At 41.7% G+C, this 57,671-nt stretch carries 51 protein-coding genes, 1 tRNA gene and 1 pseudogene (1 of these 53 running past the window's edge); 22 read left to right on the top strand and 31 right to left on the bottom strand.

The window, feature by feature from the left end; genetic code table 11:
• On the top strand, window positions 1–392 hold the 3' portion of the coding sequence (locus ACIQ6T_RS06285) for an ABC transporter permease (RefSeq protein WP_395785060.1). The gene continues 862 nt to the left of window position 1, outside the view; only the last 392 of its 1,254 coding nucleotides appear in the window; its start codon lies off the left edge, out of view; the stop codon is at window positions 390–392.
• Window positions 393–394: 2 nt separating this feature from the next.
• Window positions 395–1,084: an ABC transporter ATP-binding protein gene (locus tag ACIQ6T_RS06280; RefSeq protein ID WP_395785059.1), complete on the top strand. Its 690-nt coding sequence runs from the start codon at window positions 395–397 to the stop codon at window positions 1,082–1,084.
• On the opposite strand, the gene ACIQ6T_RS06275 is transcribed toward ACIQ6T_RS06280, so the two are convergent.
• The 14 genes from ACIQ6T_RS06275 to ACIQ6T_RS06210 all read right to left on the bottom strand — a co-directional run bounded on the left by ACIQ6T_RS06275 (window position 1,085) and on the right by ACIQ6T_RS06210 (window position 19,023).
• Window positions 1,085–1,591: a T9SS type A sorting domain-containing protein gene (locus tag ACIQ6T_RS06275; protein WP_395785058.1), complete on the bottom strand. Its 507-nt coding sequence runs from the start codon at window positions 1,589–1,591 to the stop codon at window positions 1,085–1,087.
• 37 nt (window positions 1,592–1,628) lie between these two features.
• Complete coding sequence (locus ACIQ6T_RS06270; RefSeq protein WP_395785057.1) at window positions 1,629–2,636, bottom strand: acyltransferase; 1,008 nt, start codon at window positions 2,634–2,636, stop codon at window positions 1,629–1,631.
• Complete coding sequence (locus ACIQ6T_RS06265) at window positions 2,636–4,720, bottom strand: molybdopterin cofactor-binding domain-containing protein (RefSeq protein ID WP_395785056.1); 2,085 nt, start codon at window positions 4,718–4,720, stop codon at window positions 2,636–2,638. The genes ACIQ6T_RS06270 and ACIQ6T_RS06265 overlap by 1 nt, the downstream gene beginning before the upstream one ends.
• Window positions 4,717–5,178 carry a (2Fe-2S)-binding protein gene (locus tag ACIQ6T_RS06260; protein ID WP_395785055.1) on the bottom strand — a complete coding sequence of 154 codons (462 nt, stop codon included), beginning with the start codon at window positions 5,176–5,178 and terminating at the stop codon, window positions 4,717–4,719. The genes ACIQ6T_RS06265 and ACIQ6T_RS06260 overlap by 4 nt, the downstream gene beginning before the upstream one ends.
• Window positions 5,179–5,181: 3 nt before the next feature.
• Window positions 5,182–7,740: a DUF1080 domain-containing protein gene (locus ACIQ6T_RS06255; protein ID WP_395785054.1), complete on the bottom strand. Its 2,559-nt coding sequence runs from the start codon at window positions 7,738–7,740 to the stop codon at window positions 5,182–5,184.
• Window positions 7,741–7,745: 5 nt separating this feature from the next.
• The gene (locus ACIQ6T_RS06250; RefSeq protein ID WP_395785053.1) at window positions 7,746–9,002 is read right to left on the bottom strand and encodes a Gfo/Idh/MocA family oxidoreductase; all 1,257 of its coding nucleotides are present in this window, start codon (window positions 9,000–9,002) and stop codon (window positions 7,746–7,748) included.
• Between the two features lie 220 nt (window positions 9,003–9,222).
• Complete coding sequence (locus tag ACIQ6T_RS06245; protein ID WP_395785052.1) at window positions 9,223–9,720, bottom strand: lactate utilization protein C; 498 nt, start codon at window positions 9,718–9,720, stop codon at window positions 9,223–9,225.
• Complete coding sequence (locus tag ACIQ6T_RS06240) at window positions 9,717–11,060, bottom strand: lactate utilization protein B (RefSeq protein ID WP_395785051.1); 1,344 nt, start codon at window positions 11,058–11,060, stop codon at window positions 9,717–9,719. The genes ACIQ6T_RS06245 and ACIQ6T_RS06240 overlap by 4 nt, the downstream gene beginning before the upstream one ends.
• Window positions 11,053–11,766, bottom strand: a complete 714-nt coding sequence (locus tag ACIQ6T_RS06235) for a (Fe-S)-binding protein (protein ID WP_395785050.1) — start codon at window positions 11,764–11,766, stop codon at window positions 11,053–11,055. The genes ACIQ6T_RS06240 and ACIQ6T_RS06235 overlap by 8 nt, the downstream gene beginning before the upstream one ends.
• Before the next feature lies 1 nt (window position 11,767).
• A complete protein-coding gene (locus ACIQ6T_RS06230; protein ID WP_395785049.1) occupies window positions 11,768–13,045 on the bottom strand; it encodes a carbohydrate kinase in 1,278 nt (425 codons plus the stop codon).
• A 9-nt stretch (window positions 13,046–13,054) separates the two neighbouring features.
• Window positions 13,055–14,314, bottom strand: a complete 1,260-nt coding sequence (locus ACIQ6T_RS06225; protein ID WP_395785048.1) for a TIM barrel protein — start codon at window positions 14,312–14,314, stop codon at window positions 13,055–13,057.
• A 6-nt stretch (window positions 14,315–14,320) separates the two neighbouring features.
• Window positions 14,321–16,399, bottom strand: coding sequence for a bifunctional aldolase/short-chain dehydrogenase (locus ACIQ6T_RS06220; protein ID WP_395785047.1), 2,079 nt, complete (start codon window positions 16,397–16,399; stop codon window positions 14,321–14,323).
• A 176-nt stretch (window positions 16,400–16,575) separates the two neighbouring features.
• The gene (locus ACIQ6T_RS06215) at window positions 16,576–17,898 is read right to left on the bottom strand and encodes an amidohydrolase (protein WP_395785046.1); all 1,323 of its coding nucleotides are present in this window, start codon (window positions 17,896–17,898) and stop codon (window positions 16,576–16,578) included.
• Between the two features lie 201 nt (window positions 17,899–18,099).
• Window positions 18,100–19,023, bottom strand: a complete 924-nt coding sequence (locus tag ACIQ6T_RS06210; protein ID WP_395785045.1) for a sugar phosphate isomerase/epimerase family protein — start codon at window positions 19,021–19,023, stop codon at window positions 18,100–18,102.
• Between the two features lie 75 nt (window positions 19,024–19,098).
• Here ACIQ6T_RS06210 and ACIQ6T_RS06205 point away from each other — a divergent pair, with 75 nt between their 5' ends.
• The gene (locus tag ACIQ6T_RS06205) at window positions 19,099–20,343 is read left to right on the top strand and encodes a replication-associated recombination protein A (protein WP_395785044.1); all 1,245 of its coding nucleotides are present in this window, start codon (window positions 19,099–19,101) and stop codon (window positions 20,341–20,343) included.
• Here ACIQ6T_RS06205 and ACIQ6T_RS06200 read toward each other — a convergent pair.
• Both ACIQ6T_RS06200 and moaC read right to left on the bottom strand, forming a co-directional pair.
• Window positions 20,318–20,971, bottom strand: a complete 654-nt coding sequence (locus tag ACIQ6T_RS06200; protein WP_395785043.1) for a thiamine diphosphokinase — start codon at window positions 20,969–20,971, stop codon at window positions 20,318–20,320. The two genes, ACIQ6T_RS06205 and ACIQ6T_RS06200, sit on opposite strands and share 26 nt — an antisense overlap.
• Window position 20,972: 1 nt before the next feature.
• Complete coding sequence (moaC, locus tag ACIQ6T_RS06195; protein ID WP_395785042.1) at window positions 20,973–21,446, bottom strand: cyclic pyranopterin monophosphate synthase MoaC; 474 nt, start codon at window positions 21,444–21,446, stop codon at window positions 20,973–20,975.
• A gap of 82 nt (window positions 21,447–21,528) precedes the next feature.
• Here moaC and ACIQ6T_RS06190 point away from each other — a divergent pair, with 82 nt between their 5' ends.
• Genes ACIQ6T_RS06190 through ACIQ6T_RS06175 form a run of 4 tightly spaced genes read left to right on the top strand, consistent with a single transcriptional unit; the run spans window position 21,529 to window position 25,920 of the window.
• Entirely contained in the window at window positions 21,529–22,665 is a 1,137-nt protein-coding gene (locus ACIQ6T_RS06190) for a molybdopterin molybdotransferase MoeA (RefSeq protein WP_395785041.1), read from the top strand.
• Window positions 22,666–22,671: 6 nt separating this feature from the next.
• Window positions 22,672–23,691: a dipeptide epimerase gene (locus ACIQ6T_RS06185; protein ID WP_395785040.1), complete on the top strand. Its 1,020-nt coding sequence runs from the start codon at window positions 22,672–22,674 to the stop codon at window positions 23,689–23,691.
• Complete coding sequence (locus ACIQ6T_RS06180; protein WP_395785039.1) at window positions 23,691–24,686, top strand: hypothetical protein; 996 nt, start codon at window positions 23,691–23,693, stop codon at window positions 24,684–24,686. The genes ACIQ6T_RS06185 and ACIQ6T_RS06180 overlap by 1 nt, the downstream gene beginning before the upstream one ends.
• The gene (locus ACIQ6T_RS06175; protein WP_395785038.1) at window positions 24,673–25,920 is read left to right on the top strand and encodes a serine hydrolase; all 1,248 of its coding nucleotides are present in this window, start codon (window positions 24,673–24,675) and stop codon (window positions 25,918–25,920) included. The genes ACIQ6T_RS06180 and ACIQ6T_RS06175 overlap by 14 nt, the downstream gene beginning before the upstream one ends.
• 1 nt (window position 25,921) lies before the next feature.
• Here ACIQ6T_RS06175 and lgt read toward each other — a convergent pair whose 3' ends face one another.
• Window positions 25,922–26,761, bottom strand: a complete 840-nt coding sequence (gene lgt / locus ACIQ6T_RS06170; RefSeq protein ID WP_395785037.1) for a prolipoprotein diacylglyceryl transferase — start codon at window positions 26,759–26,761, stop codon at window positions 25,922–25,924.
• Between the two features lie 373 nt (window positions 26,762–27,134).
• On the opposite strand from lgt, the gene ACIQ6T_RS06165 reads away from it, so the two are divergent.
• The 7 genes from ACIQ6T_RS06165 (at window position 27,135) to ACIQ6T_RS06135 (ending at window position 34,458) form a co-directional block, all read left to right on the top strand.
• Window positions 27,135–27,704 (top strand): hypothetical protein, encoded by a 570-nt coding sequence (locus tag ACIQ6T_RS06165; protein WP_395785036.1) that lies wholly within the window; start codon window positions 27,135–27,137, stop codon window positions 27,702–27,704.
• Window positions 27,705–27,774: 70 nt separating this feature from the next.
• Window positions 27,775–28,518, top strand: coding sequence for an NIPSNAP family protein (locus tag ACIQ6T_RS06160; RefSeq protein WP_395785035.1), 744 nt, complete (start codon window positions 27,775–27,777; stop codon window positions 28,516–28,518).
• Window positions 28,519–28,581: 63 nt separating this feature from the next.
• Window positions 28,582–29,610: a glycosyltransferase family 2 protein gene (locus tag ACIQ6T_RS06155; protein ID WP_395785034.1), complete on the top strand. Its 1,029-nt coding sequence runs from the start codon at window positions 28,582–28,584 to the stop codon at window positions 29,608–29,610.
• Between the two features lie 79 nt (window positions 29,611–29,689).
• Window positions 29,690–32,686 (top strand): PVC-type heme-binding CxxCH protein, encoded by a 2,997-nt coding sequence (locus ACIQ6T_RS06150; RefSeq protein WP_395785033.1) that lies wholly within the window; start codon window positions 29,690–29,692, stop codon window positions 32,684–32,686.
• Window position 32,687: 1 nt separating this feature from the next.
• Window positions 32,688–33,590 (top strand): hydroxypyruvate isomerase family protein, encoded by a 903-nt coding sequence (locus ACIQ6T_RS06145; protein WP_395785032.1) that lies wholly within the window; start codon window positions 32,688–32,690, stop codon window positions 33,588–33,590.
• A 45-nt stretch (window positions 33,591–33,635) separates the two neighbouring features.
• On the top strand, window positions 33,636–33,923 hold the full coding sequence (locus ACIQ6T_RS06140; protein ID WP_395785031.1) for an autorepressor SdpR family transcription factor: 288 nt from the start codon (window positions 33,636–33,638) through the stop codon (window positions 33,921–33,923).
• Between the two features lie 37 nt (window positions 33,924–33,960).
• The gene (locus tag ACIQ6T_RS06135; RefSeq protein WP_395785030.1) at window positions 33,961–34,458 is read left to right on the top strand and encodes a hypothetical protein; all 498 of its coding nucleotides are present in this window, start codon (window positions 33,961–33,963) and stop codon (window positions 34,456–34,458) included.
• On the opposite strand, the gene ACIQ6T_RS06130 is transcribed toward ACIQ6T_RS06135, so the two are convergent.
• Genes ACIQ6T_RS06130 through ACIQ6T_RS06120 form a run of 3 tightly spaced genes read right to left on the bottom strand, consistent with a single transcriptional unit; the run spans window position 34,455 to window position 37,255 of the window.
• Window positions 34,455–35,714 (bottom strand): MFS transporter, encoded by a 1,260-nt coding sequence (locus ACIQ6T_RS06130; protein ID WP_395785029.1) that lies wholly within the window; start codon window positions 35,712–35,714, stop codon window positions 34,455–34,457. The two genes, ACIQ6T_RS06135 and ACIQ6T_RS06130, sit on opposite strands and share 4 nt — an antisense overlap.
• Window positions 35,701–36,462 (bottom strand): hypothetical protein, encoded by a 762-nt coding sequence (locus tag ACIQ6T_RS06125; RefSeq protein WP_395785028.1) that lies wholly within the window; start codon window positions 36,460–36,462, stop codon window positions 35,701–35,703. The genes ACIQ6T_RS06130 and ACIQ6T_RS06125 overlap by 14 nt, the downstream gene beginning before the upstream one ends.
• Window positions 36,431–37,255, bottom strand: coding sequence for an MOSC domain-containing protein (locus ACIQ6T_RS06120; protein ID WP_395785027.1), 825 nt, complete (start codon window positions 37,253–37,255; stop codon window positions 36,431–36,433). Before ACIQ6T_RS06120 ends, ACIQ6T_RS06125 begins: the two co-directional genes overlap by 32 nt.
• Window positions 37,256–37,367: 112 nt before the next feature.
• Here ACIQ6T_RS06120 and ACIQ6T_RS06115 point away from each other — a divergent pair, with 112 nt between their 5' ends.
• A complete protein-coding gene (locus ACIQ6T_RS06115; protein ID WP_395785026.1) occupies window positions 37,368–38,687 on the top strand; it encodes a TolC family protein in 1,320 nt (439 codons plus the stop codon).
• Here ACIQ6T_RS06115 and ACIQ6T_RS06110 read toward each other — a convergent pair.
• Entirely contained in the window at window positions 38,682–40,466 is a 1,785-nt protein-coding gene (locus ACIQ6T_RS06110; RefSeq protein WP_395785025.1) for an ABC transporter ATP-binding protein, read from the bottom strand. The genes ACIQ6T_RS06115 and ACIQ6T_RS06110 overlap by 6 nt on opposite strands.
• 89 nt (window positions 40,467–40,555) lie before the next feature.
• Between ACIQ6T_RS06110 and nusB the strand changes: the two genes are divergently transcribed.
• The 6 genes from nusB to ACIQ6T_RS06080 are packed head-to-tail and all read left to right on the top strand — an operon-like array spanning window position 40,556 to window position 46,007.
• Window positions 40,556–41,719: a transcription antitermination factor NusB gene (gene nusB, locus ACIQ6T_RS06105; RefSeq protein WP_395785024.1), complete on the top strand. Its 1,164-nt coding sequence runs from the start codon at window positions 40,556–40,558 to the stop codon at window positions 41,717–41,719.
• 1 nt (window position 41,720) lies between these two features.
• The gene (locus tag ACIQ6T_RS06100; RefSeq protein ID WP_395785023.1) at window positions 41,721–42,017 is read left to right on the top strand and encodes a YtxH domain-containing protein; all 297 of its coding nucleotides are present in this window, start codon (window positions 41,721–41,723) and stop codon (window positions 42,015–42,017) included.
• The gene (locus ACIQ6T_RS06095; protein WP_395785022.1) at window positions 42,017–42,460 is read left to right on the top strand and encodes a DUF1573 domain-containing protein; all 444 of its coding nucleotides are present in this window, start codon (window positions 42,017–42,019) and stop codon (window positions 42,458–42,460) included. The genes ACIQ6T_RS06100 and ACIQ6T_RS06095 overlap by 1 nt, the downstream gene beginning before the upstream one ends.
• A 7-nt stretch (window positions 42,461–42,467) precedes the next feature.
• Window positions 42,468–42,770 (top strand): preprotein translocase subunit YajC, encoded by a 303-nt coding sequence (yajC, locus tag ACIQ6T_RS06090; protein WP_395785021.1) that lies wholly within the window; start codon window positions 42,468–42,470, stop codon window positions 42,768–42,770.
• A gap of 4 nt (window positions 42,771–42,774) precedes the next feature.
• Window positions 42,775–44,193 carry a dephospho-CoA kinase gene (gene coaE / locus ACIQ6T_RS06085; protein ID WP_395785020.1) on the top strand — a complete coding sequence of 473 codons (1,419 nt, stop codon included), beginning with the start codon at window positions 42,775–42,777 and terminating at the stop codon, window positions 44,191–44,193.
• 41 nt (window positions 44,194–44,234) lie between these two features.
• Window positions 44,235–46,007, top strand: a complete 1,773-nt coding sequence (locus ACIQ6T_RS06080; RefSeq protein WP_395785019.1) for a DNA polymerase III subunit gamma/tau — start codon at window positions 44,235–44,237, stop codon at window positions 46,005–46,007.
• A gap of 1 nt (window position 46,008) precedes the next feature.
• Here the strand turns inward: ACIQ6T_RS06080 and ACIQ6T_RS06075 are convergent, their stop codons facing one another.
• The 10 genes from ACIQ6T_RS06075 to ACIQ6T_RS06030 all read right to left on the bottom strand — a co-directional run bounded on the left by ACIQ6T_RS06075 (window position 46,009) and on the right by ACIQ6T_RS06030 (window position 56,665).
• Window positions 46,009–47,268: a glutamate-5-semialdehyde dehydrogenase gene (locus ACIQ6T_RS06075; protein ID WP_395785018.1), complete on the bottom strand. Its 1,260-nt coding sequence runs from the start codon at window positions 47,266–47,268 to the stop codon at window positions 46,009–46,011.
• Between the two features lie 6 nt (window positions 47,269–47,274).
• Window positions 47,275–50,334: a hypothetical protein gene (locus ACIQ6T_RS06070; protein ID WP_395785017.1), complete on the bottom strand. Its 3,060-nt coding sequence runs from the start codon at window positions 50,332–50,334 to the stop codon at window positions 47,275–47,277.
• 16 nt (window positions 50,335–50,350) lie between these two features.
• Window positions 50,351–51,355: an NAD(P)/FAD-dependent oxidoreductase gene (locus ACIQ6T_RS06065; RefSeq protein ID WP_395785016.1), complete on the bottom strand. Its 1,005-nt coding sequence runs from the start codon at window positions 51,353–51,355 to the stop codon at window positions 50,351–50,353.
• Window positions 51,324–52,010 (bottom strand): (d)CMP kinase, encoded by a 687-nt coding sequence (cmk, locus tag ACIQ6T_RS06060; RefSeq protein ID WP_395785015.1) that lies wholly within the window; start codon window positions 52,008–52,010, stop codon window positions 51,324–51,326. Before cmk ends, ACIQ6T_RS06065 begins: the two co-directional genes overlap by 32 nt.
• Window positions 52,010–52,714, bottom strand: coding sequence for an alpha/beta fold hydrolase (locus tag ACIQ6T_RS06055; protein WP_395785014.1), 705 nt, complete (start codon window positions 52,712–52,714; stop codon window positions 52,010–52,012). The genes cmk and ACIQ6T_RS06055 overlap by 1 nt, the downstream gene beginning before the upstream one ends.
• A gap of 3 nt (window positions 52,715–52,717) precedes the next feature.
• Window positions 52,718–53,083 (bottom strand): hypothetical protein, encoded by a 366-nt coding sequence (locus ACIQ6T_RS06050; RefSeq protein WP_395785013.1) that lies wholly within the window; start codon window positions 53,081–53,083, stop codon window positions 52,718–52,720.
• Between the two features lie 5 nt (window positions 53,084–53,088).
• Window positions 53,089–54,330 carry an ATP-dependent Clp protease ATP-binding subunit ClpX gene (gene clpX, locus ACIQ6T_RS06045; protein ID WP_395785012.1) on the bottom strand — a complete coding sequence of 414 codons (1,242 nt, stop codon included), beginning with the start codon at window positions 54,328–54,330 and terminating at the stop codon, window positions 53,089–53,091.
• A 6-nt stretch (window positions 54,331–54,336) separates the two neighbouring features.
• Window positions 54,337–55,044: a ClpP family protease gene (locus ACIQ6T_RS06040; RefSeq protein WP_395785011.1), complete on the bottom strand. Its 708-nt coding sequence runs from the start codon at window positions 55,042–55,044 to the stop codon at window positions 54,337–54,339.
• A gap of 129 nt (window positions 55,045–55,173) precedes the next feature.
• The gene (locus ACIQ6T_RS06035) at window positions 55,174–56,514 is read right to left on the bottom strand and encodes a trigger factor (protein ID WP_395785010.1); all 1,341 of its coding nucleotides are present in this window, start codon (window positions 56,512–56,514) and stop codon (window positions 55,174–55,176) included.
• Window positions 56,515–56,580: 66 nt separating this feature from the next.
• Window positions 56,581–56,665: transfer RNA gene (locus ACIQ6T_RS06030), tRNA-Leu, on the bottom strand.
• Between the two features lie 230 nt (window positions 56,666–56,895).
• On the opposite strand from ACIQ6T_RS06030, the pseudogene ACIQ6T_RS06025 reads away from it, so the two are divergent.
• A pseudogene (locus tag ACIQ6T_RS06025) lies at window positions 56,896–57,671 on the top strand (sodium:solute symporter); the annotation flags it as partial.

The raw sequence follows: 57,671 nt of genomic DNA, 5'->3' as shown, positions 1-57,671 counted from the left end.
TAGGTGTAACCCTATTAATCGTTGCTGGCTTCGGAATTTACAACATCCTTAACATGATGATTTACGAAAAAATGGATTCCATAGCCATCATGAAAGCCATTGGTTTTTCTGGAAAAGATGTGAATTTAATCTTTATTTTTATTGCATTGAGCATTGGAGTTTTTGGTGGAATCTTGGGCTTACTGGTAGGTTTTGGTATGTCGAACATCATTGATAATATTCCCTTTAATACGGAATCGCTGCCTACGGTTAAAACCTATCCCATCAACTATAATCCTTTATTTTACATTATTGGCGCTATATTTTCATTGGTCACCACCTATTTCGCTGGTTATTTTCCATCCAAAAAAGCAAGTAAAATAGACCCCGTTATCATAATCCGCGGCAAATAAACATGACACATATTCACAAAGAAGTTTTACGGGCGACCAACATCACCAAATACTTTCATGATCCCATGACGGTTAAAGTGTTAGATAACATCAACTTCAGTTTAAATCAAAGTGAATTCGTATCGGTGATCGGTAAATCAGGATGTGGGAAGTCGACGCTTCTGTATATTCTTTCGACGATGGACACCGACTATGAAGGAGAATTGTTCATTGACTCAGTCGCGATGGGCAATAAATCAGAAAAGGAATTAGCACGCGTTCGCAATGAAAAAATCGGATTCGTTTTTCAGTTCCACTATTTACTGAACGAGTTTAACGTACTTAAAAACGTCATGTTACCTGGGCTCAAATTAGGAAAATACAGTGAATCCGAGGTGGAGCACCGGGCCTATGAAAAGTTGAAGGTATTGGGGATTGAAAATGAAGCAAAAAAAATGCCCAATCAATTATCAGGTGGTCAAAAACAACGTGTAGCCATTGCGCGCGCATTAATCAATGACCCATTGTTGATTATGGGTGATGAGCCAACTGGAAATTTGGATAAAAAAAACAGCGATATCGTGTTTCAAACCTTCCAGCAATTGGCCGAAGAATTCCATCAAACACTGCTGATCGTTACACACGACAATGAATTTGCCCTAAAAACCTCACGCATCATTGAAATGCAGGATGGCAAAATCATCAACCAATAGTTATTCCTTTACGATACTAGCTACAAAAGGCTTGCCCGTCGCTTGTACCAAATGCAGTACATACTTCGCAGGACGAAAATTCTTAAAATCAGTCAGATTGATCTCGGTAATTCCCTCAGCATACGAAGCTTCCCACATCACACTACCCACAATATCGTAAATGACCAAGTATGATTTAGATGTGCTTTTGTCTGAGAATTGAATGCGCAACTTATCAACAAATGGATTAGGAAAAACAGTGTAGGCAATCGGATTTTCAATAGCTGTTTGTACCTTCAACCCTGATTTCTGAATACTTCGCGCCAGTAGATTGGGCTGCTTGAAGCCTTGTCGGATCGTAATCCCCGACTTGACCGTTGTCCCCGTGACGACACTGGACTGACCAATCACGTGGGAATAATACCGGCCGTTCACCAACTTAGTTACTCCACCGGAAGAAATGGTTGAGTTTTGAGACCATGCACATTGGCCTACCAAAACAAATACAAATAATAATAATAGTCTCATATTTAGAACCAATAGTCGCGAAAGGTACAAAAAATCCTTAGCCTGCAAGGTATTTAATCCCAGGGATTTTACGCAAAACCCAAACAATTGCACCAGAAATCAATAAACAGGTAAAGGCTGTCAGGGGAATCCCAATACTTGGATGCCACATGGCCCCATATATTTTGATTTTTACGAGGTAAAATAAAACGATAATGTGAATTAAATAGATGCCATAACTGTGCGAACTGACCCAATCTCGAAAGCGAGCTGTTCCTGGAATCGTACCCTCATACGATTTAAATAACATAAACAACCCAGCAGTCGACATAACCACACTCGGCGAAAAATTGGCATACAACAATCCATAAAATTTTCCGTCTTCGAGTGATTGCACATACGTTCCTTGCATGGTCCAAAGCGTACCAATCAAAAACAAAGCCCAAGCAAAAATTCTCGAAAACGAATGTTTAGTCAGGTAAAAACCTAACACCAAATACCCGATATAGCCCGTGAAATAAGGCAATTTGACAGGTAAGCTCATTCCCGGAAAATGCGAATTATCGAAAAAAATAGTCACCAACCACATCCCTAAAAAGAATTGCAAATGACTTTCGCGCGCTTGACGTACCCAGGCGCCAATAATGGGTATAAATAGGTATACACCCACAATCATGTAGATGTACCAAAAATGATAGGATGCTCCGTCAAAAAATTGTTTAAAAATCCACGCTAAATTTTGTGAGCGACCACTTTGACGAACTTGCCAATTGAAAATCGCGAAAATCGAATTGTAAAACAGAAAAGGGAGGATAATTCTTAGAAAACTTTTTTTAAAAAAAGAGCCTATTTCTTCCTCCCGTGGTAATAGCAAAGCCCCCGAAAGCATGACAAAAATCGGGACAGCATACCGGAAACCCCCATTATACAGGTTGGCAAACCACCAAGCTGAATCAGGAATTTTCCCAAAGTTCAATAAGACATTTGCAGCTGAATGAATTAACAACACCGCGAGGGTTGCTGTGACGCGCAAATTGTCTAGATATTGAACTTTGGGAATTGACATTAACTAAAAGGTTGTTTATAATGACGCTTTTTAGTGGCCGCATAAATCGCATTGGCAATTGAACCACCGGTGGGTGGCAATGCGGGTTCACCTAATCCCGTTGGGCTTATGCCATTATCCACAAAATAGGCATCAATTTTCGGAATTTCATTCCCTCGAATCATGCGGTAGGCATTGAAATTCGTTGGACTCGTCACACCCGCCTGAAAATTCAATTTAGCAAACATCGCATGACCCATGCCATCAATAATGGCTCCTTTCACTTGATTTTCTGCACCACTTAAATTGATAACCTCCCCACAATCCGTAACGGCAGTCACTTGGGTAACTTGAGGCTTACCATTTTTCACTTGAACCTCTGCAACCTGAGCTACATAAGATAAGTGTGAATAATACACACTGAAACCTTGGTGTACCCCTGGCTTCTTTTTCCATTGCGATTTTTCGGCTACTTGTCGGATTACCTCCGCAAAGCGATCTGCCTCATACGTAATTTTACCTACTGGGTTTGATTTTACGCGTGCTAGCAAATCCAAGCGCATTTGAATCGGATCTTTTCCCGCCGCCTCAGCTACTTCATCCAAAAATGCTTGTTCCGCAAATCCCAAGAAATTGGTAATTGGCGCACGCCATGGACCTGTTGTCACAGCTGATTTTTGATCCACTGATTCAATTAAAACGTTATCAATTGCTCCTACTGGGAAGTTATCTTGACGGGTCGAATTACCCGCATTTAAACCTACTCCGCGAAGGTAAAAAGAGGTTATAGTTCCTTTGGCATCAATACCTGCTTTGAAATGGTACCGAACGGCTGGTCGGTAAATTCCACCACCCATATCATCTTCACGCGTCCACATAACCAAGACTGGCTTTTTAATGATGCTGGATAGTTCAGCGGCTTCCAAGGCGAAGTCATTATTCAAACGCCGACCGAAGCCACCGCCCATTTTGGTTAACTCCACTTGAACCGTATTTTCAGGAACACCTAATAAAGTCGCAACTGCCTTTTGAGCGGGCTGCGGTACTTGCGTAGGACCAGCCAACGTAACCGAACCCGGCTTCACATCCGCAAAAAAGTTCATCGGCTCCATCGGGCTATGCGAAATAAATGGACACTCATACGTTGCCTCAATTACTTTGGCAGCTTCCGAAATAGCCTTTGCAAAATCCCCATCTTTCCGTTGGACCGTTGCCTTATCCGACTTCATTCCCGCATCAAACCACGCCTGATGTGTATCATTTCCTTCTAAAGGAGCATCAGAGCCATACGAACATGTCAAACTCTGACGTGCCTGCATGATTTCGAAGGTACTTGTACCTACGATAGCCACCTTATTTTTAAAGGAAACAACGTCAATGATTCCCGGCATTTTCTTGACATCTTCCGCAGAGAAAGATTTTAACGTTGCCCCAAAAGGCGGACGTACAATCTGTGCAAAAACCATACCTGGCTTCCGAACATCAATTCCAAAAACAGGTTTACCAGTAACAATATCTTTATTATCAACCCCGCGAACACGGGTTCCAATAATCTTATAATCTTTACGGTCTTTGTACGTAACGGTCGATGGAACGGGCAATTTCGACGCTTCCGCAGCTAAAGAGCCATACGAGGCTTTCTGACCTGCAGGACCTAAGACAAATCCTTTCGATGTTTTGCAAACACTAGCATCTACTTTCCATTGATTTGCTGCTGCTTGTACCATCATTTGGCGTACACTTGCCCCCGCTTTGCGTAAACGCTCCCACGAATGTTTCAGAGCACCTGACCCACCGGTCAACTGGCGTTCAAAATTTTGTGTATCTAAATTCGCCTGTAAGACTTCCACTTGTTTCCAATCCACATCCAATTCCTCTGCCACAACCACGGGAAAAGCAGTTTTAATCCCTTGCCCAATCTCTGGATTAGGGGAATATAAGCGAATTTTACCAGTGGCATCAATGCTTAAAAACGCATTAAATCGACCTGGTTCATTGGCAATCGCCATCGTAGCTCCCTTGGATTCAAACCAATCAAATCCCAAGGTAAACACACTCGTAAAGAGTGCCGTTTGCTGGATAAAATTTCTACGTGTCGTTTTCATTTCTTAACTTTTTTAGAGGCTAATGCAACTGCTTCTTGTATGCGGTGGTAGGTGCCGCACCGACAAATATTTCCGGCCATGCCGTCAACAATTTCTTGTTTCGAGGGATGGGGGTTTTTCTTCAATAAAGCCGCAGCCGTCATGATTTGACCCGCTTGGCAATAGCCACATTGAGCTACGTCTAGTTCATCCCATGCTTCTTGAATCGGGTGTTTTCCAGCAGGATCCAAACCTTCAATGGTGGTGATTTGGGCGTTGCCAACGGCCGAAATAGGTAATACGCAAGAGCGCATAGGCTCTCCATTTACCCAAACTGTGCAGGCGCCGCATTGGGCAATTCCGCAACCATATTTAGTCCCCAATAAACCTACATGGTCTCTTAGCGCCCATAAAAGTGGGGTGTTGGAATCAATGTCCAAACTAACTTTTTTTCGATTAATCGTCAATGTGATTGCCATGACTTATTTTTTCTTTTTAATGATTTCTTTGATACGTAAATTTCTAAACTTTAACGGAGATCCGTGACCTAAAAACCCAATATGGCCTGTTTTGTTTAACAAACCTGGATGTTCTTTATGATCCGGTGTTCCATCTTTAATGGCTTGAACAAGGTCGCCATCGGTAATAACTTCACCATTTAATATAACCTTAATGCGATTTCCCTCTGCAATCACTTCCTGTTCATTCCACTCGCCAACAGGTTTCAAGAAACCTTGTTTAGATGGAATGATTCCATACACAGAACCATGATATTGATAAGCTTGTAATTTCGCGTAAATCGGCGCCGTGTTATCCAAAATCTGCAACTCCATCCCGACGTAGGCAGCGTCACCTTCAAGCGGCGTACGGATACCCAGGCCATTGTTGGCACCTGGTGTTAATTGAAAATCAAACTTCATGTGAAAATCGCCGTATTCTTTTTTGGTGTACAAATTTCCTTTGCCACCACGTTTCGGATCCACCACTAATTCACCGTTTACTGGGTAATAATCCGTCGTATTTCCTGTCCAATTAAAGAGCGATGAACCATCAAAAAGTGGCTCAAAACCCACTTCCTCAGGCATATAAACAGGCTGTGGAGTCAACTCCTTTACGTAAATGTTTCTGTACACAATGTGATTCCCGTGCGCTTGTAATTCAATCGCATCCTGGATGAAAATCGGAATTTTACGATCCCAATAATTTTCTAAAATCACATTATCCACAACCAATTCACCATTCAAATAAACAGATACGCGTTCTCCACGCATGGTGACGCGAAATGTATTCCATTCTCCTACGGGATTATCCGCCACTTTCAGTGGATTCTTCGGATTGATTTGGTTATTGTACAATCCACCTGAGCCAACTTGTGCTCCCACACGCGTTAGAGCCGTATCCCAAATCTGAACTTGTGGAGAACCACGCAGGTAAAGACCCGCATCACCTTCTTTTTCAATTTTCCAGTCGATGATTAACTCAAAATCTTGATAATCTTTGACCGAACACAAATTGTTGCCATGCCCCGTAAAGTGTAGCTCTTCGCCTTGTGCCATCCAGCCTGTGCGCATGATGGAATCGGCTTTGATTTGCTTCATCGCCAAGGTATCTGCTGGCGTTTTTCTGCGTTTAACTGGATTGTCCACTAAGCCTTTCCAACCGCGTAAATCGGTTCCATTGTACATCGTGTAAAAACCACGACCAGGATTGCTTTTATTAATTTTATCACGAAGAGCGGCATCCGAAATTAAGGACGCATTTTCCATAACCCACTCCTTGGTCATTTGACCTTGAAAATCTGAATTAGCCACATAAAGTGCTGCCAACCCATCTACAGCGATTTGCTTTGCATTCGGTTCTTTCAATCCTAAATACAAAGTCCGCATGGCAGCTAATGAATTGCATTTCGCCAATCCCTTATAAATTTGCTCCCGTATATCCATGTTTTGGGTTAAATCCAATGCATTTCGGTACCGTAAAACTTGTTGGTCTACATGCGCAAATGTCCGTCCATTGATCCGCACAAAAGCTTTCAATGCCTCTTCATCTTTCTTTCCCAACGCGTACAACCAATCCAAATTGGCAACTTCCTGAACGAAGGGTACCCAATTATTTTTATATTGAGCGGCTAAGGCAAAGGCTGTAATTTTACTATTTCGCGTGCCGTCAAGCTTGATTAATTGCATCATGCAGTTTTGTAAGGCCTTGATTTCATTTGGTAATTGCGCGATAGATAATTTCTCTGCAATCAGATCAAAATCTTTCAATTCAACCCAGTAGGTCAATGCCTCAAATCCTGCTGCACGTACTGGATGATTTGATTGCACCGCTCGCCAAACCAAAGTCTTTACTTCCGACCATTGGTGTACACTACCATAAGTTAATAGAACCGTTTTTTGCGCTGTTGACGCCTGTTCGTAGGTGCTGAGCTTAGCTTTTAAGAAATCATTTGCCGCTAGGGTGGTCGTCAAGTCAGCGATTTTTTGCGCATCAACTTGATTCGACTTTAACATATCCCAAACAGCAGGAAGTCCTTTTGCCCCTTGAACTTGCAATTGGGCAATAATCTGTTCCGTTTTGAAATTTGAATTTTGAATAAGAGGCAAGGCCCAAGCGGCTTTGTAGGTACCCACAGCCTTAATGAAAGCTTTTTGATGCGCAGCATCCCAGGTTTTGATATTGATGTTTGTGCGCGGTTTGGACATTAATTGTTTTAAAATAAATGCCGTAACCTGTGGTTTTGCTTTTGGATATTTTCCTAGTAAAATGCTTTCATCTTGTTTGGCAATTAAACCAATCAGTTCACATTGCGTCGCCTCGGGAAGGTCATCACGAAGAAAAGCTTTTAATTCTGTCGGATTTTTTGCGTTGGCTAATATGAAAGCTTCCGTCGCCTGCGTAGGTTCGTAAATGCCTTTGCTGGCGTATGCTGCCGCTTTTAAGGCAGGTGTGGCTCCTTGGGTTCGGTTAAAAAGTTGTTGCTCGCGGGAGGATTGCGCGAGGGTTTGCCAACTAACCAATACTAATAGTATATATTTCATGACGTTTAGATGATATAAGGTGCGCGCATCGGTTGATTGATGAGACTATTTGCTTCAGGATCACCGATAAATTCTTGTTTAACGGAGTCAAATTTGAGGTTGCGGTGCAAGCGCATCGCAATCAAACCCATGTTAATTAAAGTACATGACCGATAACCATTTTCCTCATTCAAGGCAAATTGAGTTCTATTTTTCACCGAATCAACAAAATCAATTTGTTGGGCCGGTGGCTCTGGAAACTCAGCTAGCTTACGTTCCAAATCAGGGATATCTGATTTAAAGTTCTTGTATAATTTTCCTTTGGGACCTTCGATGTAGGCAACTTTCTCGTCTTTAGCTTCGCCATCTAAAACAATTTGGCATCCATCTGCATAGGTATAGGTAATGCGATTAAAGATTCCCACGGCATCTTTATCTTGCACGGGGGCATCTACTTCCACATAGACTGGACTTTCGTTATCCTTTCCTAACATATATTGAATCGGATCCATGTAATGCTGGCCCATATCGCCCAGGGCACCACCATCATAATCCCAATATCCGCGGAACGTTTGATGCGTACGGTGTACGTGATAGGGTTTGTAAGGCGCAGGTCCGAGCCAAGCGTCATAATCTAATTCCGGTGGAACGGGTTGCGGTGTTAAATCCGTTTTTCCAATCCAATAAAATTTCCAGTCGAAACCGGTGTGTTTACTTACGGTGAATTTCAGCGGCCAACCAAGAAGACCTGAGTCAACTAGCTTCTTCATCGGTTTAACCGGACAATTCAACCCGTAAAAATTACTTTCGAATCGGAACCAGGTGTTTAGTCGGAAGATACGTCCGTGTTGTTGGACCGCCTCTTTTAATTTTTGTCCCTCTCCGATCGTCCGGGTCATGGGTTTTTCACACCAAACATCTTTACCTGCCCTTGCTGCATCTGCGGCCATGATTCCATGCCAATGCGGCGGGGTAGCTACGTGTACAATGTCAACTTCAGGGAGTTGAATCATTTCTCGGTAGTCGGTGAATGCTTTCACACCTTTCTCGACTTTGTCTAACCCGAGTTGTAGGTTTTTCTTATCAACATCGCACATGGCAACGACGCGTGTGCCTGCGTACGGAATGTGTCCGCGGCCCATGCCGCCGGTTCCGATGATTGCTTTGGTGAGTTGGTCTGAAGGAGCAATAAAGCCCTTTCCGAGTACGTGACGTGGTACAATGCTGAATGCAGCTAAGGAAAGGACAGATTGCCCTAGGAATTTTCTTCTAGAAACTGACATAAATGAATAGGTTTACGGCCAAATATATGAAATTTTTTCGACTAGACGCTGCCGGGGTCTACGACCCCGGCAGCGTCACCCCCACACCCTTGCAAATAACAGTAAAACTGGTTAAAATATCTGTTTTGGGTGAAAAAAATCAAGTTCCTGAATGAATAAACGCGTACTTTGCGTAGCGGAAAAGTTGACGCTTACGGGGAGTCTACGACCCCGTCAGCGATCAACTTCTTATAACAATTGTTAAACTTCGCGCACCATGTGCACCTACCACCAACGACTGCTCAATATCCGCAGTCTTCGATGGACCCGCTAAAAACAATCCAAAGCCAGATTTTACCCCACCCAAGCGCGCATAAGCCGCATGCATCGTAGGAACAATCTCCGTTACGTTTATAACTAAATGTTGACATATAAATGGAGCCACCCGATGCGGCATCGCCTCCTCTGTCAACCAAATGGCACCATTCTCCGCTACCCCAAACTCGCCATCAATCTCCAAAACTTCCACATCCGCTAAACTCAATCCATCCATCGTTTTGTCGAACCTACGCCGACCGGGAAATAATTCCTCTAACTCGGATGGACTTACGACACGAGCACCTACGACGGCCAACGAAGCTATGAAATCAAAACCTTCTGAAGCCTTGGTAAATACACCCGGATGTTGAACCGGTTCTAGCGGCTCAATTTTCCCTAAAATCTGATCTCGTGAGCTCATCGTTTTTTGTACCATTCTTGAAAACTCTCCTTCGGTGCAACCGGCATCTCCCGCTGTTTATACCAAGGATTTAATCGATTATTTAATAATCCAGAAAACTGGCGTAAAAACGCACCACCTAATCGGTAAATCACCGGATTAGCTAATACAAAAGCCATCATTTTCATGCCGACAGTTTTGACAGCTGGAGCTAGTCCCGCCGACATTAAATCTTGTCGCCAAAACCACAATTGTTCATGAATATTAATCTTCACCGGACAGACATTCGAACACGAACCACACAATGTCGACGCGAAAGGTAAATCCACATTCGCTTTTTTGTCGATATTGGGAGCTAAAATAGACCCAATTGGACCCGCAACCGGTTGGTGATAACTATGCCCTCCACTCCGACGGTACACCGGACAGGTATTAAAACAAGCCGCACAGCGAATACATTTTAGTGAATTCTTGTATTTTGGATCTGCTAATTGACGCGTCCGACCGTTATCCAAAAAGACGATATGCACCTCTTGACCTTCGCGCGGAAGATGAAAATGTGACGAATACGTAGTGATTAACTGCCCAGTAGCACTGCGGGCTAACAGACGCAAAAACACGGCTAAATCTTCTCTTTTAGGAATAATTTTCTCAATACCCGTGCAGGCAATATGGACTTTGGCTAAATGTGCCCCCATATCCGCATTCCCCTCATTCGTACATACCACAAATTCTCCCGTCTCCGCTACCGCAAAATTTACACCCGTTATCGCCACTTCAGAAGCTAAAAAATGGCCACGTAAATGTTGGCGCGCCGCCTCCGTCAGAAACTGTGGGTCTTTATTTCCCTTTGGCGTTCCTAAATGCTGATGAAAAGTCTCCCCAACATCCTCCTTTTTCAAGTGAATCGCAGGCAAAACAATATGACTTGGAACTTCATTTCGGAACTGAACAATGCGCTCCCCTAAATCGGTATCTACAACTTCAATTCCTTTAGAAGCTAAATAATCATTTAAATGACATTCCTCGGTCAACATCGATTTACTCTTGACCAAAACTTTTGAACTTTGTGAAGCAATTATGCCATGAACTATCGCATTATGTTCTGCTGCATCAGCCGCCCAATGCACATGAATGCCGTTGGCCTGAGCTTTTGCTTCAAAAGCGCGCAGGTATTCCCCTAAATTTGCGAGGGTATGATCTTTTATCTGCGAGGCATGCTCACGCAAATCCTCCCACTCAGGTAAAACTTTCGAGACCTTATCACGTTTTGCACGAACGAACCAAAGCGTTTCATCATGCCAATCCGTCCTTTCCGAATCCGAAATAAATATCTCCGAAGCATCCGCGTGACTAATCATAATTCAATATTTCTACAATGTGTTTCACTTGTACCTTCGAACCTTGTCGGCGCAATATACCCTCCATATGCATCAAACAAGACGTATCCGCACCAATAATATACTCCACGGCATTCACATCATGCTCCCTAATTCGATCTTGCCCCATTTTCACAGAAACAGCTTCCTCCGACACACAAAATGTACCACCAAATCCACAACACTCATCTTCCCTTTTTGGCAAAAGGACTTCGATACCTTGAACCAGTCCAAGCAAATCCTGTAATTTCGAAAAGGGTTTTTCGTTTCGCTCCGACATGGAACTTAAACGTAAAAAACGCTGACCGTGGCAACTTTGATGCAATCCTACCCGATGAGGGAATTTCGCAGTCAAGCTATTCACTTTCAAAATGTCCGTCAAAAACTCGCAAATTTCATACACCGACGACCTGATTTTCTGAGAAGGATGATGCTCCTTCAAGTGTAATACGCAAGATCCCGACGGACCCACGATGTAATCAAATCCATCAAAATTGGTCGTAAAATTCGCATCACAACCTCCAGTAGAAGACGCAAAACCAGAATTAGCCATCGGTTGGCCACAACAAGTTTGATCCTTTGGAACAACCACCTCGCAGCCTAATTTCTCCAACAATTCCAAACTTGCCACCGCTACCTGAGGATAGAACTGGTCAATGTAACACGGAACAAAAAGGGCAACACGCATCCTAATAACGTTTCAGTTGAATTAAATTCTGAGGTAAATCCCCATCATAAACCATCAAAGCAGCCCCCAGCGCACTTGCCTGTGCAACCTCTGCGGCAAAAACTTCGACTTGCGGAAAGGCTCGCGCCAATAAACGCATGTACCATTCATTTTTACTAAAACCACCATCCACCAACAATTGTTTAACGGGCGCATCTTTCAATAAAAGGTTTAAACTAAAGATTTGCTGGCCTACTAAATCTACCATGAATTGATCATACGCCGAAGCCAAATCCCCAAAATCAGCTAAATCTCGCCCAGCAAAAGCACAATCATAAACGCTAGATGACCTAGCTTCCAAACCAAAAACACAATCGGAGAAAGTCAATTCCTTGAATGATCCACCAAAATGCATCTCTAATCGCGCTACCTGCTCCTCATGAAATTGACCACCAAATAAACGCGACGCCTTCACAGCTTTTCCATTTGACTGTAAAAAACACAAAACATCATTCGCTAATTCATCAGCAGTCAAGGGCGATTCGTTAAAGGGGTGCATCGCAATGCACCAAGTACCCGTCGACAAAAGCACAAATTCTTCCCGCATCGAGCGCAAATAAGGAATTAATGCTGCCGATGAATCATGTAAGCCAAAGCCATACCGAATTCCATCTAATTCAATACATGCCTCCGTCGAAATTGGCGCTAAGCGATCCGCAATAAGTGACGTCCACGGATGGTATTGACCTAAATCAAAATCCCACAAGGCAGTATGACAACCAATTGACGTAATCTCGGAAACGAGTTGGCCCGTAAACAACGAAGCGAAATAATTAGGAACATGCAATACCTTAAACACTTCCGGCCAAAAAGGCCGGAAAGTAGACTCATACACCTGCAAACCTGAATTCAGATTCCCTAAAATAGGTGATGCAGTCCGGCGAGCAAACTCAGCCTCTCCCCCATAGTTAGCATAAGGGAAAGGCGAAGAAACAGGTTTTAAATAACTATATAAAGGTGCCACGGGTTCTCCCATGCGATTCACATACACAAACGATGCACCAAAAGCCGAAAAATTCAATCCGGTGATCTCATACTCGGGTAACTGGCAAAGCTCTGAAAACGTGGATACAATCCACTGCTGAATTGCAGAAAGATCATCGCACTCAAATCCGTCTTCATCTTCAATATCCGGTAGCTGAATCTGCTTCTCGAACAAGACGGTAAACGTAGTAGACCACAGGAAAACCTTCCTATTTGTCTTCCCTATATCAAAAACTGCGATTACAGGTGTTTTCACGTTCATGGTTTAAAGTCCAGTAGCAATCGTTTTCGCGCCCCGTGCATGTGTCAACTGTTCACGCATTTTTTCGTGACGAAACAAAGCAATCGGATCCAAAGCACCGCCTAATTCCAAACGTGCTTGAGCAACTAAAGCCCGGACATCCGTACGGAATACGGCTTGCAAAATCTCTTGGCAACGCACCACATCATTTGCTTCACGGGCTGCTTCTAAAGCGGCACGGTCCACCAACAAGGCTTGTGCGTAGGCAATTTGGATCGCTTCCACAGATTGCAATAAGTCTTCCAAAGGATCTTTCACATTGTGCGAGGCGTCAATCATCCAACCAAGATCTTTGGCATGATTCATCCCTTTCGCATCCATTCCGTCTACCAATTCATTGAAGATTAAAAATAACTGATAAGGTTTGATAGAACCTGCAGTCAAATCATCGTCGCCGTATTTCGAATCGTTGAAGTGAAAACCACCTAATTTACCTTCCATCAATAAAATCGAAACGATTTGCTCAATGTTGGCATTCGGCAAATGATGACCTAAATCCACCAAAGTCTTCGCTTGGGGTCCTAATTTATTCACCATTGAGTAGGAAGCTCCCCAATCACCCACGGTCGTCGAATAAAAGTTGGGCTCATACGCCTTGTATTCCAAATATAAAGACCAGTCGGCCGGTAAAGCCGCATAAATCTCCCGCAAACTATCTACCGTACGCTCATAGGCCTTACGGAAATTTAACTGTCCGGGAAAGCATGAACCGTCCGACAACCAAACTGTCAATGCCTTAGATCCGAGCTCTACCCCATGTTTAATCACCTCTATATTATGATCTACAGCTTGTTTCCGAGTTGCCGCAGAAACATGTTGCAAGGATCCAAACTTATAGGAATGAGCTTGATCTGCTTGATCTTGAAAGGTATTTGAATTTACGGCATCAAACGCTAACCCATGTTGAGAAGCTAATGTACGAATGGCCGCAGGGTCCGTCGGAATATCCCAAGGAATATGCAAAGAAATAGCTCCTGAAGATTGATTTAACGCATGCAATAAACCAACGTCAGCAATTTTCTCTTCTAAATTACGGGGTTCGCCTCCACCGGAGAAACGGCCAAAACGCGTTCCTCCTGTGCCTAATGCCCACGATGGAATTGCAATTTGAAAATCTTTTAATTTCTGCAAAATGCCAACCGGCAAATCCACTTCGGATTTCAAGAAATCCAATCGGCGCACATGCTGAGCAAGCTGCGCCTCGTTATGATTCGAAATATTCATCGGCCTCTATCGTAAAAATCCTGCGGCAACGCCCCCATCCACATTCAAGGCATTTCCGGTAGATTTATCTAATAAACCACCCACGAAAGCAAAACATGCATTGGCAATATCCTCTGGTAATATGGATTCGTTTAAAAGTGTCCGTTTTGCATAGTAGGCAGGCAATTCAGCTACGGTGACACCGTAGGCTTTGGCGCGACCTTCCGCCCATCCACCAGACCAAATATTTGAATCTGCGATTACGGCATCCGGGTTAACAGTATTTACACGGATATGATCTGGTCCTAATTCAGCGGCCAATAAGCGTGTCATGTGTGCCTGAGCTGCTTTCGCACTTCCATAACCAACGTTATTCGGTCCGGCAACAAAGGCGTTTTTTGAAACAATATTCACAATGTCTCCACCTAGCCCTTGCTTACGCATCACGGCAATTGACGCTTGCGAAACGAGGTATTGCCCCTTCACTAATATATCATATAGTTTATCCCAATCGGCCTGCGTATGCTCCAAAATTCCTTTCGAAATGGAAATACCCGCATTGTTCACGATCAAATCTACACCACCAAAATCTAGACAAGCCTGCTTCATCGCCGCTTCAATAGAATCTTGATTAGTCACATCTGCGATGACAGTCGACACCACATCTTTGCCAAACAAGGCGACAAACTCTTCTTTCGCCTCTGCCAAACGATCTGCGTTCACATCATTCAAAATCACACAAGCACCTTCTTGAACCATCTTTTTGGCAATTGCCTTACCTATTCCGCCTCCTGAACCGGTCACAAAAGCGACGCGACCAGATAAAGATTTTGGTTTAGGCATGCGTTGTAATTTCGCCTCCTCTAATAACCAATATTCGATATCAAAAGCCTCTTGACGTGGTAGCGAAGTATATGACGAAATCGCCTCAGCTCCACGCATCACGTTGATAGCATTTGTATAAAACTCTGCGGCCACCCGCGCAGTTTGTTTGTCCTTTGCAAAAGTAAACATACCCACGCCTGGATATAAAATAACGACCGGATTCGGGTCACGCATTCCCGGAGAATTCGCGCGTTTGCAAGAATCGTAATACGCTCCATACATGGCGCGGTAATCCGCAAACAAAGGCGTCAAAGCCTCCACAGAAACATCGGAACCCAATACTAAAGGCGAAATTTTTGTCCGCAAAAAGTGATCCGGGCAAGAGGTGCCTAGTGGAGCCAAACGATCTAAATCATGTGAATTTATAAATTGTAACACACGCTCATCGTCGGAAAAATGTCCCACCATTTGTACATGCGAGGAACAAAAACCACGAAGCACCGGCGCCAATTCTGCCGCTTTTTCTTTGCGTTCCGCAGGAGAAAAAGATTCACGGCGCGCACCACCAAAGACCGTTTTTGTCTTCGACTCAATGTAAGCCGCACATTTTTCTATGACTTCTAAGGTATTTATGTAACAATCATAAGAAGTATCTCCCCACGTAAATAATCCGTGAGAACCCAACATGATGCCACGCAATTGGACACCACGCGAAGCTGCTTCGTCTAAACAAGCTTTTAATTGCAAACCTAAATCGAAACCAGGGCGTTGCCAACCTACCCAGCCGATTAAACCCCCAAAAAGATCTTTTGTGATTTGCTCTCCATCTTTTGATGCCGCAATTGCAATAGCTGCATCTGGATGTAAATGATCGATATGTTTGAAAGGTAAAAAGCCATGTAAAGGGGTATCAATTGATGGGGCTTTGGACGCTAAATCAAAAATACAATGGTTGAATAATTCAACCATCTCATCTTCATGCTCCAAACCGCGGTACACATTTGTTAGGGAGCGTAAACGATCCACATATAAAGCTGCGCAGCCCGACTTCTTCAATGTCCCAATATCGCCACCAGAACCTTTAATCCACATTACCTCGGTTTCAGAACCTGTTAAGGGATCTTTACCCTGTAATTTGACCGATGTATTACCACCGCCGTAATTTGTAATGCGTAAATCTGCGCCTAAGATATTCGAGCGATAGATAAATAGGTCAACTTCATTCCCCGCAAGCGCTGCTGCTTTAGCATCATCCCAGAGATAAGATACATGATTGTACATAATTGATACTTTATATTATTTCAGATAAAAATACGATACAAAAAGTGCGTAACAATCCTATCCTAGGTAGGGATAGTTAAATTAATTTTTGGTGACCATTTTTTTGAAACAAAATTATAAAACCGCACTATTTATTATATACTAAACCCTAGACTAAAGACCATGGGCTTAAAACTCTATTTCTTTTTCTTCGGCTGCGCCATATCCATATAATCAACCACCAAGCTACTTAAGGCTTTCACCCCAACTTGAAAATGTCCTTCATCTAAATGAAAGTCTGGCGTATGGTGCCCAGCGACTTCGTCGGCCTTTTTACTATCCGGTCTTGCTCCCAAAAAGAAAAAGAATCCTGGAACTTTTTGTTGGAAAAAAGAAAAATCTTCTGCGCCCGTATGCGCTGCAATAATACGCACGCGATCTTTTCCATTCACTCCCTGCAAGGTTGGCAACATTTTTTCAACTAATTCTGGATTATTATAAGTTACCGGATACCCAGTACCAATCGTTACTTCCGCCTTTCCACCACCACTTTCCGCGATATTTGTTGCAATGTCATTGATTCGTTGGTGTACTAATTTACGCTGCTCCACCCCAAACGTTCGAATCGTTCCAATCATATGCGAAGATTCAGGAATGATGTTTTGACGAATTCCACTATGAATAGCTCCCACCGTCACAATCGCAGGATCCTCTGTAATATTCACAGAACGGGAAACAATGGTTTGTAAGCCCATAATAATTTGAGACGAGATCACAATCGGGTCAATTCCCGTCCAAGGACTTGCGCCATGCGCTTGCTTTCCTTTGACCTTAATGTCCAATTGGTCAACTGCTGCCATCGTAGCACCTGGCTTGTATTCTAAAACGCCGTTATTTGAACCAGCTGCAATATGTAAACCAAAAATCACATCAACTTTCGGATTTTCCATTACGCCTTCCTTCACCATCAATTCGGCTCCCGAAAGAATCATTTCACCTTTATCGTTATAAACGCCTTCTTCAGCTGGCTGGAAAATAAACTTGACTGTTCCGGCTAAATTCGCTTTCTCTGAAGCTAAAATTTCTGCCACGGCCATTAAAATAGCTACGTGCGAATCGTGTCCACAAGCATGCATGACACCTGTTTTTTGGCCATTGAATTCCGCAGTAACCTTGGACTTGAAAGGCAAATCACCACGTTCTGTGACAGGCAAGCCGTCCATGTCGGCACGTAAGGCCACAACCGGCCCAGGCTTTCCTCCTTTTAAAACACCCACCACACCCGTGCGAGCAACTTTTTCTTGGACTTCAATTCCCAAAGAACGCAAATGTGCCGCCACAATTCCTGCCGTACGTACTTCTTGATTACCCAATTCAGGATGTTCGTGAAAGTCCCGACGCCAAGCAATCACCTTGTCTTTCAAGGCGTCCGCTTTTTGCGTAATCACTGGTTTTAATGCAGATTGCGCAGATGCCAAAAAAGGCGCTGCGAGTAGGGCGATGAGGGTTAGTTTATTCATTTTATACATGTAGAGACGCGATACCTCGCGTCTCATTTTTTAATAGACGCAAAGTATTGCGTCTCTACATTTTTCTAGACGCGAGGTATCACGTCTCTACATTTTTCTAGACGCGAGGTATCACGTCTCTACATTTTTCTAGACGCGAGGTATCGCGTCTCTACATTTTTCTAGACGCGAGGTATCACGTCTCTACATTAATTATTTATACCCCCAACCGCGCATGATGGCAATATTCTCCTTCATGCAATCAAGCGGTTTTAATCCTTGGTATGATTCTTGTTCGATGATAAAATGCTTGGTTCCGCCTTCTTTGTCGCCCAACTTCACTAAAGCTTGCACATCGATTTGGCCTGATCCTTTACCTAATATCGTTGATTCGAATTTCTCATGTCCTCCTGCTGCCGGAACTTCGTCCTTTACGTGCATAGACACAAAACGACCAGGGAATTTCTTCATAACCTCAGATGGAACACCACCTCCGTTGATCATATTACCTATGTCAAGTTGTTGGGCCACTAATTTTGGATCCGTATTGTTCAACATGATATCATACAACAATTCCCCGTCCAATTTCTCAGAGAACTCGAAATCGTGATTGTGGTAACCAAAACGCATGCCTGATTTATTACATAATTCACCCGACTTGTTAAAGATTTCCATGTATTTCAACAAGAGATTTTTATCCTTGCGAATACCCATGTCAATCGACGGACTAATCACCAATTCCTGGCCCATGACAGCTGCATCTTCAACTGTGTATTTCCATAAATCAGTGAAATCATTTTTCGCATCATCCCAATGCGCTTTACCCATCACCGTGTGACCAGATGGCATTTTCATGCCTAAATCGTCGAGGCGCTTTTTGAATTCTTTGGCTTCCCAACCGTAAAACTTACGGTTGATGTAATTCGCATGCTCTACATATTTGTAGCCCATTTCTGCCAAAGCGTTTAAGGTACCTTGTGGATCCTTACGCATATCTTCGCGAATGGAATACAATTGAATACCCACTAATTTCTTGTATTTTACTGCGGCTAAACTTTGCAAAACAGGTGAAGCAAAGGCCATCGCGCCTAGCCCAAAGGCTGAATTGCGCAAAAACGAACGTCTAGATGTAGTCATATTATCATAGGTTTAATTAGGACTCCAAGCTACTCAATCTATTTCTATTTTACAAAATTCACGTAACTTCGAAGCATGATGCAACCACTCGCAGAGCGCATGCGCCCCACTACATTGGATGACTACATTGGTCAAGAAAAGGTCATTGGGGCACAAGCACCACTTCGCAAAGCCATCGAGGCAGGCCATCTTCCCTCTTGCATTCTGTGGGGTCCTCCCGGAGTAGGCAAAACCACCCTGGCAACCTTACTAGCCAGCGCCCTAAAACGCACCATTTATACGCTTTCGGCCGTTTCATCCGGCGTCAAGGATGTGCGCGAAACATTGGAATTAGCGAAAAAGAACCGCATGTTTGAGGCGCAATCGCCGATTCTTTTTATCGATGAGATTCACCGTTTTTCGAAGTCCCAACAAGATTCCTTGCTGAACGCTGTTGAAAAAGGCATCGTCACCTTAGTAGGCGCAACCACAGAAAACCCGTCATTTGAGGTTATTTCAGCCCTTTTATCTCGTTGTCAAGTGTATGTGTTAGAGGCACTGAATGACGTACATTTGCGCCAACTCATCGATAAGGCAATTAGTACGGATAAATTATTCACGAACAAATCCATCACGCTCACAGAAACGGATGCTTTATTTCATTTTTCAGGTGGTGATGGGCGAAAATTGCTCAACTTATTTGAGCTGTTAATTACGACAGAAGGAGGAAATTCGCTCGACATCACGAATGCACTCGTAACTGAACGCCTTCAAAAAAACCTCGCGCAATACGATAAGGACGGCGAACAACATTACGACATCATTTCCGCCTTCATTAAATCAATCCGAGGTTCAGATCCAGATGCTTCCGTATACTGGTTGGCTCGCATGCTCGCCGGCGGCGAATCCCTCGAGTTTATCGGTCGGCGCCTACTAATCCTAGCCTCCGAAGATATTGGCCTAGCCAATCCAAACGCACTGTTACTAGCTCAATCTTGCTTCGATTCCATCCGAGTTATTGGCAATCCCGAATCGCGGATCATTCTTTCGCAAACGGTGATTTATTTGGCCACATCACCTAAAAGTAATTCGGCCTATAATGCCATTAACAAAGCGATGGCCTATGTGGAACAAACGGGCGATTTACCCGTGCCTTTGCATTTACGCAATGCGCCCACGCGGATGATGAAAGATTTGAATTATGGTGCAGATTATAAATATCCACATGATTTTCCGGGACATTGGGTAGAACAAAATTATTTCCCAGAGGTTCCGTCGCGCCCCGTGTTTTACAATCCGTCCGAACAGGACAAAATTAATCGTGGCACTCCATCAAAATAAGTGATCCACTTTCGTACGAAATCTTAACAAGTCCATCTTGCCGCGTTTCATTACTCGAACTTGTTTGCGTACCCAAGCTTAACAAGGGATGATTCAAATCGTATAAAAGTCCAGCAGATGTTACCTGATGAGCCTCACCATATGGGATGAGTGAAATGGGCGTTTTCGCCGGATACCATTTCTCAAATGTTGGCGGCAATAAATAGGATGTTGAATAATCATCGAAGAAGACAATCTTCAATTGCCGACCGTACCGAACCATGGAATGAAAATTATTTAGCGTATGATCCATGCGTTTTCCGGACGCCCAAACTACATTAACTGCCGGATATCCTTCTTCTAATAAATATTCAAAAGCCTTCTCTAAATCAGTCAAATTCTGATCAGGCGTGTGTACTTTTTTCAACGGATAATGACTGAAATCTTCACTGTTCACATGGTCAAAATCGCCCAACCACACATCCACTTTGATACCCAACGAAATCACACGTTCCAATGCGCCATCTAGCACAATGACTGTGGGTGACCATTCTAGCAACTGATCCAACATATCCATCGAACACGCCTCCCCATTCGCAATGATTAGCGCAGGTTCTTGTTTATCGCGAATGATGTGATGTGATGACATATCAGGCATTGAAATCGGACTTACCACCCGACTTGGATATCAATTTGGTTTCTTTAATGACGATGCCTTTGGATACAGATTTGCACATGTCATATACTGTTAAGGCGGCAACTGAAGCGCCAACAAGCGCTTCCATCTCAACACCGGTTTTAGCCTCAAGCCGACAAATACATGTAATGATAATTTGATCAGACTGAACTTCCGTTTCGAATTTACACGAATCTAATCCGAGTGGATGGCATAATGGAATTAAATCAGAGGTCTTTTTTGCCGCCATGGTACCAGCAATTATGGCTGTTTGAAGGATGCTGCCTTTTTTATTTTGCCAACCGGCCGCTTCGAAATGTTGGACAATTTCTGCTCCCAAATACACGATGGATTGCGCTTTCGCTTCACGAACCGTTTCATTTTTTGCACTAACATCCACCATGCCTGGGGTGCCATCAGCTTGTAAGTGAGAAAAATCGTTTGACATATACATTTCAAATTTAGCTTACGAAAATACGGGAGATTTGGCAATTTTTAGCGAAATTTATCAAATACGTAAACCAACAAACATGATTAGCCCTATTGAAGCGATTGCCGTTTTAAAAAACATCACCATCCCATTCCGGACTGAAAAACTACCCCTAGCAAAAACATTGGGCATGAATTTGGCTGAAAAAATAGTGGCAGACCGTGATTTTCCACCCTTTGACCGTGCGATGATGGACGGTATTGCCGTCAAAGATATCACGGCACCTACTTGGAAAATCGAGGGCATTTTATTTGCAGGCGAGCCTGTAAAAGCGATTAAAAAAATGGATGGTTCCCTGCAAATTATGACGGGCGCAACTGCTCCTAAAGGCACGGAAGCCATCATTAAAATAGAAGATCTTAGCATCGAGAAAAAAATAGCCACCTACATTGGCAAAACTCCTTTAACGAAAGGACAATTTATTCATACGCAAGGTATGGATGCGCAAGAAGGATCCATTGTAGTCAAAAAACGAACTAAAATTGGGCCGATTGAAATTGCCATCGCCGCTTCTGTAGGAAAGGCACACATCGAGGTAGAGTCAAAACCCCACGTACATATTTTCTCCACAGGAGATGAAATCGTAGGTCTCCATGAAACACCTGCCGCACACCAAATTCGCAGCTCGAACGTCATGATGATGAAATCGGTTTTATTATCCAAAGGCTTTAAGGCTAATTCGAGCCATTTACCTGATTCGATTGAAAAAATTAAGGCCAACCTGGAAAAAGCATTAGAATCCAATGATATCATTTTGCTATCAGGGGGTGTATCTGCAGGCAAAAAAGACTTTATTCCGGCCGCATTAACAGAGGTCGGCTTCGAAACGATCATTCATAAAATTGCCCAAAAACCAGGCAAACCAATGTTGGTGGCCACCCGTCCAGACGGTAAAGTAATCTTTGCTTTTCCAGGCAATCCAATCTCTACATTGACTTGTTTTTGGGTTTATTTCCTGCCTTGGGTATCGGGCGATTTTCCGACCTACGCTGAAAAAGAAATCAAATTCTTACCAAAACCTTTGGCAGATTTAGATCATTGGATCCCTGTTGAAAATGGAGAAACGTTGGCTCACAATGGTTCGGGAGATTTAATTGGCTGGTCAAAAGCAGACGGATTAGTTTGGCAAAAAGCAGGTCAAAAAGACACCCAATTGCCCTATATTTCACTAAAATAATCGTGTATGGAACTGAAGCTTCATCAATTCGATTTACCGCTCAAGCATACATTTACGATCACGCATGAATCGCGTGATGTTCAACCCACGCTCATCGTGGAGTTGAGTTGGCATGGCAAAAGCGGTTTCGGCGAAGCAACAGAAACACCCTACTATGGTGTCACCATGGAAAAAATGGTCGCGCAGGTGGAAAGTATTCGACACCTCTTGCCGCATGATATTCTCCCGCATCCTACCGATTTTTGGAAGATGCTATCCAAAACCTTATTGGACGATCACCCCTTTGCATTATGTGCTTTAGACGTTGCTTATTGGGATTTATGGGGCAAAACGCATGATAAACCATTATACGAAATTTGGGGATTGGATATCTCAAAAAATCCAATCACCGACTATACCATTGGTATGGATACCGTGGAAAAAATGGTTGACAAAATGTGTGAAATGCCATTCCCGCTGTATAAAGTCAAGTTAGGCACGGACGATGATTTAGAGATTGTTGAGGCTTTACGAAAAGAAACGGATGCTGTTTTTCGGGTAGATGCAAATACAGCTTGGACACCCGAGCAAACTATTTATTTTGCGCCAGAGTTGCAGAAATTCGGTGTTGAATTTATTGAGCAACCGTTGAAAGCCGACAATTGGGAGGGAATGAAAAAGGTTTACAAGGAATCTGTTTTGCCCATCATTGCAGATGAGTCTTGCATTTTGGAAGAAGATGTAGCCAAATGTGCCGGATTTTTCCATGGGGTAAATATCAAACTCATGAAATGCGGTGGGCTAACCCCAGCATTGCGTATGATCAAAGAAGCCAAAAGCCTCGGACTTAAGGTGATGGTAGGTTGCATGACTGAATCAACAATCGGTTGCTCAGCCATTGCGCATTTATTGCCCTTATTAGACTATGTTGACATGGACGGTTGTTTGTTAGTTGACGATCAAATCTCCCGTGGCATCACCATTCATTACGGAACTGTAAGCTATGCGAAGGCAGCCGGAACAGGTGCTGAATTAATCCGAAAGTAATGTCCTACCAAATCCACGATAATCACATCCCCGAGCGCCTCATTTCTTTCGAGGGGATGGAATACCGTTGGCTTGGAGGAACAAACTACCTAAACATAGGCACCCATCCCCTTTTCCAAGAAAAATTACAGGAGGGGATTCGAATTTTCAGTCAAAATTGGGGCAGCTCCCGACTGAATAATTACCGCATGGATGTGTGGCAAAATTTAGAAAATGTGTTAGCCAAACGCTTTCAGGTGGAGGCCGCTGCGCTGTGTAGCTCAGGCTTATTGGCCGGTCAAACAGCTATGCAATACATCATGCAAAAACATCCGGATGCCGGTATTTCATTAGCCCCTAAAACACATCCTGCCTTGTGGCGCCATCCACTTATGCCTGCGCCAGGTGCATTTGCTGATTGGGAAAATGAGGCACAAATTCTGTGTATGGATGGCATAGGATCACCGTGGGTGGAAGAATTTTTGACGGGATTTGAAGAAAATTTGTTGGCATACCAGACCTTGATTGTGGATGAAACGCACCGACTAGGAATCGTTCCCATACAGATACAAACTCCTGCTCAATTGATTCAAACTAGCTCATTATCCAAGGCTTTTGGCATTCCAGCGGGAATCGTTTTAGGAAAAAGCAAGGATATTGAAGCCATCAAACAAGACCCTTTTTGGATTGGAGCATCGCCAGCAAATCCTGCTTATGTGTATGCCTGCTTGCATGCCCAAGAAGCATATGATGAACGAATGATCCAATCTAGTGAACTAGCGAAAGCATTTACCAAAAATGCTACACAAGTACATTTTGTACCCAATTATCCCGCATTCAGTTCTGATGAACCAGCACTTTTTGACCATTTAAAATCACATGGATTTTTGTGCAATCAGTTCGCATATCCAAATCCCAAGTCGGCGCCCCTATGTAGAGCCATACTGCCTTCATGCTTAAATATGCAGGATATTGACGAACTAACTCAAGCCCTCAGCACCTATGAAAACGCTTAAAGGACTCCTGCTAATGACATTACTTTCAAATACTTGTATTCAGGCGCAAGACCGGGTTATTGAACAGTTGTTGAAGGCAAATCCAAGCTATTTCAAACACTTGACAGATAATCCTTCTAAATACCGGTTACAGATTTTATACACGCAAATTGACCGAGATGCCTCCAATCAAGCAACATTTACGACGCATGCGTATCGGGTAGATGCAAATGAATATTTCTATCCGGCGAGTACCGTGAAATTAGCTGCAAGTGTGCTGGCATTAGAGAAAATAAACAAACTAAAAATCGACAAAGCGACGACGTTTCAAACGCTGAAAAACCGACCGACGCAGCTCGAAGTTTTACGCGACACGAGCGCGGCGAATGGCAAACCGAGTATAGAACAATACATTAAGAAGATCTTATTGGTTTCCGATAACGAAGCATACAATCGATTATATGAATTTTTGGGGCAAAAGAATTTCAATAAAACGATGGTCTCCAAAGGCTTTGAAGGCGTTCGCTTCACACATCGTTTACAGACATCTATTCCCTTACTTGAAAATCAATATACAAATCCGGTGCAGTTTGTAAATGATCAAGGCGATGTTGTTTGGCGACAAAAAGAACAGTTTAACAAGCAGCAAATTCAAGCTCCTAATCCAATGCAAACTATTATAGGGAAAGGTGTGATGAATGATTCTGGTCGGGTGATCATGCACCCTGTTTCGTTTGGGTTTAAAAATGCGTTCCCGTTACAGGCCCAACATGATTTCTTGAAACGATTAATGTTCCCAGCGTCCTTCGCAGCAAAAGATCGATTCAAATTAAATGAAGAAGATTATCGCTTCCTGTATCGATATATGTCGGCATACCCCACAGAGTCCAAAAAGCCATCATATTCAGCCGACAGTACCATCGGGCCTGCCTATTGCAAGTTTATTTTATATGGTGGGGATAAACATGCGCAGCTTAATCCGGATGTACGTATTTTTAATAAAGTGGGTGATGCCTATGGATTTTTATTGGACAATGCTTATTTCGTTGATTTCAAGCATAAAGTAGAATTTATGGTCACTGCCACGATCTATTGCAATGAAGATGAAATATTCAACGATGACAAATACGAATATGATTCAATTGGATTTCCGTTCTTTAAGCACCTGGGAGAGGTGATTTACAAACATGAGTTAAGTCGGCCTAAACCAAATCTCCCAAACCTGGACCATCTAAAATTTACGTATTCAGATTAAATCACGTTTGTTGATTAGCCTTTTTATACGAATAAGCCAACACGAGGACGCCAAAAAGCACGGAGGGAATGGAAAGAATTTGACCCATATTTAACGTCAAATTATTTTCAAATGAGCTTTGATTTTCTTTCAGGAACTCGTAAAAAAACCGAAGCGTAAAGAGTACAATCATGAAATAGCCTGTCATCAGACCCTCTTGTGTTGCTTGTTTCTTTTTCGACCAAAACCACATCAAAACGAAAAAAATCACCAGGCACGAAAGCGCCTCATAGAGCTGCGATGGATGGCGCGCCAAAACGAGATTGGGGTCGCCGAAGGGATTAAACTCAGTATCTTTTAAAAATTTAAATCCCCAAGGAAGTTCAGTGGGCTTACCAATAATCTCCGAATTCATCAGATTTCCCATCCGAATACAGAAACCAGCGAAAGCGACGGCTGGCACCATGCGATCTGTGATGTATAAGTAAGACATCCCTTTATGCTTTCGGGCATATAGATAAAAGGCGGTAAATAAACCAATTCCTGCACCATGCGATGCTAAACCTGAAAATGGGGGCGTGATCATTTGCAGAAAAAAGCGAACGGGATCAGCTTGTAGCAATTGAAATTCATAGAAAAAATAATGCCCAGCCCGAGCACCAATGATGGTGGCGACCATCGTGTACATCAGTAATTGATCCGCTTGTTCAGTGGATTTCCCCTCCTGCCTAAACATGTAGCTAACAATTTGGAATCCGGCTAAAAAGGCGGATGCAAAAAACAATCCATACCAGCGAACGGGAAAACCAAATAAATCAATTATGGTAGGATCGGGACTCCAAGAAATAGATGCAAACAACATGAACGTTTGGTTTAGACGCTCAAAATTAACGGAAAATTTAGGATTTAGCGCCCTACTTTTTTAACGATTACCTGAATTGTCTTTTTAATGACTTTGGCTGGATATAAGCGAGTAGGCAATCCTAAGGCCAACACTGACTCCGCTGATAAAAAAAAGATGGTAATTAGAAGTACTAATTTGACTTTCATTGATTTTTAAATTTTCGGTTCGCAAAACTAATAAATTTTATAGTACTTTGCAATACAAGGTACTGGATGTTTTAATATATTTTTTAAAACGGTAAGCTAGATGCGCATATTTGCCGATTGGTTGCATGCTTGTTCCTTGCGAAAAATCTTGCGGATGTGCGGCTTTTACACTTAATTTGAAGCTTATGCAAGAAATTGAACCATCCTATCAGTGGGAATCCCTGTACAATGCGGCACATGATAAAAAATCGCCATTTTATGGGCGTTCCTATTCACAAACGGAATATGAGCACGCTATTTATGGTTATTACATCCATCCACTATGGGATGAAATAGATTCTGAAACACTTTTTTGTAAAATTTTATATACGGACTACGATAAGCAATTCAGCATCATCGAGTTATTTGGGGAATGGAACGACACGTTACATAATGACATTATGTTGTTCAAGCGACAGGTGATTGATCATTTACTTTCAGCTGGTATCAAACATTTTATTTTATTAGGCGAAAATGTATTCAACTTTCATGGAAGTTTTGAAGATGATTATTATGCCGAATGGTTTGAAGAAGTAGCGGATGGGTGGATTGCGGCGTTACAATTTGCCCCATTTGTGGAGGCGGAATGGACAAAATATCACGTGGATTATTACATCAATTTTGGTGGAAATTTAAATGTACCCCAATGGCGAACACTTAAGCCAGAAGTTCTGTTTGCGGGTATTCAGCATATTTTGGCGCGCCGACTAAACTAAAAAAAGTGAATCAGGATAATTTATCGAATTTCAAACCCTAACTTTAGCATTCAAGCAATAAAAAAAACCTATGAAAAAATTAATCTTACTACTTATGCTCGCTGTTTCCTTTGGCTCATTGGCCAAAAAACCAGATTCTCGTTACTATGAAATGCGCATTTATTATTGCCATCCGGGACGTTTAGACGCATTGATACAACGTTTTACGAATCATACTACTAAAATTTTCGAAAAACACGGTATGACCAATGTGGGCTATTGGATTCCAAATAACAATTCAGAAAATGCCTTGTATTACATCTTATCATATCCAAGTCAAGTAGAACGTGATTCATCTTGGAAAAAATTTGGACGTGACCCAGAATGGAAAGAAGTTGCTAAAAAGTCAGAAGAAAGCGGCAAGATTGTTGCCAAAGTGACCAGCATATTCATGCAAGCGACTGATTTTAGTCCAAAAATCAAGCCATCGAAAGGTGCTGAAGATCGGACATTTGAAATGCGCACGTATGCAGCGATGCCGGATAAATTACCCAATTTATTAGCTCGCTTCCGTAATCACACCCTGAAGCTTTTCAAAAAACATGGCATGGAGAACATTGCTTACTTTACAACAATTCCAAAGGACGGTTCTCCAAGTAAGTTGTTATATTTCTTAGCCCACAAAAGTGAGGCAGCTGGAAAAGCAAGCTTTGATGCTTTTCGTTTAGATCCGAATTGGATTCAAGCACGAGATGCTTCTGAAAAAGAAGGGAAAATCGTTGAGAAGGTAGAAACTATCTACATGAGCCCGACGAATTTCTCAACTATACGATAAAATCCTATCTTTGCGCGTGGATGTTAATTCCACGCGCAAAGAATTATTGATTATCTCGTTCGAATGGATTACAGCTACCTAGACAAAGACATTTTTGGCAAACCAAATACACCAGAAAACCCCAAATTAAGCATTTGTCTTATTACCTACAGGCATGAAGATTATATTCGAAATTGTTTAGACAATATACTAAGTCAAGTTGTCAATTTTGAATATGAATTATTGATAGGAGAAGATCATTCTCCTGATAAAACCCCACAAATTGTTTCTGAATATGCCTTGGCATACCCTGACAAGATTAAAGCATTTATACGTTCAAAAAATGTAGGAGCTAAAGCAAACTCGCTACATTGTTTTCTTCAATGTAAAGGGGAGTATATAATTTTAATAGAGGGTGACGACTATTGGAACGACAATCACAAGCTACAAACACAAATTGAGTTTCTCGATTCTAATCCAGTAGCTTCAGCTTGTTTTCACAATGCTGAAATTTTCTATGATGATGGTAGTGGTCGTGCAAGTGAATATGTAAACGATTCGAATCAAGCACTTTGGACGAATACCACCGACTTTTTAGTAGAGAAAGAAACATGGTTCATGGCAACAGCGAGCGTCATGATGCGGAGAAAATATGTTTCAACATTACCTGATTGGTTTGTTGAATGTAAAAGTGGAGACATTCCATTATACTTTGTTTTAGCCGAAAAAGGCCCCATCGGCTACATAGACAAATGCATGTCGGTGTACCGCAAAAATCTAGGGGGACAAAGTTTCACCGACAATACGCAATCAAAAGCATTCATTGACAATCGAATTTTTATGTATTCGAAGATTAATGAATACACACATTTTAAATACAATCAATTGATTCATAACATCTTGGCTAGTTACCATTTGTTATTGATTAATTGTATCGAAAACAAATCGTCACTTCTTAAACGCATCTACCATCTTTTGGTAGCCTACTACATGTTCAATGATTTAAGTTTCAAAAAACTTAAGTGGTTAGTCAGAGATCATTTAATTACACCAAAAACCACATTGGCCTATTTGGATTTTCGAAGTAAACTCAACCGCTTAATTAGCAAATAATTAGCTCATAACGACATTTGGAATTTAGCAATAAAAAAAGCAATTTTAGCCCAAAGCTTTTAGCTAAAACCTATTCTAAATGAAACAACATTACGCGCGCCCACTGATCATGGCATCTTGCTTAGGCATGCTTGGGATTAGTGCATTTCAAGCCAATCAAGCACCTAAATCAGGAATTGTTCCCACAGATTCGCTTCGCGAGTTTCATACTAGTTTAGTCGTTCACCCGGAGGTGCAGATTACCACATTTGCGACTGAGCCTATGTTGAAGAATCCCACCAACATGGACATCGATTCGAAGGGAAGAGTTTGGATTACTGAGGCGTATAATTACCGACCGGCTATAAGTGGTAATCCAACTAATCCGAAGGGCGATCGCATCCTTATTTTAGAAGATACGGATGGCGATGGTGTAGCAGATTCTCAGAAAATTTTCTATCAATCTCCGGAACTAAACGCGCCCTTGGGTATCGCTGTACTAGATTCGATGGTCATTGTATCTCAAAGTCCGTACATCTGGAAAATGTTTGACGACAACCGAGATGGCGTTGCCGACCGTAAAGAGATACTTTTTCAAGGCATAGGTGGTGAGCAACACGATCACGGAGCACACGCATTTTCTTTTGGACCAGACGGTAAATTATATTTTAATATTGGTAATGAAGGAAAACAATTGCTAGACGCCAAAGGAAAACCAGTACTCGACCAAGATAGAGATCCCATCGGACCTACAAAATACAAACAAGGGATGGCATTTCGCTGCAATTTAGACGGTTCTCAAGTCGAATGCCTAGGCCATAATTTTAGAAACAATTTCGAAGTGGCCGTCGACTCCTATGGAGCACTTTGGCAGTCGGACAATGACGACGATGGCAACAAAGGTGTACGCATAAATGCCGTATTCGAACATGGAAACTATGGGTATACGGATGAAATGACAGGGGCTGGTTGGTCTGCCAACCGGACCAATATTGAACCTGAAATCCCATTAAGACATTGGCATTTAAATGATCCAGGGTCGATGCCCAATTTATTACAAACGGGATCAGGCTCGCCAACGGGCATGATTGTTTATGAAGGAAATTTATTGCCAACTGTTTTTCAAGGTCAAATGATCCATACAGATGCAGGCCCAAATGTTGTAAGGGCATATCCGGTAAAACCGAAAGGAGCTGGATATGAAGCCAGTATCGTTAACTTAATTGATGGTTCAAAAGATCAGTGGTTTCGTCCGGCCGACGTAACAGTTGCACCCGATGGTTCCGTATTCGTGGCTGATTGGTACGATCCAGGTGTGGGAGGGCACCAAGCGGGTGACCAAACTAAAGGACGAATTTACCGCATCGCACCAAAAGGGCATGCTTACCGTGTTCCAGCACTTGATTTAACAACTCCATCAGGCGCATTAGCAGCTTTAAATAATCCAAACTTGGCCACGCGCTATTTAGGCTATCAAAAATTAGTACAATTGGGATTAGCAGGTCTTGAAACGGCCTATTCCACTGAACAAAATCCGCGTTTAAAAGCGCGTGCCTTATGGATGCTAATTCAAGGTCCCAATGGAGCAAGTTTTATCGAAAAAGCCGTTCAAGATTCCGATCCTAACTTCCGCATGTTGGGCATACGCGCGATGAAACGTTTACCTTTTGCAAGCTGGCAAGCCCATGCCCAAAAGTTACAAAAGGACCCTAATCCTCAAGTTAGACGGGAATTAGCCATTGCCTTACGCCACATTACAACACCAGAAGCGGATGCAATTTGGACAGCATTAGCTTTGCAATATGAGTCGGGAGATCGCTGGTATTTAGAGGCTTTAGGTATTGGAGCTGATGGAAATTGGGATACGCGTTTATCGTCATATTTAGCTTCAAATCAATTAAATCGCGATATAATTTGGCGGGCACGTTCATCGAAATCAGTGCCGTATTTAGTTTCTTATGTTCGCGAAGCGAAACCATTAACCGAAAAACTTCGCTATTTCAGGGCATTTGATTTCGTACCAGGAAACGAAAAATCGTCCCAATTAATGCAAATTATAAATGAATCGATGCAAAAGGAACCTAGCTTAGCTATGGTAGCCTTGCGCCACATTTCGGCTGAATATATCCAGCAAAATCCTGCAGCTCGCAAAACCGTCATCAGTATGCTGGCCAAAGTCGAAGGAAATGAATATTTGGAATTAATTGAAAAATATAATTTAACAGAAATGGCTCCTAGCCTGCTTAAAGACCTGTTAGCAGGGAAAAATAGTCGGCCAACAACCAAAGTTATTTATGCCTTGAATCAAGGGGGGGTAATTCAAACTAAATTTAAATCGGGAACAATTGCGGAAAAGAAAGCAATTATCGAGGGGGTTCGTTGGCAAGGTAACAACGAAAGCTTAACCCTACTTTTAGCCGTTGTAAATGATCCGAAAATCGATGCGAACGTTCGTCGGGATGCGGCACGTGGCTTGGGCAATTCCTATCCTAAAGGCGAGGATTTGGTATTAAAATTATTGAAAAATAAAGAGGTACCAACTAATCTAATTCCATCCGTGGTAGAATCGGTTAGCAAGTCTTGGCGAAAAGGAGTCCGCATGGAAGCAATTACGTATTTAACTGGCGCTAACGCTCAGGCCAAAGTAAAACATCCACCATTAAATGATTTACTTTCTCAAAGAGGCGTAGTTTTGGCGGGCAAAAAAGTATATGTAGATCAATGTTCGATGTGCCATCAGGTAAATAACGAAGGCATTGATTTCGGCCCCAAACTTGGTGAAATTGGGTCAAAGTTATCACGTGAAGGTATGTATATGTCGGTACTTCACCCCAATGCCGGCATCGGATTTGGCTATGAAACATTTGAAATTAGTACCAAAAAGGGCGATACCTATCAGGGGATAATCGTCTCAAAAAATGAAACGGATATTATCATGCGTTTACCAGGTGGCGTTTCTCAGAATTTTAAAACGTCTGGACTAAAATCAGTCAAGCAATTACCAAATTCGCTGATGCCGGAGGGGTTAGCGGACGGGATGTCAACGCCCGAATTAGTTGACCTAATGGAATATTTAAACACATTAAAGAAAAAATAATATGAATCGCAGAAACTTTTCACAACTGTTAAGCGCAGGTCTATTCACCGCAGTAATAAATTCAACGGCTAAAGCACAATCGGCCGCACAAGCACCATTTAGCTTAAAATATGCACCCCATTTTGGCATGTTTCAACAACATGCAGGGAAAAATGAAATTGACCAACTGAAATTCATGTATGACATGGGTTTTCGAGCGTTGGAGGATAATGACATGATGGGCAGACCACTTGAAACCCAAGTAAAAATAGGCGAAACCTTAGCGCGCTTAGGCATGGACATGGGAGTTTTCGTGATCAAATTTGATGGATTTTTCGATAAATCACACATGACATCGGGAGATAAAGCTTGGACTGATACATTTCTACAAGCTTGTCACAAGGCAGTCGACACTGCGAAGCGCGTTAATGCGAAATGGGCAACAGTAGTACCCGGAAATTTCAGTCGGCAATTGCCTATGGGTATTCAAACGGGCAATGTCATCGAGGTGTTAAAACGTGGAGCTGAAATCCTTGAGCCTCATAATTTAAAGATGGTTTTGGAGCCTTTAAGTGACAATCCAGATTTATTTCTACGTTATTCAGATCAAACATACAGCATTTGTAAAGGCGTGGGAAGTCCATCTTGCAAAATCCTATTTGATATTTACCACATGCAACGAAATGAGGGAAATCTGATCACCAACATGAATCGTTGTTGGGACGAAATCGCCTACATCCAAATCGGCGATAACCCAGGACGTAAAGAACCAGGAACTGGTGAGGTTAATTATCAAAATGTCTTTAAACACATAAAAAACAAAGGATTTCAAGGGGTTCTAGGTATGGAACACGGTAATTTCCACCCAGGAAAAGAAGGTGAATTAAAACTAATTGAGGCGTATCGCAAAGCAGATCTTGTCTAAATCAGTTTTTATTTAGATATTAGCCTAATTATTTAATAAAATCTAATGGAAGCAGTATTTAAAGCGATTAACGACCAAACACGACGCGAAATTTTACACTTACTCGTGGGCGGTCCACGTAACGCAGGTGAAATTGCTAAGCAATTTCAAATGACGAAGCCTAGTATTTCGCATCACTTGGATTTATTGAAACAAGCTTCGCTAATTTTAGCTGAGAAAAAAGGCCAATTTATCCTATACTCGCTTAATAAGGAGGGATTTACGCAAATACATCAGTGGTTTCAAGGCTTTGCGACTCATTTTGAATTCCCTAAACCAAAGATCAGATTATAAAATAAAAACGGTATTTTTGCCCAAAATATAGATACGTATGTGCGCTCAACTCGTTAAGTCTTTTTCATTTGTAAGATCTGAAATTCCAGCTGAATTTGTTGGCCTTGGAGTCATTCAATTACCACCTCGTAATTTTTTCCAGTCGATTGGTGATTATTTTGCTGAAAAATCCGGCAAACAACGTATTTCATTTATGGCCGTAGGCGCACATGAAATCAAGAAAATTCATACGCAAGGATCGAGCATACTTCAATCTACTAGTGTTCCTAAAAACTTGATTGAATCCATTTCAATTCGGGAGGATAAAACTTCGGATGGTTTGGTTGCCATATCGCACATCGATGTTGTTGAATGTATTTCTGTTGACAAAAAGGGCAATAAAAAACTCAAGTCGCACTATTTCAAATTAATGCCTGCTCTGCTTGGGGAAAACACCTCTCCTATTCAAAATGTGGTTGAAATTACCGAAGCACACAAATCAAAAAAGTTAATTATCGAAACGTTGACTACTTGGGAAACGGCTATTGAAGCCTAATTATCCATAGCTTTTTGAACATCCAAATCCAACAAATCCTTGGATTTGTACGCGACAATGGATACTAAAACCATCGTGGCACATGCCCCTAAAATGACAGAGGGGACAGTACCGAAGAATTTAGCTGCCACACCGGACTCAAAAGCGCCCATTTCATTCGAAGTACTCACAAACACCCCATTTACAGAGGAGACCCTTCCTCGCATTTCATCGGGTGTAAATACCCGTAAGACCGTTTGACGAATTACAACACTCACCGAATCAAACGCACCCGTAAAAAATAAAGCAACAACTGAAATCCAGAAATTAGTTGAAAAACCAAATACAAAAGTTGCTATACCAAATCCGGCGATGGCCAACAATAAATTCCGCCAAGCATTTTTTAAGGGTGGAAAATAAAGCATCAGCAACATGGTTAGTACAGCGCCAACCGATGGAGCAGCTCGAAGCACACCCAAGCCTTCAGCCCCTACCCGTAAAATATCTTCCGCATAGACCGGTAAAATTGCGATGACTCCACCAAACAACACTGAAAATAAATCCAATGAAATAGCATATAAAATTATTTTGGTCTTAAAAACATAGGTGATCCCCTCACGTAAACTCAACCAAATCGAATCATGCTGGGTGTTTTTGGGAGGGATTGGTCGGCTATCTATAAAAAACAAACAAACCATCACAACTAGTAACAACCCAATAACAGTCACAAGCGAACCTGCCAAGCCGGCGTATGCATAAAGAAACCCAGCAACGCCCGGCCCTAAAATAGATCCCAATTGCCAAAAAGAACTATTCCACGTAGCTGCATTCGCAAACACATCCTTAGGAACTAAAAATGGATTCAAAGAGGATGCCGCTGGAGTGAAAAAGCCCTTCGACAGACCAATTAAAAAAATAACAAAATAAATGGCATAAATATGAAAATCAGCATCCTTTGAATCTAATTGCAAAGCTGAGTAGAGCAATAAACAAGAGCCTAAAATTATCACCAGCAATGAATTTTGCATGATTTTTTTCTTGTCACGATTATCAGCTAAGTGTCCTCCAAACAACACCAACGAAATATAAGGAACAGCCTCAGCCAAGCCAATCAGCCCCAAAGCCAACGGATTATGCGTCAATTTGTAGATTTCATAGGCTAAAATTACCTCCTGCATCAACAAGGCAATCGTAAAAAACGTATTTCCTGTCACATAAGCCCTAAACTCTGGGAAACGCAAGGCCTGAAATGCATCCTTATTTTTAAAATAACTCATAGACGAAATAGACTAATGGACTTAAAAATGCCAATTCTCCAACCCAACGATACTGCAAATTGGGACTAAAATAATAAATCCCCACATGAATGCCTTGAATAATCGCAAGACACAAGGCTAACTCCCAAGAAAACTGCCAAGCAATGCAACCCAAAAGCCCAACTAAAATCCATTGAAGCCAATAAAAAACGAATCGAAAATCTGCTTTTCCCTCAAGCCAAGTGAATAATGACAAATTCATAAAAGCTAAAAAAAAGACATCTGCAAATAAAAGCCAACTGAACTCACCGACCGCCAAAGAGGGTAAAAATAATCCGCAAGCATATAAAATCGAAGTGAACAGTTCCTTAGGTAACCACACGCGGGCCCAATAACGTGTAGTCAAACCATATAATCCCATGCAAACGCTTAGATAAATGCCTAAATATCTTAATTCCTCTGAAATATAGCTTAATAAACTCCCCAAGATGAGTAATAGAAACAGAATGAACCTGCGAATTAACAAGTGAAATCGCTGATGAAAGAAATGAATCGCATCGGTTGGTTTAGCAAGCAAATTATCGACTTGCCGATCAGCTAAATAAAAAATCCAAACGGAAACGCCCAAAACAATGTGTTCTGTCCAGGCTTGAAAACCGCCTACGAGCACCTGCCAAAGCATAGCCTGCATGGCCACCGCTCCAAAAACAACATCCAAACTACTGAAATGAAAAAATCTAAAGAAGCGCATCTTTAGTTTTTTCCACATGAATTTCATCTCCTACCGCAATCCTTCCCGATACAACCGGAACAGCTTGTTGGCCGAAATAAACCTTATTCCCCACTTTTCTAAACTTACTCAATGCTTCTAGCATAGATTTGTCCACTTCTCCTGTTGCTGGGTTTACGTTCACCAACTGACACCGAGCGCATGGCTTTGCGCCAAATAGCCGTACTGTTCCAAGTGAAAATTCTAACCATGAATCCTCTTCAAATGCTTTTGCACCAGAAATAATGACATTAGCACGAAAGCGCATCCAATCAAAAGAGGCTCCAAAATGATGTTCAACTTCCTGATAGGACGATTCAGAAGCAAGTAAAATAGGTAGTGAATCAGCAAAAGAACTTTGTTGGGACCCCGAAGTTTGATATTTAATTTCAATGCTACGAGGCGCAGCTGATTGGATCTGAACGAGTCGTACCGACTCATTCAGCAACTCAGAAAACCAGGCAGAAATGCCATCAGCAACTTCACGAACATGAATTTCATCATCCCATAAAGTCACATCTACCCAATCACCCAATACTGGATTTACAGATAAAACACGATGATTTTGCGTTAGTTGATCCATAATCAAATAATCCGACCCATATAATTTCAACGCAAATCGTGTCAAATCGGGACGTGTCCGCTGAGTGATGAATTGCCCCGTTTCAGACACTAGCATAAATCGTCGGTCTCCTACTAAACCCAAGGAATCTACCTCCACTTGCTGCAACGCAACAGGACCCAACGATTTAATCGGAAAAATAATGAGTTGCGATATGAATGGCTTAGACATCGTGCAAATTAGTAATTTCAAAAATAAAATCACTATCACGACTTGTAGGCTAGTTACTTCGAAATCTGAATCAAATGTGCTAAGTTTGTTCTTTGCCTTTTAACACTAACCTATGAAACTAGTTGGCCTACCCTTAATCCTCTTATTCGCATTCACATTTGGAACTTTCTCCGTTCAGGCACAAGAAACATTGCGCTTGGAAGATGCGATTCAGCAAGGCTTACAAAATCAATTCGCTATTCAAATAGCCAAAAAGCGCGAAAAAATTGCGGAAAATGATAATACGTTGGGGAATGCAGGTTTTTTGCCAACAATTAATGGAACAACAGCCAAAAACTACGCAATATCGGGATTGAATCAAGAATTTTTTGGTGGAATACGTGCCCCATTAAACCAAAGTGGGGTTCGTTCAAACTCAAGCAACGCGGGTGTTGCTATGGCTTGGACATTATACGATGGTAATGGCATGTTCATTTTAAAAAATCGCTTTTCGGAATTGCAACAATTAGGTGCAAAACAAACGGAAACATCGATTGAAAACCTAATCGCACTAATTAGCACCACCTATTATGACATCATTCGTCAAGAATTACGGGTGAACAACTTTAAAAAAGGACTAGAAATTTCAAACGACCGCCTCAAATTAGCCAAAGATCGCTATGAAGTAGGTCAAGGATCCAAGGTAGATTATTACTCAGCTCAAGTTGATTTCAATGAGGATAAAGCACTATTACTAGCGCAAGAACAATCATTTGTCAATACAAAAATTAGCTTTAACGCCTTGCTCGTTCGTGCGATGCAAACCGAATTCAATGTACAGCCGGTCATTGATTTACTACCCAAACTTTCGCTTGTTGAACTACGCGATTTGGCCTTAAAACAAAATCCAATATTATTAGCGGCGATTGTCAATAAGCGAATTACCGATTTAGATATCAAAAGCACGCAAAGTCTACAAATGCCACAAATTGATTTACTTGCGGGTTACAACATGAATCAAGTTGAAAATGGCGCCGGTTTTGGGGTTCAAAGAGGTACGAGTAATGCGATGAGTTATGGATTGCGGGCTACTGTCAACATATTCGATGGTTATAACCAAAAACGCCGAGTACAAAATGCTAAAATCAATGCTGAAATAGCCCAATTGCAAGTGGATGAATTAAAAAACTCCTTAAGCTCTTCCCTCGAGCGTGCCTATGTCACCTATGAAAATGCGTTAAATTTAATCAACCTAGAATCTGAAAATTATACGATTGCCAAGCAGAACATAGACATTGCCTTTGATCGATTCAAAGTAGGTATCGCAACATCGTATGAACTTCGTGAGGTTCAACGAAATGCCGTTGCTGCAGAAACACGCTTAATTGAAGCAAAATTTACAGCGAAATCGGTTGAGATTGAATTGATTCGATTGAGTGGCGGAATCTTATAATCCCTGCTCCTCATTTAATTGTTGTTGGTACAAATCATAGTACAATCGCTTCCCAGCCATCAGTTTGGCATGCGTTCCTTCTTCTACCAACTTACCATCTTGAAGCACAAATATCCGACTGGCTAATTTCGCAGAGGAAACACGATGTGAAATAAGTAAGCTAGTCTTATCCTGCATAATAGTACGCAAATGCGTCAGAATTTTGTGTTCTGTATGCGTATCAACAGCCGAGAGACAGTCATCCAAAATCAGTATCCTTGGCTTTTTAGCGAGCGCGCGAGCGAGCGAAACGCGTTGTTTTTGGCCACCGGAAAGTGTCACACCACGTTCTCCCAAAAGCGTATTGTACTGATCCGGAAACTCCATAATATTTTCATGTACATCAGCGTAGCGAGCCGCTTGATGTAAATCTGACTCACTTAAATCATCTTGTCCAAAACGTATATTCTCCGCGATGGACGTCGAGAATAGAAAAACATCCTGCGGCACAAAACCCAAATGTTTACGCACATGTTGTATATCCCAATCTTTTAACGAGACGCCATCTAACAAAATTTCACCTACAGAGGGATCATAAAAACGAGCCATTAAAAGCGAAATCGTACTTTTTCCTGAACCCGTCGTACCTAATAACGCAACCGCCTCGCCAGGCATAATCTCCAAATTTATACCATGTAAAACAGGACGATCTGCCCCAGGATATGTAAAATGCACGTTTTTAAACGTCCAGCTCCCTTGAATCTCCCGCGTAATTTGTTTGCCAGGAACAAGCTCTGACTGAATATCCAAGAATTCATTAATCCGTTTTTGAGACGCAGCCGCTCGTTGGATTTGAGAACTGGTCCAACCCAGGGCAGTTACTGGCCAGGTCAACATAAATACATACATGATAAATTCGGTAATGTTACCGATAGTCATGCGGCCGGCCATCACTTCTTGGGAACCTACGTAAACAACGAGCAAAGTGGAAAAACCCACCAGCAAGGAAATGAGGGGAGTAAACAAGGAATCAATGCGTACTAAATCCAAGGATTTACGCCGGTAATTAGCAGATGCCTCAGCAAAAGAAACAACCGATTGCTTTTCGCGCACGAATGATTTTAATACACGAATACCCGAAAAAGCCTCTTGTGCAAAAGTAGAAATGGACGATAATCCAGCTTGAATCTCCTCTGACTTCCGAATAATAAGCGAATTCACATAATAAATACTAAATGAAAGGATAGGAAGCGGCAAAAGCACATACCACATCAGCGTAGGACTTACATGCCACATGTAGTAAATGACCAACGTGAATACAGAAATCAAATTGAGCCCATACATGATGCTAGGCCCTACATACATACGAACTTTACTTACATCTTCGGAGATACGTGCCATCAAATCACCCGTGTTTTGTTGGCGATAAAACGACAAAGGCAAGGTTTGATAATGCGCATAAATCTCTTGTTTCATTTCAAATTCGATGTGACGCGACATGACAATGAGCGTTTGGCGTACCAAAAACAAAAACACTCCTTTAATGAAAGCCATCAAAACGATTAAACTCCCGTAGTAAAAAAGTGTACTGGCAAAAACCTCGTAAAAGGCAGATTGCAGACTAAATCCTTTAAATAGAAAATAAAGATTGATGGTTTCAGTAACTAAATCGAGCGCAAAACGGACAAGTTGGGCAGGTACAACGCCGAAAAAATTTGACCCAAACGTAAATATGATTCCCAAAAAGAGTAACCACTTATAACGCCAAAAAAAAGTATTGAGATGACCTAACGCGCCCATGAAAATATTAATCAAACAAAGATAGCCCCTTTTTCAAATTAAAATAGCTAATTTTGTGTTTTCAAAAACAGAACGCTCTTTAATTTCGGATGGTAAACAGAAGATTACTTCGTGTCAAAGCATTTCAACAAATGTATGCTTATTGGACACAGGAACGTGCCCAACACTATTTGGCATTTGATGGCTTAGCCGCCATTTTCCAACCTGACTTATCACTTATGATTGCCAAAGAAGACCAAACTCCACGCTTGGAGGGCCTTCGCAAATTAGCCGAAATTCAATTAACTGAGTTTTTTCAAGGAATTCCAACCGAAGAAACTATTCCCGCCGAAGCCCTTGAAGCTGCCCAGTCGGTGCACCGCACATACAAAAACAACATAGCTAAAATAGCCAAGGAGCTGAAAAAAGAAATGGTTGTGGAGGTAGAATCCATCTTCAAACAATACCTCAAATTACTTTATTACATTCAAGCACTTCCGATGATTGGACAGTGGGATGAGCAGCGCCGCCTACTGGAAAACCCAATCAAAACATCACTAATTGGCAAAAACAAAGTGTTAGCTATCATGCCGAAATGGCGTGATTTGCAGCAGGCGTTTGCCGACAATAACATTGGTTGGTCCGAAGACGAGGAAAATATGCTAAAGAAAGTATTCATTGAAGGGATCCTTCCTGATGAAGCTTTTAGTAACTATTTACCTAACGCAGGAAAAGATGTTTCCGCAGATATCGAAATGATTAAATACATTTTGAAAAATTATCTGTTAAAACATCCAATCATGGCCGAATTTTTCGAGGAAAAAGATTTAAATTGGCACCTAAATAAGGATGTCGTAAAAAGTTTAGCGACCAAAACATTTAAAGTTGACGCCCTCGAAGACTTACAAATTCAACCCTTAGGTTTACAATGGGAAGATGACAAAAAATTCTTCGAAGAATTATTCGATTATTGCATAAAAGAAGACATTCAATTAACGCAATGGGTGAATGATCAAACGAAAAATTGGGAAACTGAGCGTTTGGCGACCACGGATTTAATTATATTAAAAATGGCAGTTGCTGAAATGATTCAATTCGCCAGCATTCCTGTTAAAGTAAGTATTAATGAATTCATTGAAGTAGCCAAAAACTACTCCACACCGAAATCAGGATCGTTTATCAATGGTATTCTCGATGTGATTTCAGTTCGTTTGATAAGTGAAAAAATTATTCAAAAATCAGGTCGAGGATTAATCGACATAGCAAGTAAATAATATGAGCAGATCATCAAAGTCGTTTTGGGCATTTATCGTGGGTGCTGCCGCAGGTGCCGCATTAGGTATATTGTACGCGCCGGATAAAGGAGAAAATACCCGTGGAAAATTATATTTCCAACTAAACAAATACCGTGACCAATTAAAGCAATTGATTAACGATATTGTCGACGGAAAAGAAATTCCTGAAACATCCGCCAAATCAGAAGGCAAAAAAGTCGTTCAAGACACGAAACTAAAAGCTGAAAAACTATTAGAAGACGTGGAAAAAATGATGAGCCAAATCAAAGCCAAGTAATGCGGATAATCGGAATTTTAGGGTTGGCATTTTTATTTGTGGCTTGTGTCAACAAGCAAAAAGAGGCATTGAGCGCATCTGAAAATACCATTCCACTTGAATTACGACCAAGTCCGGAGAAACAAGCCAAATTGGTTTTTGATCAGCCCCTTATTTACCTCGGACGGATCCAAGAAGGCGAACAAATATCCTACACCTACCATTTTAAGAACAAAGGCAACATGCCCCTGCAAATTATATCGGTGAATGCCTCCTGCGGTTGCACAACCCCTAAATGGAGTAAGGAATTGATCCAGCCAGAAAAGAAGGGATTTGTCAAGGTCACTTTTGATTCGAAAGGGAAAGAAGGAAAATTACAGAAAACAGTTACGGTCTACGCGAATACATTGCCAGCCGATAATCAAATCGCATTTAAAATAGAAGTTTTACCCAATACCAAATAAACCAACCATGATCACCTTACAAGCAAACAACCCACAAATCATGCAAATCGTCCTTTTCGGAGGTATTTTTGTGGTATTTTATTTTTTCATGATTCGTCCACAACAAAAAAAGGCGAAAGAAGCGAAAAAATTTATTGAGGAATTAAAAACGGGTGATAAAGTCGTGACAATCGGCGGCGCACACGGAACAGTTATTTCCATACGTGAAAAAACAATTGTAGTAGAAGTAGATGCCAATAAAGGAGTCCGAATGATTTTCGAAAAATCTGCAATCTCCAAAGATGCATCATCACGTTTAATTGAGGAGTAAATAGATGCCAACTGGCCTGAAAACCTTTATTGGCATTACAGGCGGAATAGGATCCGGCAAATCGATGATTTGTCGGATTTTTTCAATGTTGGGCATTCCAGTATTCGAGGCAGATCTCGTAGCCCGAAATATCTGCGATACTGACCCCGAAGTTAAAGCAGCCATCACCGAGGAATTTGGTCAACAAGCTTATCTAGCTGACGGAAAATACAACAGAGAAGGAATCAAAAAAATCTTACAAAAATACCCGCAAGACATCAAGGTGCTTAATCAAATTATCCACCCCGCAGTACGCAAAGCAGCAGCGGATTGGCTTGAAAATGCCCCGATTGCGCCATTTTACCTCTACGAATCAGCATTGATCACACCGAGAAATAAACCGGAACACCTAGATCAATTAATCGCTGTATCTTGTCCACTTGAAGAGCGAATATCCTACATTCAAAAAAGAAATCAAATGAGCTACATGCAAACCATGCAAATCATCGACATTCAACCGAAACCTGAAAGCTATACCAAAGGCGCGGAATTCGTTATCGAAAACAGTCAAAAAAAACGTGTTTGGCCACAAATTGAACATATTTACAGAAGTCTAGGTGGCGTCATGCTACTACTCTTAATCAGCTTGAGCAGCTTTGGACAAATCAAAACAATGACCTTTAACATCCGACTCGATACAGATTCAGATGGTCAGGATCAATGGAAATACCGGGCAAAACACTGCGTCGAATTGATTAAATATCATGATGCCGATATCATCGGGATGCAAGAAGCATTTATCAACCAAATCAAGGATTTTGCCAAGGAGATGCCTGAATACAAGTGGTTTGGCAAAGGACGTGATGATGGCAAAGAGGAAGGTGAATTCTCTCCCCTATTTTACAATACCCGTAAATTTAAATTAATCAAGGAAAGCACCTTTTGGCTCTCCGATTCGTGTGAAAAAGTTGGTTTTGGCTGGGATGCAGCCTGCCGAAGAGTCGTTACATGGGGTCAATTTCAAGAGCTTAAATCCGGGAAAAAATTCTACGTTTTTAATACGCATTTTGACCATTTAGGAAAAATTGCCCGCCGCGAAAGTGCTAAATTAGTTCTTCAAAAAGTAGCTGAAATTGCAGGCAAATCAGCAGCCATCATTACCGGAGATTTCAACGCTACTCCTGATGATGAACCCATTCAAATACTAGTTGACCCCGCTAATCCAAACAAACTCATTGACGCCGAAAAAATTAGCAAAAATGGCCATTATGGGCCATATAGTTCATTTAATGGATTTAAGAAAGAGCAAGAAGGCCGACATATTGATTATATTTTTGTGAAAAATGGGGTGCGTGTAAGCCAACATGCCACGCATTCAGAAACATGGGGAAATCGGTATCCAACAGATCATTTCCCAGTCAGTGCAGTTATCGAATTGCCTTAAATCACCTTTGGAAATTGATAACGTAAAAGTTAACTTGCCGTATGGAAAATTTTATCGTTTCAGCCAGAAAATACAGACCCACCCAATTCGATTCGGTGGTTGGCCAAAGCCACATAACCACCACTTTAAAAAATGCAATCAAGTCAAATCATTTGGCACAGGCATTTTTATTTTGTGGTCCACGTGGCGTAGGAAAAACTACCTGCGCACGTATTTTGGCCAAAACGATCAATTGTGAAAATATTGGAGCTGACGGTGAAGCATGTGGCACATGCCCCTCATGTACGTCTTTTCAAGAAAACACCTCCTTAACTATTCATGAATTAGATGCGGCGTCGAATAACTCGGTAGAAGATATTCGTAACCTCATCGATCAAGTACGTTATCCTCCGCAGCGCGGACGCTATAAAATCTACATCATTGATGAGGTGCACATGCTTTCTGCATCCGCATTTAATGCATTTCTAAAGACATTAGAAGAACCACCGTCCTATGCGATATTTATTTTGGCAACGACGGAGAAACATAAAATTTTGCCAACCATCTTATCCCGTTGTCAAATTTTCGATTTCAATCGGATTCAATGGAAAGATATGGCCAGTCATTTGGCATCCATAGCCACGAAAGAGAATATTGAAGCAGAACCAGCCGCATTGGAATTAATCTCCATCAAAGCAGATGGCGGATTGCGTGATGCGTTGTCGATGTTCGACTTAAATGTCACATTTTCAACCGACAATACTCTTCGACATAAGGACGTGTTGGAAAACCTGCATATTCTTGACAGCGATTATTATTTGCAAATTACGGATCACATGGCAGCCCAAAATCATGTGGGAGCTTTGGTTTTGCTGGATGAAATCATGCGAAAGGGGTTTGATGGCCAACAATTCATCTCGGGATTTATGGAGCACTTGCGGAATTTACTCTTCGCGAAAGATCCACAAACCCTCGCACTAATGGAGATTAGTGATGAAACACGAACAAAATTTAAGCAACAAGCCGAAAAGACAAGTACATCTTTCTTGCTTTCAGCCATGAATATTTGCTCTCAATGTGAGATCAATTATAAAGCGGCAAAAAATCCACGATTACATCTCGAACTTTGCCTATTAAAAATAAATTACTTGCCTTCAGTATTCCAACCTGCGACGGAGGGCGGTGGCGGAAAAAAGGCTGAGCCCCAGGCGAAAGTCGATGGGGCCAAAATAACGGAAAAAGCTCCTGAACCTGATAAAACACCTATTTTAGAGTCGACACCCCCTGTAGTCAAAGAGGAACCTGTAATGGAAACTACCATTCCTGTTGAAGTTCCAACACCGCAAGCGAAACCTAATACGGTATCCGGATTACGCTCAGCTAAAAAAGTGGTTGACGCAAAAGGAACCGAGCAAACTTCCGAAGAGGTATTGGCTAGCCTAAGCAATGATCCAGCTAATTCGAAGGCCTTTACCATAGAAGAGCTGACGACGGTATGGAACCAACTGGCAGCTGAATTCCAATCAGCGAATTTGATCAACAAATATGTGATGATGAATCGGCCAATCGAACTGATTGGATCAATCATCCACATAAAGGTAGAGAATGAAGTACAAGTTCAGCAGTTTAATGAAAATGTGCGCTTGGAAGTCTTAGGTAAAATTCGCGAGCGCTTACAAAATTACAGCATCGATATTGCTTTAGATGTAATCGAGACGGAAAAAAGTGACAAGAAAATGTTGTATACGCAATCTGATAAATATGAATTTCTTGCTCAAAAACACCCATTATTGAGCGAAATGAAACAGAAACTCGGCCTAGATCACGAATATTAGATTACCGTATCTGGCCGTTTCCTTTAAGCACCCATTTTTCAGTCACCAGCTTTTCTAATGCAAAGGGCCCACGAGCATGAAGTTTCTGTGTAGAAATCCCTATTTCAGCCCCTAAATCAAATACTCCCCCATCGGTAAAGCGCGTCGAAGCGTTCCAATAAACGGCAGCTGCATCTACCGCTTGTAAAAACAACTCAGCTTCAGATTCATCCGAACTTACGATGGCTTCAGAATGCCTAGAGGAATACGAATCAATATGGTTTAGTGCCTCTGCGCTGTCTCGAACAAATTTCACCGAACAAGCAAAATCTAAAAACTCACGACCAAAATCTGACTCTTCAGCAGCCTCAAGCCAGGCATACCCAAGTGCCTGCAAATAACCAAAAGCTTGTTGATCAGCATAAATTTTCACCTTATAATTCACAAACTCCGGTGCCAGTAACGCCAAAAATTCGTGCGCAACAGAAGCATGTACGAGTATGGTATCTAACGAATTACAAACAGAAGGACGAGAAACTTTAGCATTGACAACTATGCGAACAGCCATCGCTAAATCAGCCGATTCCGCCACATAAGTATGACAAACCCCAGCTCCCGTTTCAATGGTAGGAACCAATGACTCTTTTCGAACTCGCTGAATTAGGGCATCCGAACCACGTGGAATAATTACATCTACATACTTGACAGCGGTCAATAAAGTAGTTACATGTGCTCGGTCGGTTGGCAATAAACGTACAGTATCCGTCGACAAACCCGCTTGCTCTAATGACGCATGAATTAATGAAACCAATATCGAATTCGTATGCCATGCATCTGTTCCTCCCCGTAAAACCGCTGCATTTCCAGACCGAATACATAAGGCTGCTACATCGATTGTTACGTTGGGGCGCGATTCATAAATAACGCCAACAACCCCTAATGGAACCGACTTCTTCTCCAAATGCAGACCATTAGTTAAAATTTTATCAAGCAAAACTTGTCCTGATGGATTAGGTAATTTTGACACATCGTGCAAGCTGGCAGCTAAATCTAAGATCCGTTGTTCGGTTAAAAGTAAACGATCCCGCATTGGATTTTGCCGATCATAAGAAGCTAAATCTTTTTCATTTTCGATAATGATCGAATTAACATTAGCCTCAAGTCGAGCAGCTAAATCAGAAAGTATGGCCAATTTAACCGCATCAGTTGACATGGCTAACGCAGCTGAAGACCTACGGGTAGCGGCTAATAAAGGAGTGATATCGGTTAAAATTGTCGACATATTCTATTAAAAATCATGACCTAAGGTCACATACGTAACGGGCGATTTAATTTCGTTTGTTTCCATCCCATAAGCATAGTCAACCTTAACAAAATATCCAAACAAATTGGCCCGAGCACCTACCCCAAAACCAAATAAAAATGGATTTCGGAAATCGGTAACTGTTGCTTGAAATGGATTTGTTCCACCACCAATCACATTGGTATTGAACCCATTTGTCCGACTAAATGGATTGGCCCCTGTCCACGCTGAGCCAATATCCGTAAACCCAATCAATTGCAAGGAATTCATAAAGTTAGATTTATTTGATTCCAAACTAATCAAATGTTTGACAGGAAGACGAAGTTCTAGGTTAACAAGCAAATGACTATTTCCTGCCAATTTATTCATTTTAAACCCACGTAATGACGTCGCAAAATCACTCATAAAAACATCGCGATCCGCAGGACCTGAAACGCCTAAAGGATTTTCTTTATTACGTACTTCTCTGTCTATAAATACCCAATTATCCATGCCACCCAGCATCGTTTGACGAGCTGCAAGGCCAAAAGAATGCGAAGCTGAAATACGGCCAGCCAATAAAAAACTGTTGGTTAAGCGAACGTACTTACGAAGGTCCAAACGGATACGAGAAAAACTTCGCGAAGTAAGAAGGGCTTGTTGGTGTTCCACCGTCGCTAAAATTCGCGTTCCAATAGGCAAATTTTCCTCCCAATGTAACGTATTATCCAAGGTGTAACTAAGCGACGATCCAGCATAGGTCGCTAAATTTTCAGGCACCGACAAATTGACCTGATCAAAGGATCGATTCGACGTAAACATACCTGAGAAGCTTAGTTTACTTGCTAAATTAATGGGATAAATCCCTGTCAAAGAGGCGCGATTATACCGAATTTTATTCAAAAATACATCCGTCTCCTGACCAAACACTTTCCTATCTACCCGAAAAACCCAATCTACTTTGTTGGGCAAATAAGCATATTCACCCCATAAATCTGAATTTTTAAAATTAGCATTCAGAAAAACACCCGTCTTAATTAAATGATTCTCCATCAAATCATTCATTTTAACATCGAAAGCATAGCCTATTCCTCGAATCGGATCAATTCTAAAGTTCCCTTCCGAACCATTCACCACAAATGAATTATGGTAGACAAAAGGGCCAGCAAGTTTGGCGGTTTCCTTTCTAGTTCGGAGAAGTGTTTGGCGGTCGAGCCGACTACGCTTCGCCTTTTCTCGAGCATCCAAACTATCTCGCTTAGGTTCAGCCAAAATATCTAAAATTGAATTTGAAGAAGAGTCTACACCTATTGGATACCACTGATAAGCAGGCAAATCCAAAATCGTTTGGGCTGAAATACGTTGAATTCGTTCGTCCAACAAAGCATGATCTTGGAAATATAATTTATCCCCCGACCAATGAAAGGATGACCATGTACCGGAGCGTACTCGATTCTGCATCAACTTCCCTTGGCTTAGATCCAATGAAACCAACTCTTCCCCGCTAGGTTGTTTGTGTAAAAAATAGATTAATGAATCAGACTTAACTTGCAACGAATGAATCCTGCCGGAATGAGCGAGCAAAACACGCGGATTACTTGGGTCATCTGCCCGCCAATGCATAACAACCGACAACCCTTTCGACTTAACTACTTTCTGGGTTGAGTCCACATACTGATCCGTCAAATAAATGATATCTCCTTGTTTATTAAACCAATGAGCCTCTAATTCATCCCATGAATTTTGTGTAATCGGGGTGAATCTATTGCGTCTAAAATCATAAATTCCTACATCAATTTGACCATTTCGGAGCGCGCGCACTAACATGCGCTGGCCACTTTCATGCATTTCAAAATCCGTAAAATTCCAGTCTTTTAAGTCTGTTTTGGCAAGTAATTTAGCCGACATGCCCGTGATCGGAGCATATTGATTTAACCATGACTTTCCGTCTTTGGCATATAAAATTGCAAAGGAATTTTTGGCCGACCAGTGCATGCGCGGAGCTTGACCTATAGAAGCGCGCAACGGATCTTTCAAGCCCGTTTGAAATAAGTAAAAACGTTTTTTAGATTGTAAATTTTGAATCATGACACGGTACTGACCAGCGTCCTCCAGCGTGTAAGCCATCCATTTTCCATCTGGACTAATTTGAAACTCCTCCAATTGTTCTCCGGACATTCGATCGCGCGTAATTAAATTTTCGGCGCCGGAAAATGCATTTGAATTAACTTCAAATTGCTTCGACTCGGATAAATAAAAATTAAACCATTCTTTTAAAAAACGTGAAATAGGTGTTCGAAGCGTACTTGAAATACTTGATTGATCATTACGAATAATTCGTGTCAAATTTAAAATATTTCCGATAGGCTGAAGGCCATAGGTTTTAGCAATGTAAGACCAAATCGATTGACCGATTAATTCGGCTTCTATTCCACGTGCCAAAACTGGCTTTCTAACTTTATTCGCCGCCACCACTTGATACATGTATTGATTCATTTCTGGTGAATCTCCACGAGCAACATAGGCTACAATTCCAGCAGTAAACCATTCCGGAACGTTTAATAAAAGTGAACTCTGCAAGGCATCTTTAATACTTCCACCAAACAAAATATCATGTACATACACCCGAGCAAGTTCTTCTACTAAACGAATATGCAAATCCTCTAAATCGGACTTAAATGCAATCTCAATCTTAAATTTATCTTGATTTTCTTCTTGTGCTTTTTTAAAATCCTGAAAACTAATACCACTATTCGACTCGGCTAAGTCGGCCGACGATGCGTATAAAAATATTTTAGCTTTTTGATACGGGGTATACCCTAATATGCGTGAAATCCGAAGTAATTCGCTATCTAAATATTGAATCGTGGCGCGCGCTAATGCCTCTTGTTTTCCGTAAAAATAAACTTCAAAATTTTGATCAGTAATGTAGGACCAACGAATCCGCTTGTACTGAATACGCGTTTTTTCCCAATCCCGTTGGCTTGGATAAAAATCCTGCCCCTGCATTTCGTGCACAGAAAGCAGGCAGGCAAAAATGAAGAACAGATTTCGAAAAAACCGCATGCTCAAATGTAAGAATTTATGGCGAAAATAAATGCGAAAATCGTTGAATTGAAACCTCAAAAGGCAGTTCTTCTAAGCCCTGAATTTCGCGCACAAATGCACGCGCAAAAAAAGGTATCAACGAAACCCCTTTGGAGCCAAAACCATTAAATATACCCACGGGTTCATGCGGATGCATGCCAATAAAAGGGCGTCGGTCTTGTGTGGCGGGTCGCACACCTACGCGCGTACTTAGTCGCGTATAGGAGTCCACACCCATGGAAAGTAATTTTTGTTGTAACTCATCCTGCGCATCCGCTGTCTCCGCAGGCGAAAATTCACCCCAACGATACGTCGCTCCTACTTTAAACTGATTTACTGTTAAGGGCAAAACGAATCCATTTTTACTAAGTATGTAATCCTTCGAAGGCTGATCCGATTCAAAAATCATTAACTCCCCCTTCGCTGGCAAAAATGGCAATTTAGCCCACAGTGGGTTTTGTTGGCCATGAAAACCTTCGCAAAAAATCACACGCCCAAACGCATGGGATGAAACATATTCACGTGATTGAAAAATGCCCAGTTGGCGAAAATACATTTGTGAAACACGTACCAAAATCGACGCATCAACCCATCCCGCCTCCTTTATCCATACACCTTCAGGCGTCCACTCTAGATAATCATGATCAATTTGTGCCTTTCGCTCCTCTAACCACGTACGCATTTCTGCATGCGCAAAAGGTCGAAACAAAGGCATAGGATGAAAAAAAGAAGCTTGTAAAGTTTCCTGTAGTCGCGTGTAAAAGTCCGGCAAATAGTCGAAAAGCTCTTCCGCTAGCCAGGTCTTTTCTAACTTTCGACCGGTTACTGGATTGAAAATTCCTCCAGCTGCATGGGATGAAGTAAAGTAAGTGGGGGACGCATCCCAAATTTCAAAAGGAATTTGAGCTTCTAAAAAATGATGCGCTAGGATGGTGCCGGCTAAACCTTGGCCAACAATCAAATAGGGTTTATTTTTTTCCACTTTGAACCCGACGTACATGATCTAACACAAAATTGACCTGTTCATCCATACTTCGGAAAGAAGTATCTAAATCAATCGCATCATCGGCACGTTTCAAAGGGCCTTCCGTACGATTAGAATCAATTTCATCACGCATGCGCAGGTTCTCCACAATTTCTTCCAATGGAAGATCTTCACCTTTTTGTAAAAGCTCAAGTTTACGTCGCTGGGCACGAATATTCGGCTGAGCCGTCATGAAAATTTTCAATTCGGCCTGAGGAAACACGACCGTTCCTATGTCACGTCCATCCATGACAATTCCCTTTTTATACCCCATTTTTTGCTGCTGTGCAACCATTGCATGACGCACCGCTGGAATGGCAGCTACTTGGCTCACAATATCCGAAATAAACATTTTCCGAATTTCCTGCTCCACATTCTCCCCATTCAAAATAGTATCAGAGGCTTGTCGGCCTACATTAAACTCAAACGTAATCTCGATATGTTGCAATGCATATTCAACAGCCGCAGGATCCACGACATCTACTTCATGACGATGAAAATAAAGTGCTACTGCACGGTACATCGCGCCAGTATCAATAAATGCATAATGCAATTTCGCGGCTACCCGTTTGGCAGTTGTACTTTTACCACAAGAAGAAAAGCCATCTAAGGCTATAATTATTTTGGACATTAGTCGGCAATAAATGATTGAATCGCATCATAGCAGGCATGTGGTGCTTCATAAACACCTTGATGTCCTACTTCAGGCAAAATTACACATTTATGATGTGCTTTTATAGCCAAAATGCTATCCGTACTGATTAAGGGATCTAAATCCCCATGAATAAACAAAAATGGAATATGTGTATCGCGTAAAAATGTAGTGAAATCGGCACGATCGCGCATTGCTTTTGATGCCGCGATAAGTCCATCTGCCGCTAAATCTTGGTAGCGTGTAATTAACTGATCCATCAATGCTTGATTGTTGGCCACATAATTAGGGGCAAACAAATTCGCTACAAACGATTTAATGAATACGGAAGCGCCGTGCTTCTTTAGAAATTCGATGGTTCGATCCCGATTTATTTGCTTCTCTGCGGTATCTGGCAGTGCGGTAGAATGTAATAAAACTACCTTTTCAATACGTTCAGGAAATAGCTTCGCCATTTCGAGGGCAATGTACCCACCCATGGAATGTCCCACTAAGGTGAGTTTTCCATCTTGAGGTAATGAAACAAGAATCTCTCGAGCATAATCGGCAATCGATTTTGCGGAAGTCCAATGCGCAAAAGAAGGAATAATGGGTTTTTCAGTCCAGGTGAAATGAGAAATGAAATCATCCCAAATACGGGCATCTTCACCAAAACCATGCAAAAATACGAGCTGAGCCGACATATTTTAATACGTATGCAGCAGGCCGATAATGGTAAATCCAAGACCAATGAGCGCGGCGATTCCACCTACGAGGCTGATGCCAACGATGCTGAGTACGGCGCCGATGGCCAACAAAAATAGGCCGATTTTTAATTTGGAATCCATCCCTTGTAGTTTATCCCGCACATCTGCTTTTAATACTTTACGTGCTTGTCTACTTTCTTTTTTAACGTTGGAAACTCGTTTTGTATGCTTTACCTCTTGAATAGGCGCGACAGCGGTGGGAGTTGTGACTTCAGGCGTGGCCACTTGCAACGCGCCCGTAGGCTGGTTTTCTGAAACAAACGAACTGGAGATGGCTAAAATAGCCAAAAAAATAAATGCTTTCATAGGGGTTAGGCGACAACTTTCATTTGGTGAAAAACGGTACGTTCAAATTTCGATTTGGCATAAGCTAAATCGACTTTAAAATCCTTCAAATCAGTTTGAGAAGGAATTTCAAACATGGCATCGGTCATAATGGCTTCCATGATGGACCGCAATCCGCGAGCACCCAACTTATATTGCATAGCTTGCTCGACAATATATACTAAAGCATCTTTTGAGAAAGTTAATGACACGTTTTCCATATCAAAAAGCTTCTCATATTGCTTGATTAGTGCATTTTTAGGTTCCGTCAAGATAGAAAGCAAGGCCTTCTCATCCAACGGATTTAAAAAAGTAACCACGGGTAAACGACCTAATAATTCCGGAATCAAACCAAATGATTTAAGGTCTTGTGCGGAAACATATTTCATAATGTGATTCTTCTCAAATGATTCGTGGAACGTATCATCCCCTGAAAAACCGATCGGACGCGAATTCAAACGTTTCGCAATATGGCGATCAATCCCATCAAATGCCCCTCCACAGATAAATAGAATATTCTCCGTATTTACCGCAATCATCTTCTGATCCGGATGCTTACGTCCTCCTTGCGGTGGAACATTCACAATAGAACCTTCCAATAATTTCAATAAAGCTTGCTGGACCCCTTCCCCAGAAACATCACGCGTGATGGATGGATTGTCCGACTTGCGAGCTATTTTATCAATTTCATCAATGAAGACAATGCCACATTCGGCCTTTTCAACATCATAGTTAGCGGATTGCAATAAACGTGTCAAAATTGTTTCCACGTCCTCACCTACATAACCCGCTTCCGTAATAACGGTCGCATCTGCGATGCAAAAAGGAACTTGTAATTTTTGAGCAAGCGTCCGCGCGAGATAAGTTTTACCGGTTCCCGTTTCGCCCACCATTAATATGTTCGATTTCTCAATCTTCACATCATCAGCTGCAGGCGTCTGCATCAGACGCTTGTAATGATTATAAACAGCCACCGACAAATGGCGTTTAGCCTCTTCTTGACCGATCACATATTCATCTAAATAAGCCTTCAAATCCTTTGGTTTGACCAATTCGAACTGTTGGTTCCCTGGTTTATGTACCTTCGCCGCCGCACCCATTTCGTCTTTGACAACTTCGTAGCCTTGCTGCAAACAAGTATCACAGATATGCCCATCGATTCCCGAAAGAAGGATACCAACCTCATTTTTTGCCCGCCCACAAAAGGAACAATTTGCTTTCTTAGCCATAATAAATTAAACCGTACGCGTTAAAATCTCGTCAATTAAGCCATATTCTTTGGCCTCAGCTGCTTTCATCCAATAGTCACGATCCGAATCCCGTTCGATTTCCTCAAATGATTTACCCGAATGCTTGGCTAAAATATCATATAATTCTTGACGAATTTTAACGATTTCACGTGCTGTGATTTCGATATCGCGGGATTGACCTTGTGCACCTCCAGATGGCTGGTGAATCATCACACGCGCATGTTCTAAAGCAGAACGCTTGCCCGCTGCACCACCAGCTAATAATACAGCGCCCATCGATGCCGCTAACGAAGTACACACAGTTGCTACCTCCGGACGGATGTAGTTCATGGTATCGTAAATACCTAAACCTGCATATACAGATCCGCCTGGGCTATTTATGTACATAACAATATCTTTTTTGGCATCCGTAGATTCCATAAACAACAATTGCGCAACAATAATATTAGCCATGTAGTCATCTACGGGAACTCCCATAAAAATGATACGGTCCATGATTAAACGAGAAAATACATCGATTTGAGCGAAACGCATGGGGCGTTCCTCAATGATGTATTGTGTCATGTCATCGATTTGATGCATCGGTCGGCTACCAATGCTATTCATATATTGATCCACTGCCAAACCGTTTAATCCACGGTGGTGAACAGCATATTTACGAAACTCTTCGCCAGTTAATTCTTTTGGGTTCATATCCAGAATTTTTAAAAATCAAATTTAAAATATTTTCATCTGTAAAGCTAAACACTAAAACAGACTTTCTTGTTCACAGAAAACCCCGCAATTTACGGGGTTCTCACTCTAATTTATGATTCGTTGAAATTACAGAGCTGCTGCGATTTCTTTGAATTTCTCCACGTCAATTTTAGATACCTTATGTGGAATGTTCTCCACAATTGCACTCGATACTTTATCTGAGAATGCTTGATTGTATAAGTTCATAAAGTTATCTCCCTTAGACTTATCGCTCAAATAACCCATGGCTATTTTCTCAATCATTTCCTCAATGCCCGGCTGGTCCGAAGATAAATAACCTCCAAACTGCTGGCGTACCATATCTTTCGCCTTCTCAACCACCTCTGGATATTCAACTTTTACGTCAAATTTCGCAGCAATTTCATTTTTGATTAAGTTCCAACGGATATCACGTTTTACATTATCAAAATCTTGCTCAATTTGCTCCGGCGTAAATTTACCTTCATTGATGCGCACTAACCACCTACGCAAGAATTCTTCTGGAAGATCAATTTTAACGTTTTCGATCAACGCTTTTTCCGCATCGATACGTAATAAGTAATTCGCTTCGCGTGCATAATTCTCCAAAACAATTTTCTCTACTTCTACCAAGAACGTTTTTTCGTCTGTTGCTTTTCCAGGCCCTAAAACCTTATCGTAGAATGCAACATTCATTTCAGCCGGTGCTTGACGCGTAATATCTTCCACTACGAAAGAAACTTCACCCGTCAAATCAGCTACTTCTTCTTCTTTTTTACCGGTTGCTAAGGCTAATGATTTTGCGTCAACAAACACCTTATCGATCGCAAATTTCAAAGTATCCTCTTTTTTCGCGCCGATGAATATTTTCTTTGATTTGTCTTGAATCGCGTGCATTGGGATGGCTGATTTCTCAACCCAATCACCTTGCGTGAATGTTCCAAATACCAAATCACGATCTTCAACTGCATCTGGATGCGTCTGCTCGCCGAATTGCTTCTTTAAATTTTCAACCGTCTCCGCAATCTCTTTCTTATCTGCTTTGATTTCGTACGATTTAATCTCTTTCATCTTAGCTAAATCCACCTTGAAATCTGAGTGGAAACCTAAATCATAATGAAACGTAAAATCCGTGTCTTTTTCCCAATCAATTGATTCTGACTCATCCACAGCCGGAAGCGGCTCGCCCACTAAATTCAATTTATTTTCTTTGATGTAATCACTAACAGCGTGGCCTAATTCGTGATTAATTTCATCCACTAATGCCGACTGACCATACAATTTTTTAATCAAAGTTGCCGGAACCATGCCTGGACGAAAGCCCTTGATCGACGCTTTCTTGCGATAGTCTTTCAATTTAGCCTCAACTTTCTCTTTGTAATCAGCCTCAGTTACAACAACAGTCAAACGACCTTGTAAATCACTTGCCTTATTTAGTGAAATGTTCATATAGAATTGTTTGTTTAATCAATTAAAAAAAGCCCTCAAAAACCTATCGGTGTTGAGGGCTTGCCTTGGTACGGGTGGAGGGACTCGAACCCCCATGCCTCGCGGCGCCAGATCCTAAGTCTGGTATGTCTACCAATTCCACCACACCCGCGTAATTTGGAGTGCAAAGGTAATCAGCAAAACTTATTATTCCAAAGGTGTTTGGCAAATAATCTAATCAATAAACATTTTGTGTTATTTTTGACTTCTTAATAAAAACCTATGTCTGCTCAGCAAGAAGAATCACAGCCTAATTGGCGCACCTGGTACCTCGTTTTAGGTGCATTTCTAGTGAGCATTATTCTGTTTTTCATCGGTTTTTCCGCACTTTTTAGCTAAGCCATGCACCTACTCGACTGGATTATTTTAGTGTTGACAATTGGCGGAATTGTGGCGTATGGGAGTTGGAGGGGCCAACAATCCAAGCAGTCTTTGCAGGGATTTTTGCTTGCCGACCGGGAATTACCTTGGTATCATGTGTTGCTTTCTGTCATGGCGACGCAGGCTTCAGCGATTACATTTTTATCCGCACCGGGCCAAGCATATACAGATGGCATGCGATTCGTTCAATTCTATTTGGGATTGCCCATCGCCATGATTGTGTTATCCGTAACGTTCATTCCGAATTATTATCGGCTCAAAGTTTACACGGCCTATCAGTTTTTAGAAAAAAGATTTGACGCTAAAACCCGCGTATTAACCAGTTTTCTGTTTTTAATTCCGCGCGCACTATCTACCGGCGTAACCATCGCGGCTCCATCCATTATCTTATCGATTTTAGTAGGCTGGGATTTAACTTGGACGAATACCTTAACGGCCACACTCGTAACTACCTATTGTATGTTGGGCGGCTCCAAAGCCATTTCCTATACGCAAATGTTACAAATGTCGGTGGTTTTAGCAGGTATGGTTTTAGCTGCCGTGCTCATTATTTACCAATTACCGCCGGAAATCGGCGTCAAACAGTCCCTGCAAATTGCGGGTAAAATGGGCAAGATCAATTTGATTGATTGGAAATTTGATTTGAATAATCGCTATAATATTTGGTCAGGGATCATTGGCGGTTTCTTTTTGCAACTCTCCTATTTCGGAACGGACCAAAGCCAAGTGGGTCGTTA

Origin of the sequence: Aquirufa sp. (assembly GCF_044377215.1) — a bacterium.
In the GTDB taxonomy this organism is placed as follows: domain Bacteria; phylum Bacteroidota; class Bacteroidia; order Cytophagales; family Spirosomataceae; genus Aquirufa.
This window is presented reverse-complemented; position numbering and strand designations above follow the sequence as displayed.

Coding starts and splice junctions, on each gene's coding strand:
- ACIQ6T_RS06245 (WP_395785052.1), bottom strand. CDS start 9,720: ATGAGCTCACGAGATCAGATTTTAGGGAAAATTGAGCCGCTAGAACCG.
- ACIQ6T_RS06220 (WP_395785047.1), bottom strand. CDS start 16,399: ATGTACAATCATGTATCTTATCTCTGGGATGATGCTAAAGCAGCAGCG.
- ACIQ6T_RS06100 (WP_395785023.1), top strand. CDS start 41,721: ATGAGCAGATCATCAAAGTCGTTTTGGGCATTTATCGTGGGTGCTGCC.
- ACIQ6T_RS06140 (WP_395785031.1), top strand. CDS start 33,636: ATGGAAGCAGTATTTAAAGCGATTAACGACCAAACACGACGCGAAATT.
- ACIQ6T_RS06125 (WP_395785028.1), bottom strand. CDS start 36,462: ATGTGGAAAAAACTAAAGATGCGCTTCTTTAGATTTTTTCATTTCAGT.
- ACIQ6T_RS06150 (WP_395785033.1), top strand. CDS start 29,690: ATGAAACAACATTACGCGCGCCCACTGATCATGGCATCTTGCTTAGGC.
- clpX (WP_395785012.1), bottom strand. CDS start 54,330: ATGGCTAAGAAAGCAAATTGTTCCTTTTGTGGGCGGGCAAAAAATGAG.
- ACIQ6T_RS06190 (WP_395785041.1), top strand. CDS start 21,529: ATGATTAGCCCTATTGAAGCGATTGCCGTTTTAAAAAACATCACCATC.
- ACIQ6T_RS06075 (WP_395785018.1), bottom strand. CDS start 47,268: ATGTCGACAATTTTAACCGATATCACTCCTTTATTAGCCGCTACCCGT.
- ACIQ6T_RS06250 (WP_395785053.1), bottom strand. CDS start 9,002: ATGTCAGTTTCTAGAAGAAAATTCCTAGGGCAATCTGTCCTTTCCTTA.
- ACIQ6T_RS06130 (WP_395785029.1), bottom strand. CDS start 35,714: ATGAGTTATTTTAAAAATAAGGATGCATTTCAGGCCTTGCGTTTCCCA.
- ACIQ6T_RS06260 (WP_395785055.1), bottom strand. CDS start 5,178: ATGGCAATCACATTGACGATTAATCGAAAAAAAGTTAGTTTGGACATT.
- ACIQ6T_RS06095 (WP_395785022.1), top strand. CDS start 42,017: ATGCGGATAATCGGAATTTTAGGGTTGGCATTTTTATTTGTGGCTTGT.
- ACIQ6T_RS06225 (WP_395785048.1), bottom strand. CDS start 14,314: ATGAATATTTCGAATCATAACGAGGCGCAGCTTGCTCAGCATGTGCGC.
- lgt (WP_395785037.1), bottom strand. CDS start 26,761: ATGTTGTTTGCATCTATTTCTTGGAGTCCCGATCCTACCATAATTGAT.
- ACIQ6T_RS06215 (WP_395785046.1), bottom strand. CDS start 17,898: ATGAATAAACTAACCCTCATCGCCCTACTCGCAGCGCCTTTTTTGGCA.
- ACIQ6T_RS06280 (WP_395785059.1), top strand. CDS start 395: ATGACACATATTCACAAAGAAGTTTTACGGGCGACCAACATCACCAAA.
- cmk (WP_395785015.1), bottom strand. CDS start 52,010: ATGTCCAAAATAATTATAGCCTTAGATGGCTTTTCTTCTTGTGGTAAA.
- ACIQ6T_RS06165 (WP_395785036.1), top strand. CDS start 27,135: ATGCAAGAAATTGAACCATCCTATCAGTGGGAATCCCTGTACAATGCG.
- ACIQ6T_RS06135 (WP_395785030.1), top strand. CDS start 33,961: ATGTGCGCTCAACTCGTTAAGTCTTTTTCATTTGTAAGATCTGAAATT.
- ACIQ6T_RS06180 (WP_395785039.1), top strand. CDS start 23,691: ATGTCCTACCAAATCCACGATAATCACATCCCCGAGCGCCTCATTTCT.
- nusB (WP_395785024.1), top strand. CDS start 40,556: ATGGTAAACAGAAGATTACTTCGTGTCAAAGCATTTCAACAAATGTAT.
- ACIQ6T_RS06080 (WP_395785019.1), top strand. CDS start 44,235: ATGGAAAATTTTATCGTTTCAGCCAGAAAATACAGACCCACCCAATTC.
- ACIQ6T_RS06120 (WP_395785027.1), bottom strand. CDS start 37,255: ATGTCTAAGCCATTCATATCGCAACTCATTATTTTTCCGATTAAATCG.
- ACIQ6T_RS06185 (WP_395785040.1), top strand. CDS start 22,672: ATGGAACTGAAGCTTCATCAATTCGATTTACCGCTCAAGCATACATTT.
- ACIQ6T_RS06110 (WP_395785025.1), bottom strand. CDS start 40,466: ATGGGCGCGTTAGGTCATCTCAATACTTTTTTTTGGCGTTATAAGTGG.
- ACIQ6T_RS06205 (WP_395785044.1), top strand. CDS start 19,099: ATGATGCAACCACTCGCAGAGCGCATGCGCCCCACTACATTGGATGAC.
- ACIQ6T_RS06270 (WP_395785057.1), bottom strand. CDS start 2,636: ATGTCAATTCCCAAAGTTCAATATCTAGACAATTTGCGCGTCACAGCA.
- ACIQ6T_RS06160 (WP_395785035.1), top strand. CDS start 27,775: ATGAAAAAATTAATCTTACTACTTATGCTCGCTGTTTCCTTTGGCTCA.
- ACIQ6T_RS06265 (WP_395785056.1), bottom strand. CDS start 4,720: ATGAAAACGACACGTAGAAATTTTATCCAGCAAACGGCACTCTTTACG.
- ACIQ6T_RS06050 (WP_395785013.1), bottom strand. CDS start 53,083: ATGAAAGCATTTATTTTTTTGGCTATTTTAGCCATCTCCAGTTCGTTT.
- moaC (WP_395785042.1), bottom strand. CDS start 21,446: ATGTCAAACGATTTTTCTCACTTACAAGCTGATGGCACCCCAGGCATG.
- ACIQ6T_RS06055 (WP_395785014.1), bottom strand. CDS start 52,714: ATGTCGGCTCAGCTCGTATTTTTGCATGGTTTTGGTGAAGATGCCCGT.
- ACIQ6T_RS06035 (WP_395785010.1), bottom strand. CDS start 56,514: ATGAACATTTCACTAAATAAGGCAAGTGATTTACAAGGTCGTTTGACT.
- ACIQ6T_RS06155 (WP_395785034.1), top strand. CDS start 28,582: ATGGATTACAGCTACCTAGACAAAGACATTTTTGGCAAACCAAATACA.
- ACIQ6T_RS06235 (WP_395785050.1), bottom strand. CDS start 11,766: ATGCGTGTTGCCCTTTTTGTTCCGTGTTACATTGACCAGTTCTATCCT.
- ACIQ6T_RS06065 (WP_395785016.1), bottom strand. CDS start 51,355: ATGTACGTCGGGTTCAAAGTGGAAAAAAATAAACCCTATTTGATTGTT.
- ACIQ6T_RS06145 (WP_395785032.1), top strand. CDS start 32,688: ATGAATCGCAGAAACTTTTCACAACTGTTAAGCGCAGGTCTATTCACC.
- ACIQ6T_RS06275 (WP_395785058.1), bottom strand. CDS start 1,591: ATGAGACTATTATTATTATTTGTATTTGTTTTGGTAGGCCAATGTGCA.
- ACIQ6T_RS06070 (WP_395785017.1), bottom strand. CDS start 50,334: ATGCGGTTTTTTCGAAATCTGTTCTTCATTTTTGCCTGCCTGCTTTCT.
- ACIQ6T_RS06040 (WP_395785011.1), bottom strand. CDS start 55,044: ATGAACCCAAAAGAATTAACTGGCGAAGAGTTTCGTAAATATGCTGTT.
- ACIQ6T_RS06240 (WP_395785051.1), bottom strand. CDS start 11,060: ATGATTAGTCACGCGGATGCTTCGGAGATATTTATTTCGGATTCGGAA.
- coaE (WP_395785020.1), top strand. CDS start 42,775: ATGCCAACTGGCCTGAAAACCTTTATTGGCATTACAGGCGGAATAGGA.
- ACIQ6T_RS06175 (WP_395785038.1), top strand. CDS start 24,673: ATGAAAACGCTTAAAGGACTCCTGCTAATGACATTACTTTCAAATACT.
- ACIQ6T_RS06255 (WP_395785054.1), bottom strand. CDS start 7,740: ATGAAATATATACTATTAGTATTGGTTAGTTGGCAAACCCTCGCGCAA.
- yajC (WP_395785021.1), top strand. CDS start 42,468: ATGATCACCTTACAAGCAAACAACCCACAAATCATGCAAATCGTCCTT.
- ACIQ6T_RS06210 (WP_395785045.1), bottom strand. CDS start 19,023: ATGACTACATCTAGACGTTCGTTTTTGCGCAATTCAGCCTTTGGGCTA.
- ACIQ6T_RS06115 (WP_395785026.1), top strand. CDS start 37,368: ATGAAACTAGTTGGCCTACCCTTAATCCTCTTATTCGCATTCACATTT.
- ACIQ6T_RS06200 (WP_395785043.1), bottom strand. CDS start 20,971: ATGTCATCACATCACATCATTCGCGATAAACAAGAACCTGCGCTAATC.